This window comes from Pseudomonas sp. FW507-12TSA, assembly GCF_058781435.1.
On record NZ_JBYSWT010000046.1, the window covers coordinates 1 to 42213 of the forward strand.

General features: G+C 66.3%; 19 protein-coding genes. 8 read left to right on the forward strand and 11 right to left on the reverse strand.

Annotated features, from left to right (window positions below):
- Together AC3WK8_RS30120 and AC3WK8_RS30125 are read left to right on the forward strand one after the other, a co-directional pair.
- The coding region (locus AC3WK8_RS30120; protein WP_103327064.1) for a LysE family translocator at positions 1–504 on the forward strand (504 nt) is incomplete at its 5' end.
- Positions 505–527: 23 nt separating this feature from the next.
- Positions 528–872, forward strand: a complete 345-nt coding sequence (locus tag AC3WK8_RS30125) for an antibiotic biosynthesis monooxygenase family protein (RefSeq protein WP_103327062.1) — start codon at positions 528–530, stop codon at positions 870–872.
- An 11-nt stretch (positions 873–883) separates the two neighbouring features.
- Here the strand turns inward: AC3WK8_RS30125 and inhA are convergent, their stop codons facing one another.
- Positions 884–1570, reverse strand: a complete 687-nt coding sequence (gene inhA, locus AC3WK8_RS30130; RefSeq protein ID WP_103327059.1) for an isonitrile hydratase — start codon at positions 1568–1570, stop codon at positions 884–886.
- Positions 1571–1662: 92 nt separating this feature from the next.
- Here inhA and AC3WK8_RS30135 point away from each other — a divergent pair, with 92 nt between their 5' ends.
- Positions 1663–2643: a GlxA family transcriptional regulator gene (locus AC3WK8_RS30135; protein ID WP_103327057.1), complete on the forward strand. Its 981-nt coding sequence runs from the start codon at positions 1663–1665 to the stop codon at positions 2641–2643.
- A 7-nt stretch (positions 2644–2650) separates the two neighbouring features.
- On the opposite strand, the gene AC3WK8_RS30140 is transcribed toward AC3WK8_RS30135, so the two are convergent.
- The 9 genes from AC3WK8_RS30140 to AC3WK8_RS30180 form a co-directional block, all read right to left on the reverse strand.
- Positions 2651–5089, reverse strand: coding sequence for a PEP/pyruvate-binding domain-containing protein (locus AC3WK8_RS30140; protein ID WP_103327055.1), 2439 nt, complete (start codon positions 5087–5089; stop codon positions 2651–2653).
- A 14-nt stretch (positions 5090–5103) separates the two neighbouring features.
- Positions 5104–6546 carry a TIGR01777 family oxidoreductase gene (locus AC3WK8_RS30145; RefSeq protein ID WP_103327053.1) on the reverse strand — a complete coding sequence of 481 codons (1443 nt, stop codon included), beginning with the start codon at positions 6544–6546 and terminating at the stop codon, positions 5104–5106.
- A 15-nt stretch (positions 6547–6561) separates the two neighbouring features.
- A complete protein-coding gene (locus AC3WK8_RS30150; RefSeq protein ID WP_022639847.1) occupies positions 6562–7035 on the reverse strand; it encodes a hypothetical protein in 474 nt (157 codons plus the stop codon).
- 77 nt (positions 7036–7112) lie between these two features.
- On the reverse strand, positions 7113–8018 hold the full coding sequence (locus AC3WK8_RS30155) for an alpha/beta fold hydrolase (protein ID WP_053138856.1): 906 nt from the start codon (positions 8016–8018) through the stop codon (positions 7113–7115).
- Between the two features lie 59 nt (positions 8019–8077).
- A complete protein-coding gene (locus tag AC3WK8_RS30160) occupies positions 8078–8530 on the reverse strand; it encodes a hypothetical protein (protein ID WP_053138859.1) in 453 nt (150 codons plus the stop codon).
- Between the two features lie 32 nt (positions 8531–8562).
- Positions 8563–8949, reverse strand: coding sequence for a hypothetical protein (locus AC3WK8_RS30165; RefSeq protein ID WP_103327051.1), 387 nt, complete (start codon positions 8947–8949; stop codon positions 8563–8565).
- Positions 8950–9070: 121 nt separating this feature from the next.
- Positions 9071–9439 carry a VOC family protein gene (locus tag AC3WK8_RS30170; RefSeq protein WP_103327049.1) on the reverse strand — a complete coding sequence of 123 codons (369 nt, stop codon included), beginning with the start codon at positions 9437–9439 and terminating at the stop codon, positions 9071–9073.
- Between the two features lie 53 nt (positions 9440–9492).
- On the reverse strand, positions 9493–11319 hold the full coding sequence (locus AC3WK8_RS30175) for a glycoside hydrolase family 15 protein (RefSeq protein WP_103327048.1): 1827 nt from the start codon (positions 11317–11319) through the stop codon (positions 9493–9495).
- Between the two features lie 118 nt (positions 11320–11437).
- A complete protein-coding gene (locus tag AC3WK8_RS30180; protein ID WP_085600639.1) occupies positions 11438–12025 on the reverse strand; it encodes a TetR/AcrR family transcriptional regulator in 588 nt (195 codons plus the stop codon).
- Positions 12026–12149: 124 nt separating this feature from the next.
- Between AC3WK8_RS30180 and AC3WK8_RS30185 the strand changes: the two genes are divergently transcribed.
- A complete protein-coding gene (locus tag AC3WK8_RS30185) occupies positions 12150–13322 on the forward strand; it encodes an MFS transporter (RefSeq protein ID WP_085600637.1) in 1173 nt (390 codons plus the stop codon).
- 153 nt (positions 13323–13475) lie between these two features.
- Positions 13476–14216: a thioesterase II family protein gene (locus AC3WK8_RS30190; RefSeq protein WP_031320210.1), complete on the forward strand. Its 741-nt coding sequence runs from the start codon at positions 13476–13478 to the stop codon at positions 14214–14216.
- Positions 14217–14260: 44 nt separating this feature from the next.
- Here the strand turns inward: AC3WK8_RS30190 and AC3WK8_RS30195 are convergent, their stop codons facing one another.
- Positions 14261–15226: a siderophore-interacting protein gene (locus AC3WK8_RS30195; RefSeq protein ID WP_085600635.1), complete on the reverse strand. Its 966-nt coding sequence runs from the start codon at positions 15224–15226 to the stop codon at positions 14261–14263.
- Positions 15227–15400: 174 nt separating this feature from the next.
- Here AC3WK8_RS30195 and AC3WK8_RS30200 point away from each other — a divergent pair, with 174 nt between their 5' ends.
- The 3 genes from AC3WK8_RS30200 to AC3WK8_RS30210 all read left to right on the forward strand — a co-directional run.
- Positions 15401–26434, forward strand: a complete 11034-nt coding sequence (locus AC3WK8_RS30200; protein WP_492574093.1) for an amino acid adenylation domain-containing protein — start codon at positions 15401–15403, stop codon at positions 26432–26434.
- Between the two features lie 3 nt (positions 26435–26437).
- Positions 26438–34261, forward strand: a complete 7824-nt coding sequence (locus AC3WK8_RS30205; RefSeq protein ID WP_492574094.1) for an amino acid adenylation domain-containing protein — start codon at positions 26438–26440, stop codon at positions 34259–34261.
- 10 nt (positions 34262–34271) lie between these two features.
- The coding region (locus AC3WK8_RS30210) for an amino acid adenylation domain-containing protein (RefSeq protein WP_492574096.1) at positions 34272–42213 on the forward strand (7942 nt) is incomplete at its 3' end.

Sequence of the window (42213 nt, forward strand, 5' to 3'; positions counted from 1 at the left end):
GGGCTGGGGATCGGGGTCGCGGATATCTGCCTGACCCTGCTCACCGCCACTGGCGTCACCACCCTGGTGGCCAGTTGGCCGCCGGCCTTGGACCTGATTCGCTACGCCGGGGTCGCCTACCTCTTGTGGCTGGCCTGGAAGGCCCTGGGCAGCAGGGCTGGCTTGAACCTTGCCGGCACGCCCCGGGTGCCGCTGGCCACGGTGTTCGTCCGGGCCATGGGCAACAGCCTGCTCAACCCCAAGGCGCTGTTGTTCTTCATGGTCTTCTTGCCGCAGTTCGTCAGCCCCGGGCAGGGCAGCATCGCCTGGCAACTGGTGGTCCTGGGCCTGGTCCTGACCCTGGTCAGCGGCGTCTTTCATACCAGCCTGGGAGTCTTTGGTGCCGCCCTGGGCCGTGGCCTGGCCGCTCGTACGGCAGGTGTTGCCAGGTTGCAGTCCTGGCTGCTGGCGGTGGTGTTGCTGGCCCTGGCCTTGCGCCTGGCGCTGATGACCCAGCCGAGCTGATTTTTCCCCAATGGAGTCCGAACATGTACATCGCCGCCTTTATCTACAAGCCCGGCCAGGCCGACGAAGAGTTCCAGCGCCTGAGCGCGATCATCGACGAAGTCGCCACCAGCCTGCCGGGTTTCGTCGGTGCCCAGTCCTGGGCCAACGCTGGCCAGGGCCTGGTCAACGCCAGCTACTACTGGGAGGACGAGGCGTCGATCCAGGCTTTCGCCCGCGACCCCCGGCACCTTGCCGCCAAGCGCCAGTACCGGCGTTGGTACGCCGGTTACCAGGTGGTGATCTCCAGGGTCGAGCGGGTCTACGGTGATGGCGGTATCGACTCCTTGCTGGCCAGCGACCGCCACGGCCCGGTACGCCACGCCTGACGATTGCCGGATCAGCCGGCCTGCAACCTGGCGGCGGCGCGCAGGGTGATTTCCCGACGCTTGTTCAGGGAGGCCGTGGTGGCCTGGCGGGCTTGTTGCACCAGGGTTGCGGGGGCGGTGTCCGGGCTGCCAGCGTCGAAGGGGGGGGCCGGGGCGTATTCCAGATCCAGTTGCACCCGCTGCGCGGTCTGTGGGTCGAACAGCTCGGCGGCCAGGGTCAGGGCGAAGTCGATGCCCGCGGTGATGCCGCCGCCGGTGAACAGGTTGCCATCGCGCACCACTCGTTCATGGACGGGAATGGCCCCCAGCAGCGCCAGCAACTCGTGGTAGGCCCAGTGGGTGGTGGCCCGCTTGCCCTGTAGCAGGCCGGCGGCGCCGAGCACCAGGGAACCGGTGCAGACCGAGGTCAGGTAACGCACCTGGGTGGCCTGCTGGCGGAGAAAATCCAGCACTTGTGGATCTTCCATCAAGGCCCCGACGCCGGCCCCGCCCGGTACGCAGAGCACATCCAGCGGCGGGCAGGCGGCGAAGCCAGTGGTGGCTTGCAGCAGCATCCCGGCACTGGAGCTGATCGGCCCTGGCTCCTTCCACAGCAAATGCACTTGTGTATCCGGCAGCGCCGCCAGCACGTCATAGGGGCCAGTCAAGTCCAGTTGCTGGACGCCTGGGAACAACAGAAAACCGATCTGCACGGCCATTGCGAGCTCCTTGTATCGATGGGGTGGACGAGCTGACTCTAGCCTTCTAGGATTTGGCGCATACGCCAACCTGCCCTCGATTTACGCCAATCATGCCCAGCACCGCGAAAAACGTCTTTGTCCTGGCTTTTGCCAACGCCCAGTTGCTGGATGTCACCGGGCCCTTGCAGGTGTTCGCCTCGGCCAATGACCGGGCCCGCGAGCGGGGGCTGCCGTTACCCTATAACCCCCGGGTGGTGGCAAGCCCGGGCGGGGCGACCCTCAGTTCGTCGGGCCTGGCGTTGTTGGCCGACCCCCTGCCGGGCCTGGAGCAGGCATGCGATACCTTGATCGTGGCCGGTGGCGGCGGGGTCTACGCGGCCGCCCGTGACCCGCAACTGGTGGCCTGGGTCGCGACCCGGGCGGGGTCGGCACGGCGGGTGGCCTCGGTCTGTACCGGGGCTTTCCTGCTGGCGGCCAGCGGCTGGCTGGATGGCCGGCGGGTGGTGACCCACTGGACTCGCTGCGAGCAACTGGCCGAGGCCTATCCGCAATTGCGGGTCGAGGCCAACCCGATCTTCATCAACGACGGCCCGGTCTGGACGTCGGCCGGGGTCACTGCCGGCATCGACCTGGCGCTGGCCCTGGTGGAGGCTGACCTGGGGCGCGAGACAGCCCTGGAAGTGGCCCGGCAACTGGTGGTGTTCCTCAAGCGCCCGGGCGGGCAGGCGCAGTTCAGCGTGACCCTGGCGCTGCAGAACGGTGGCGGGCGTTTCGATGGGCTGCACGCCTGGATCGCCGAGAACCTCAACCGGGAACTGACGGTGCCGGTGCTGGCCGAGCAAGCGGCCATGAGCGAGCGCAGTTTCGTGCGCCACTACCGCGCCGACACCGGCCAGACCCCGGCCCGGGCCATCGAGCTGATCCGGGTGGAAACCGCCCGCCGCTTGCTGGCCGACACTGGCTTGTCGATCAAGCGCATTGCCGTGCAGTGCGGTTTTGGCAGTGAGGAGACCCTGCGCCGCAGCGTGCTGCGGGCCCTGGGCGTGACGCCCCAGGCCTATCGCGAACGTTTCGCCGCCACGTCCTCCTGAGCCGCCTTCAGTCCTGGACCAGGTTCAGTTGACCGTCGACATAGCGTACCTCGCGGCCCATCCAGCTCGGATCCACCTGGGGCAGCACCGCCGAGGGCTTGCGCAGTTCCCGCAGCAGGGTCGAGCCATGGGACAGGCGCCCGCCCATGCGTGCGATCACTGCCCGGGCCTGCTGGTAGTGGGCATGCCGACCGGGGTCGAGGGTGTCCTCCAGGAGGATGTCCACCCCGAGGATGCCCTGGGCCTGGCCCGGGTAGATCATGAAGCCACTGGCCTGCTCGCTGCCCTCGCGGCCGTCCTGCCAGAAGCTGCCACCGCGACTGCGCACCTGTTCGTGGGGGGCGAACCAGTAGTCGCGATCGGCCTCGGGCAGTGCATGGTGCAGGCCCATGAAGAGGCGCATCAGGTTGTCCCGGTACCATTCGCGCACTTGCAGGTAGTAGCCGCGCATGCCCGGCAGGCCCAGGCGATGGGCCAGGGCGACGGCGGGGCTCCAGCTTGGGAACGCCTGCAATGGCAGCGGCGCGCATGCCGGGCGCGCAGTGCCGGGATCGGTTTCCCAGGGCAACCGATGGGGGCTGTGCTCCAGGTTGTCGTAGGCGGTGGGCGGGCGACCGAGCAGGGCGCCACCGCTGCTGGCCAGGGCCGTGGCGATGCACAGGTTGCCCTGGACCACGAACACGTAGAAGCGGCTGAACCAGTCCGCCAGTTGCTGGCCCGAGGCCCCGGCCTCGCGCAGTTGCGCCAGTTCCCGTTCGAAGCGCCGCAGGCCTGGTTCCAGGGTCAGCAGGTGGCTGCGGGCGATGAACTGCATGCGCAGCAGCCGCGGTAGCGAGCGCAGCAGGCGCCGGGGCCGCAAGGGCAGGGCCGGGGCCGCGCCACCGACTTCGGCGGCATAACCGGAGGAGGGCAGGCCCCAATCCGCCAGGCGCGCCAGGAACAGGTCGTTGTTGATGTAGGAGGCGCCACCGAACAGGGCGGTAAACGGCTCGTTGTTCTCCAGTACCCGGCTGTCCCAGCGGGCCATGATCGCCGGGATGCTGGCTGCTGCCCGGCGCTGGCCGTACTCGACGAAGCGGCTGGGTTGCGGTGGCAGGATCTCGGCGATGTTGGCCGCGGTCAGGTGCCGGCGCCAGCCGTAGTCGCTGATCGGGCGGTATTGCAGCAGCCACATTTGCTGGCCATCCCAGGCCCACTCGATGTCGCCGGGGACGTAGTGGAAAACCTTCAGCACCCCTTGCAGAAAGTCCCACAAGGCCTTGGCAGACAGGCCGTGGCGCGTGGCGAAGGTGCCGCTTTCCCAGGCCGGGCCCAGGCGTGACAGCACCGCTCGCTCGGGGCTGGCCTGACCATCGGCGAGGCTTTCCAGATGGCCCTCGACCCATTCCAGTTCCACCGCCAGGTGGCGCACGAAGGCGATCCCCGACAGCACCGGCTGGACGAAACGCTGCACCACCACTTCCTCGACCCCGCTCTGGCGCAGCTCGTCGATGCGTGACGCCACTTCGCTGGCGGCCACCCGCAGGTAGGTGGTGCTGAGCCCGGCGTTGGCCGAGTCGGCCTGGTCTTCGCCATAGCTGGAGGAGCGCACGGCCCACAGGGCATCGGGCTGGCTGGCCAGTAGCGATGGCAGGCGCGGATCCTCGGCGCTCTCCAGGCTCAGGGCGGCCGGCACCGGCTGGCCGGCCCATTGCGCAAGATGCAGGCGCCCGCCCTTGGTGTGGGCGACGAAGCCATCGTTGGGCGCCTCGATCCAGGCGGCGAACTCGGCCGGCGCATCGATCCACGGGTAGTGGCCCCAACCCGGACGCAGGCTGACTCGCAGGTCGGCGCGGGCCAGGATCGCGCTCCAGGCCGCGGCCTGGGCGCTGCCGAGCAGTTGGTCCTGATCACCCCAGACTAGCTCCACCGGGTCTTCGATCCACTCCAGCAGCGGCAGCGCGGTGTCGGCCCGCAATTGCTCCCACAGCGGCACGAAGGCCCGGCAGCGGGCATAACCTGCGCCCATGCGCTGGTACTGCTGGGGGCTCCAGCGCTGGCGTGAGAACTTGTGGGCGAACCAGACCGGACGCTGGCCGAGCAAGCGGTGGATCAACAGCCGCACCGGCAGTGGCGACATCAACGCCGGCAGGCGCCGCTGCCAGAGGAAGGCCCCCACCGGCGACAGCAGCACGCTGCGGGAGAAGTGCCCGGGACGGCGCTGCAAGGCGTGCAGCACCACCAGGGCGCTGATGCCCACGGCGACGATGGCGTTGCCCGGGGCGGTCAGCGCCAGCAGGGCCTCGGCGTACTGCCCCAAGTCGTCGCACGGTGGCTGAGGGTTGTCGCCGAACCCCGGCAGTTCCAGGGTTTGCACTCGATAATGGCGAAAGTGCGGTACGGCATCGTCCCACCAGTCGCTGGCGCTGCCGTTACCCGCCAGCAAGTACAACAGGGGCTTGCTCATCGAGGCTCCTCGGTTCAGGCCAGGTCGCGCAGGGCGCTGTCCAGGGTCGGGTAGCGGAAGCGGTAGCCGGCCTGCAACAGCCGCGCCGGCACCACCTTCTGGCCATCGAAGAACAGCTGGGCCATTTCCCCGGCCAGGGCCCGCACCGGCGCTGCGGGTACATGCAGCCATACCGGGCGCTTGAGCAACTGGCCGACGCTCTCGGCGAACTGCCCCTGGCTCACGGCATCCGGGGCCACCAGGTTGTAAGTGCCCTCCAGGGATTCATCGCGCATGGCGCGGGCCATCACTTGCAGCACATCGTCGCGGTGCACCCAGCTCATGATCTGCCGGCCATCGCCCATGCGCCCGCCAAAACCGAAGTAGAAGGGCATCAGCAACGGCTTGAGGGCGCCGCCGGGGCCGAACACGATACCCAGGCGCAGCACCACCTGGCGTACGCCGAAGCGTTTGGCGGGCTCGGCCGAGGACTCCCAGCGAGCGCACAAATCCGCCATGAAGCCTTCGCCGCGCGCGGCATCTTCATCCAGTTCCTGGCTGGCATCGCGCACCCCGTAGAAGCCGATGGCCGAGGCCTGGATCCACAGCGCGGGCTTGTGCTGGGCGTGTTGCAGCCAATTGAGCAGGCCTTCGGTGGTGCCGACCCGGCTGGCCAGCAGTTGTGCCTGGCGCTTGGCCGACCAGCGCGGCCCGGCCACCGGGGCGCCGGCCAGGTTGATGATCACGTCGAACGCTTCGCCGTGGCCCAGCTTGTCCAAAGAGCGCAGGCAGCGGGCGCGACCGTCGAACAGGTAGGCGGCGCGCAAGGGGTCCCGGGCCAGCACGCTGACCGTGTGGCCGGCGTCGAGCAACTGGTTGACCAGCGCTTCGCCGATGAAGCCGGTGCCGCCGGTGACCAGCACCCGCTTGCCTGCGCCGCCGGTGAACGGATTGATCGCCTGCCCCTGGCGTTGAAGGCGCAGGGCCGCCAGGCCATCGCGAATCCCCGAGGCGCTCACGCCCACGGCGAACAGGCTCAGGGCCCAGCCCTGCCAGCCCAGGTCGATAGGGGCCAGGGCGCTGGGCAAGCGCGACCATTCCAGCAGTTGCAGGCCGTACAAGGCGAAGAAGGCGCCGGCGTTGATCGCCAGCACCGTGTGCATGATGCGTTCGATGGCCGGCAGCTTGCGGCTGCGGTCCTCGACCACGAAGTCCCACAGGGTCAGGCCGATCTCCAGGGCGAACAGCAGGGCGATCACCAAGGCCCAGATGCCTTGGAACGCCAGGTGGGCGATGCCCATGAACAGCACGCCGTAGAAGCACGAGCGCAGGGCATGGATGCTCAGTTCCTTGCGCGCGCTGTGGCGTTGCGGCAGGGCCACGGTGAGTTCGTGGTGGTAGAGGGTGTCCAGGGCGCCCAGCACCCCTTGGGCGAGCAGCAGGGCGACGGCCCACTGCAGGAACGGCAAGTCAGCCACGATGATGAAATCCTTTTACGAAAGAGAGCGAGAGGTAAGGCGGTCGTGGCGGTACAGCCAGGCCAAAGGTGGCAGCAGCACCAGCAGGGCGAAGCTGTCGATCCACAGATGGGACGACATGCCCACCTGCCAGGACAGCCACATGTCCTGGGGCGCCCAGAGGACGATCCCGGCCATCAGCCAGGCCCAGGCCGCCGGCGCGCGCAGGCGATCGCCCAGGTACACCAGGGCCAGCAGGTACAGGGCGTAGCTTTGCAGGGTGGCGCCGAACAGGCCCAGCCACCAGACCTGCTGGGCCCGGGCCGGCGCCGGGGCGGCGGCGCCCCAGAAGGCTTGTTCGATAGTGGCCAGGTAGTCGTTGAACAGCGCCTGGTGGCCGGCCCAGGTCAGCAGCAGGCCGGCGAGCAAGTGGCCGGCGCCGGCGGCGTACAGCCAGAGCACCAGGCCCCGGCGCAGGCCAGGGCGTGAAGAAGAGGCGGCGGATAACATTCCATGTCCTGTGGGGGGATCGAGGCCGCGCAGTGTACCGATTTTTCCCCCGCCATGGCGTGCGCCAGTCGCGCTCTTCAAGCGTCTTGCAGCAGCTCCAGCAGGGCCTCGAGGGTGGCTTGCGGCGCCTCCTGGGGCACGTTGTGGCCGACCCCGGGCAAGATCCGCCGTTCATAACCGCGGGTGAACTGCGGGCCGTCGGGGTCCGGCACCAGTGGCGCGCCGACGCCATCGTCGGCGCCGCACAGGGCGATGGTCGGCACCTGGATCGGCGGCTGGGCCAGCAGCGCCTGCTCGATGGGTTCCAGCGCCGGATCGCCCGGGGCGTAGCCGAAGCGATGGCGATAGGAGTGGATCACCACCTCGACGAAATCCGGGTTGTCCAAGGACGGCGCGCTCAACCCATAGAGCCCGGGCCCTTGTTGCCAGGTCGGCGACCACAGGCGCCACAGCAGCTCGCAGAATTCCCGGCGGTTGGCGCGCAGGCCGTCCACCCCGCGCTGGGTATTGAAGTAGTACTGGTACCAGAGCCGCAGCTCGGTTTCCGGAGCCCGGGGCTCACAGGCCTTGGCGATGTCCTGGATGTTGTAGCCGTCGGCGCTCATCAGGCCGCGCACCCGGTGCGGCCAGAGTGCCGCGACGATGCACGCCGCGCGTCCGCCCCAGTCGTAGCCGGCCAGGGTGGCCGTGGGCAGTTGCAGGGCATCCATCAGCTCCAGCAGGTCCTGGGCCAGTGCCGCCTGTTGCCCGGAACGCATGATCCCCGGGTGGGTGAAGCGCGTCGGCCCATAGCCGCGCAAGTACGGCACGATCACTCGATAACCGCGTTCGGCCAGGGGCGGGGCGATCTCGTCGTAGGCCCGTGGATCGTAGGGAAAACCGTGCAGCAGGATCACCGGCTCGCCCCCACGCGGGCCGTGTTCCTCGTAGGCGATATGCAGGCTGGCAGTGGTGGCGTGATGCAGGGCGGCTGGGCTGGGCATGGCGACTCCGGAGTTCGGTGGCTCGCAACACCCTAGCGTAAAAATGGCTTGCAGGTGATCTACAGCGATTCGTACTGGCCCTCATCGTCCACGTAGAACACTTCGCTGAGGTACCAGCGCTGGTCACGGAAGATCAGCTGGTAGTGGTAATCGGCGGCAAACCCCGTACCGGGCGTGATCGCCCGGGTTTTCACCAGCGCGCGATCACCGGTACGGCTGCTCGAGAGAACTTGCTCATAGCCCGTGCCGTGGCTGGCCGGGGAGGTGAAGGCAATCGGCTGGCCCTGGAAGCCCGGCAGGCAGAACTTGGCCAGCAACCGGGCGTACTCCTGCTGCGCCAGGTCGAGCGATTGCAGGGGCGCGTCCACCGGCTGGCGTGCGCTGGCGTTGTCGCTCCACTGCTGATAGTCGGCAATGAACTGGCGCACCAGAGCTTCGGGGGAGTCGCTGAACGAGGCGCACAGGGCGACGTTGCTGAACAGCAGGGCAAACAGGGCGACCAGTGTTTTCATCGGGGTGGTGTCACTCGTGGTGGTTTCGTGGCTCAGACTTCATGCAGACCGTCGGCGTCGCGCCAGTAGAGCGTGGATTCGTACTGGAACGAGAGGATGAACAGCGCCTCGCTGTTCTGGGCAATGCTGTCCAGCAGTCGTCGCAGGTCATCCAGGGCGCTGTGGCCCTCGGGTTCGGGGCCCTTGATGCGCAAGTAGCAGCGCAGGCCGACGGCGAAGTCGCAGCCTTTGCGGTCTTCGGCGCGGATTTCGGGCTCCAGGTTCGAATCCTCGTTGTCAAGGCTCAGCCCTGATGGGAAGGTCGCCTGCAGGCCTCCGGACGCTGGGGCCATTTCGGCTCCCGCAAGACCCTCCAGCAGACGGCCGAGCAGCGCCGTGGTCAGGCGTTTGTCGGCTTCAAGGTGCAACTCCAGGCTCATGAGGGGGCCCCAAGGGAAAGTCGAGGGGCGGATTCTAGCGCGGTGTCGCTCGCCGCACCGGCTTCACTTGCAGGTCGCTGCTGTGGACACGCTGCTTGAAAGAGGTGCGCCATTTTTCATCTCAGGCCAAGGGCGCCGGCTGGCGCAGGCCGATGCAGTTGCCCCAGGGGTCCTGCACCTGGCAGATCCACTCGCCACCTTCGATGGCCATGGGGCCGCGATACAAGCGACCGCCCAGGGCCACAAGGCGCTGCAGCTCGCCGGGCAGGTCGGCGACGCGCCAGTACACCACGCTGCCCGCCGGGCCCTGGCCGACCTTGGCGTCGCTGGGGACGATTTCCAGCGTCAGCTCGCCCAGTTGCAGGTGCCCGAAATCGTCGGGTTCATGCCGTACCCGGCGGGCCTGGGGAAACGCCTGGGCGTACCAGTCGGTGGCGGCGCGCCAGTCGGCGGCGTGGATCATCAGGGCGATGATCGGTGAGTCGGGCATGGGCACATCCATTGGGCCTGTGGGAGGAGGGCGCCTGTGCTCACAGGCGGCCCTCAAGGTTGCCAGACCTCCTTGTCGCCGCTCAAGCGCCGATCGAGGAAGCAGGCCGCGCTGATCAGCGCCAGGTGGGTCAGGGCCTGGGGTGTATTGCCCAAGTGGCGGCCGTGGGGGTCGAACTCCTCGGCGTACAGGCCCAGGGGGGTGGCATAACGCAGCAATTGCTCGAACTCCAGGTGCGCCTGCTCCAGGCGCCCGGCCCGGGCCAGGCATTCGACGTACCAGAACGAGCAGGCGGCGAACGCGCCCTCGGTACCGTCCAGGCCGTCGATCCGGCTGTCGTCGTTGCGGTAGCGGTAGACCATGCCGTCGCGTACCAGGCTGTTCTCGATGGCTTCCAGGGTGGACAGCCAGCGTGGATCACGGGCACCGACGAAGCGTACCAGCGGCATCAACAGCATCGAGCCGTCCAGGGCGGTGCTGCCGATGTGCTGGACGAAGTGCCCGCGCTCTTCGTTCCAGAACTGGCTCCAGATGTCGTCGTAGATGGCCTGGCGGGCCTGGTCCCAGCGGGCGAAGGGCGCCGGCAGCGAGCGCTTGGAGGCCAGGCGGATGGCCCGGTCCACCGCCACCCAGCACATCAGCCGCGAATGCAGGAAGTGATGCTGCTCGCCGCGCATCTCCCAGATTCCCACGTCCTTGTGCTGCCAGCCGGCGCAGACCCGGTCCACCACCTGCACCGTGTGTTTCCAGCCCTCGTGGGAGATTCCTTCGCCGTACTTGTTCACCAGGTACACCGCATCCAGCAGCTCGCCGAAGATGTCCAGCTGCACTTGTTCGTAGGCCTGGTTGCCGATACGCACCGGCTGTGCGCCGCCGTGGCCGGACAGGTGCGCAAGCTCCGCTTCCGGCAGTTCCTGGCGCCCGTCGATGCCATACAGGACGTTGAGTTTCGTCGGCTTGCCATGGCAGTCGCTGACCCGCCCGCGCAGCCAGCGCATGTAGGCGTTGGCTTCCTCGACGTAGCCCAGGCGCATGAAGGCGTAGACGGTGAACGAAGCATCGCGCACCCAGGTGTAGCGATAGTCCCAGTTGCGTACCCCGCCCGGGCTTTCCGGCAGGCCGAAGGTCGCCGCGGCGAGAATCGCGCCATGACGCCTGGAGGTCAGCAGCTTGAGCGCCAGGGCCGAGCGATTGACCATCTCGCGCCAGCGCCCACGGTAGTTGGAGCGCCCGATCCAATCGCGCCAGAACCGCAAGGTGCGGCTCAGGTGCAGGTCGCCGGCGCCGCACTGCACCCGCGGATCGTCGCTGCCGCCGAGGATGAACTCGGCGCTCTGGCCTTGTTCCAGCAAGAATTCGGCCACGGCTGCGTCCTGTTCCAGTTGCAGCGGCCGGTCGCCCACCAGGCGCAGGCCGGGCTGGCCGGGGGCCTGGAAGCACACCGCGGCGTCGTCCATCCGTGCCTGGGTGGTGGCCCTGGCGTAATCCAGCCGTGGCGCGCAGTGCAGGTGCAGCCTGGCCCGGCCGCTGACCACCCGGACCCGGCGGATCAGCAGCGGCAGCAGCTCGACGTCTTCATCGATGGCCAGCAGGTCGGTGACTTCCACCACCGCCTCGTTGCCCAGCCAGCGGGTCTGCAGGACGTTGCTGTCGGGCAGGTAGATCTGCTGGCGGCGGGCATTGGCCAGCGCTGGCGCCAGCTGGAAGATCCCGGCGCTGGGGCTGTCCAGCAGGGCGCAGAAGATCGTCGGGCTGTCGAATTCCGGCCAGCAGAAGAAGTCGATGCTGCCCTGGTCGTCCACCAGGGCGGCGCTGCGCATGTCGCCGATGATGCCGTGGGCGTCGATGGGACGCTGGGTCGCAGGATGCTGCTCAGCCATGGCCGCAAGACTCCGGGTTCAGGCCCATGCCACAGGCGATGAGCGGGGCGAAGGTCAGGCCAGGCGAGGACGCCCGGCTTCTGTTGAGCTGACCTGCGCAGCGTCCCGGGAGTTCATTTCAGGGTTTGGCGCGCAATCCCCGCAGCAGCAGTTCCAGGCCCAGCAGCGCTTGTTCCAGGCGTTGTCCGGGCGCTGCGTCGGCGGCGATCCACAGCGCGGTGTCCACCAGGCTGCCATTGACCAGGCGGGCCAGGGCCTGGCTTGGCGCGGGGCTGATGATCCCGGCCTCGGCCAGGGCTTGCAGGCGCCGGCCCAGGGAGTCGATGCAGTGTTCCTGGTCCGGCAGGCGTTCGCCGAGCACGGCCCGGGCGTCCTGCAGGACGATACGCCGGATTTCCGGCTCCTGGGCCATCTCCAGGTAGGCCCGGCAGCGCCGGGTGAAACCTTCCCAGGGATCGCCGGCCTGGTCGCTGACTCGGTCCAGGCGGGCGTCCATCTCGCTGTCGATCTGCTCCACCACCGCGGCCAGCAGGCCTTGCTTGTCACCGAAGTGGTGATACAAGGCACCTCGGGTCAGCCCGGCTTCGGCGGTCAGGTCGTCCATGGATGTCTTGGCGTAGCCCAGGCGGGCAAAGGCCAGGCGGGCACTGGCAATCAGCTTGGCGCGGGTGGCCTCGATCATTTCGGCGCGCGGGCGGCTGCTCATGAAAACAATTCTCCAACACATGATGGATTGACATACGCGGCGTATGTTTTCATGCTTTTAACATACGCGGCGTATGTGTAGCTACTGCAAAGCCGCCCTGAGGACCCCCAAGGAGTCGTTGTACATGGCAAACCCCTACCGCGAGTTGTTCAAGGCCCCCGGCAGCCGGGCGTTCGTGCTGGCCGGCATGATCGCGCGCATGCCGATCTCCATGACCGGCATCGGCCTGATCACCATGCTGGCGCAACTGCACGGCGGCTACGCCCTGGCCGGTTCGGTGGCAGCTACCTTCGCCCTGGCCACGGCGTTCTGCGCGCCCCAGGTCTCGCGCCTGGTGGACCGCTTCGGCCAGGGCCGGGTCCTGCCTTTGGCGGCCGGGCTGGGCGGCGGCGCCTTGCTGGCGCTGTTGCTGTGCACCCGCTTGCAGGCGCCGCACTGGGCGCTGTTCCTTTGCGCCGCCCTGGCCGGCTGCATGCCCAGCATGTCGGCCATGGTCCGGGCCCGCTGGACCGAGCTGTACCGGGGCCAGCCGCAGTTGCAGACCGCCTACGCCCTGGAATCGGTGCTGGACGAGGTGTGCTTCATCGTCGGCCCGCCGATCTCGGTCGGTCTCAGCGTCGGCCTGTTTCCCGAGGCCGGGCCGCTGGTGGCGCTGCTGATGCTGGCGCTGGGGGTAGCGCTGTTCGTGGTGCAGAAGTCCACCGAGCCGCCGGTCCATGCCCATGACGAACAGCATTCGGGCTCGATCATCCGTTCGGCGCAGATCCGCCTGCTGTTGCTGCTGATGACCGCCATGGGCGTCATCGTCGGCGTGGTGGATGTGGTCAGCGTGGCCTTCGCCCAGCAACAGGGCCAGCCGGCGGCGGCGAGCATCGTGCTGTCGATGTACGCCACCGGTTCGTGCCTGGCGGGGATCGCCTTCGGTGCCTTGAAACTGGCCACGCCGCTGCCCCGGCTGTTCATGTACAGCGGTATCGCCACTGCGGTGACCACCTTGCCGCTGTTGCTGGCCGGCAACATCCTCGGCTTGTCGCTGGCGGTGTTCGTCGCCGGGCTGTTTTTCTCCCCGACCCTGATCGTCGCCATGGCCCTGGTGGAGCGCATCGTGCCGCCGGCCAAGCTGACCGAGGGCCTGACCTGGCTGGTCACCGGCCTGGGGGTGGGCGTGGCCCTGGGGGCCGCCGGTGCCGGCGGCCTGGTGGACCAGTTCGGCGCCCGCAGCGGCTTCTGGCTGGCCCTGGCTGGCGGTGCGGTGGTGCTGGTGGCGGCCCTGCAGAGCTATCGCAGCCTGCGCTGAAACGACCAAGGGACTAATTTGTCCCCGCTGCGCCGCGTTGTTTCTCTGGAGCCCCTGCAAAGAGTGCCAGCCACGGGAGCCAGCGTTCCCCGGCCTTGGCTGGCGCGGCAGTCTTGCAGGGGCTGCCGACCGATCATCTGCCGAGGGAAAACCGTGACCCAGTTGAACCTGCTATGCCTGCCGTACTCTGGAGCCAGCGCCATGGTCTACAGCCGCTGGCGGCGCAAGCTGCCGGAGTGGTTGCAGCTGTCGCCGGTGGAATTGCCCGGGCGTGGTGCCCGCTACGCCGAACCCCTGCACACCGACATGCGCGAGCTGGCCAGGCAACTGGCCGGGGAAATCCAGGCTACGTTGCGGCCACCCTATGCCTTGTTCGGCCATAGCCTGGGAGCCCTGCTGGCCTGCGAGCTGGCCCATGCCCTGCGGGCCCTGGGTTGCCCGGAGCCGGTGGCGCTGTTCGCCTCGGGAACCGCGGCGCCGACCTTGCGCACCGAATACGACCGCGGTTTTGCCGAGCCCAAGACCGATGCACAACTGATCGAGCAATTGCGCACCCTCAACGGCACCAGCGAAGAAGTGCTGGCCAACCAGGAGCTGATGAGCCTGACGTTGCCGATCCTGCGGGCCGACTTCCTGTTGTGCGGGCGCTTCCGGCCTGTACAGCGTCCGTTGCTCAATTGCCCGGTGCACGTGCTGGGCGGCAAGGCCGATCGCGCCACCACCGAACAGTTGATCGGCTGGAGCAAGGAGACCCATGGCGGGTTCTCGGTGGACATGCTCGCCGGCGGGCATTTCTTCATCCACGAACACGAAGCCAAGGTGCTGAGCCTGGTCAAGGGACACCTGGATGTGCACCGGCGCCGTCACCTGGCCCCCGTCGCGCTGTCCTTGTAGCCCTGTTGCCGGCTGTGCAGGGTGCACAGCCGGCAGGGCAGGGCTCAGCCCAGGGACGTGCCCATGCGCCAGTAGCCCATCAAGGTCAGGTTGCGCCGCTCCTGGCCGCGCTCGTTGATCAGGTGGCGGCGGATGCTCATCACCGTGGCCGACTCCCCGGCCACCCAGGCATAGAACAGGTTGTCCGCCGGCGCTGCGGTTTCCCAGGGCCGCTCTTCATCGTCACGCCCGGCCTTGACCGGCCGCCTTCCGGCGCTGGGCGGCGGCAGTTCGGCCAGCTCCCGGGCGGCGTGGATCAGGGGCTCGCCATGGCGGGCGTCGAGCATGTCGCGGGGCAGCCAGCTCAGCCGGGTCAGTGGATGACAATGCAGGTCGATGCAGTCGCTCTCGTGGGGTACCTCGATGAACACCTGCACATCCGGGTAGTCCGGATACTCCTTGAGCTCATCGAGAATCCCGGCGATGGCCGGCAGGGCGGTTTCATCGCCCATCAGCAGCACCTTGCGGATGCCCGCCGGCGGTTGCCATTCATAACCGCCGGGGTCGCCGCTGAAGGCCTTGTTCGGCACCACCATCTGCAAGCGGTCGCCAGGTTGCGCGCAGGTCGCCCAGCTCGAGGCCGGCCCGTTGACCCCGTGCAACACGAAGTCCACGTCCAGTTCCGCCGGCTGCAGGCGCAGCTCGCGGATGGTGTAGGTGCGCATCGGCGGTTGCTGCTCGCTCGGCAGCTTGCGCCGCGCGGCATGCCAGTCACCCTCCACCGGCAACTGCGGCAGGCTGCCATCGGCGGCGGGAAACAGCAGCTTGATGCGCTGGTCCGGGGCCAGGGTGCGGGCCTGGGCGATGTCCTCGCCGCTGAATACCAGGCGTACCAGGGAGGGGCTGAGGTCGATGCGCTGCTTGAGCTCGACGTTGATCACCCGGTAACTGCGAGGTGACTGGACGCCTGCGCCTACCAGTTTGCGCAAGCCATTTGCCAGCGAGCTGGCCAGGGAAGTGGCTGAGGACATGATCGCGACCTTATGAAAAAGAAGGTCCTGATTTAACGAGCCGCAGGGGGTGGAATTTACCGCTGAGGGGGCGATCCGGGGCCTGCGCGCAGGGTTAATTTTTCCCGGCGCCCATCCGTTTCGTAGGGATAGCCGAGCTCTCGCTCGATACCCAACATGTACGGATGAACCCCGATGAACGCTGAAAAGTCCCTGAAACTTGCTCGCCGCTTTATCGAGCTGCCGCTGGAGAAGCGGCGGTTGTTCCTCGATGGCCTGCGGGATGAAAACATCGACTTTTCGTTGTTTCCGATTCCGGCCGACGTGGCCGTGGATGATCGCTGGGACCTGTCCTACGCCCAGCGGCGCATGTGGTTCCTCTGGCAGTTGGACCCCGAGAGCGGCGCCTACAACTTGCCGGGTGCCGTGCGTCTCAAGGGCGAGCTGGATCGCGGTGCGCTGGAGCAGGCCTTCGCCCACCTGATCGCCCGCCACGAAACCCTGCGCACCCTGTTCAAGCGCCACGCCGATGACCGCCTGGAGCAGGTGGTGGTCGACAGCCCATTGCCGTTGGAGTACCAGGACCTGAGTGCCACGGATGCAGCCTTGCGCGAGCAGGCGGTGGCTGCCGAGGCCCAGCGCCAGTCGTTGCTGCCGTTCGATCTGGGCCAGGGACCGCTGTTGCGGATCAAGCTGCTCAAGCTCGCGGACCAGGACCATGTGCTGTTGCTGACCCTGCACCACATCGTGTCCGATGGCTGGTCGATGAACGTGCTGATCGATGAATTCATCCGTTGCTACGACGCCTTCGAGCGCGGCGAGGCGCCGCAATTGTCGGCATTGCCGATCCAGTACAGCGATTATGCCCTGTGGCAGCGGCGCTGGCTGGAGGCGGGGGAGCAGGCGCGTCAGCTGGAGTATTGGCAGGCCCGCCTGGGCGATGAGCATCCGGTATTGGAGCTGCCCACCGACCATCCACGCCCGGCGGTGCCCAGCTACCGTGGGACTCGCTATGAGTTCGCCGTGGAGCCGGCCTTGGCCGAGCAGTTGCGCGCCCTGGCGAAACAGCACAACGTCACCCTGTTCATGCTCCTGCTCGGGGCCTTCAATGTGCTGTTGCATCGCTACACCGGCCAGTGCGACATCCGCGTCGGCGTGCCCATCGCCAACCGCAACCGGGCCGAGGTCGAGGGGTTGATCGGCTTCTTCGTCAACACCCAGGTGCTGCGCACCGAGCTCACCGGCCAGACCCGGGTCAGCGAGCTGTTGCAGGCAGTCAAGGAGGCGGCCCTGGGGGCCCAGGCCCACCAGGACCTGCCGTTCGAGCAACTGGTGGAGGCCTTCAAGCTGGAGCGCAGCTTGAGCCATACGCCGTTGTTCCAGGTGATGTACAACCACCAGCCTCAGGTGGCCGATATCACCACGGTGAACACCGCCTCCGGGTTGGAGCTGGGGTTGGTGGAATGGCAAAGCCGTACCACCCAGTTCGACTTGACCCTGGATACCTACGAGAAATCCGGCAGGTTGCATGCGGCGCTGACCTATGCCGATGACCTGTTCGATGCGGCCACCATCGCTCGCATGGCGCGCCACTGGACCAGCCTGCTGCAAGGCATGCTGGCGGATGCCGGGCAACGTATCGGCGAGCTGCCCCTGCTCGATGTCCAGGAGCAGCAGTTGCTGGTGCATGAATGGAACCGCACCGCGGTGGACTACCCTCGCGGAGTCTGCATGCACCAGTTGATCGAGGCCCAGGCCGGGCGTACTCCGCAGGCCTGTGCCCTGGTGTTCGGCGAGCGCCAGCTCAGCTATGGCGAGTTGGACGCCCGGGCCAACCAGCTGGCGCGCTTGTTGCGCGAGCAGGGGGTGGCAGCCGACACACTGGTGGGGATCTGTATCGAGCGATCCATCGAAATGGTCGTGGGGCTGCTGGCGATCCACAAGGCCGGCGGAGCCTATGTGCCCCTGGACCCGGAGTATCCCCAGGACCGCCTGGCCTACATGATCGAGGACAGCGGCATCGGCCTGCTGCTCAGCCAGAGCTCGCTGCTGGCGTCGCTGCCTGGCGAAACGGTCCGGATCATCACCCTCGACCAGGAGCCGGACTGGCTCGATGCCTACAGCGACAGCCCGCTGGAGGTACTGGTCGATCCGCTGAACCTGGCGTACGTGATCTACACCTCGGGCTCCACCGGCAAGCCCAAGGGCGCCGGCAACAGCCACGCGGCGCTGGTCAACCGCCTGCAATGGATGCAACAGGCCTATGGCCTGGACGCCAGCGATGCGGTGCTGCAGAAAACCCCATTCAGCTTCGACGTCTCGGTGTGGGAGTTCTTCTGGCCGCTGATGACCGGGGCACGCCTGGTGGTGGCCGCTCCCGGGGCCCATCGCGAACCGGCACGACTGATCCGGACCATTACCGAGCAGCAGGTCACTACCCTGCATTTCGTGCCCTCGATGCTCCAGGCATTCATTCGCGACAGCGGCGTGTCGGCCTGTACCAGCCTCAAGCGCATCGTCTGCAGTGGCGAAGCCTTGCCCATGGATGCCCAGCAGCAGGTGTTCGCCAAGTTGCCCAAGGTCGGTTTGTACAACCTGTATGGCCCGACCGAAGCAGCCATCGACGTAACCCACTGGACCTGTGTCGACGAGGGGCTCGATAGCGTGCCGATCGGCCGGCCGATCGCCAACCTGCGCACCCATGTGCTGGATGCACAATTGCTGCCGGTGCCTGCCGGGGTCGCTGGCGAGCTCTACCTGGGCGGTGCCGGCCTGGCCCGCAGCTATCATCGGCGTGCGGCGTTGACTGCCGAGCGTTTCGTCCCTTGCCCATTCCATGATGGCGCGCGCCTGTATCGCACCGGCGACCGCGTGCGCCAGCGCGCCGATGGCGTGATCGAGTATCTGGGGCGCCTGGACCACCAGGTCAAGTTGCGCGGCCTGCGTATCGAGCTGGGCGAGATCGAGGCGCGCCTGCTGGAGCATCCGCAAGTGCGCGAAGCCACGGTGCTGGTGGTGGACGGCAAGCAACTGGTGGGTTACCTGGTCCTGCAAGAGGCCGCCGCCGACTGGCGCGAGGCACTGGCCGCACACCTGGGCCGCAGCCTGCCGGACTACATGGTGCCGGCGCAGTGGGTGCTGCTGGACAGCATGCCCGTGACCGCCAACGGCAAGCTCGATCGCAAGGCCCTGCTGAGCCAGGTCGGTGAGGTGCAACTGGCTCCTTACAGTGCGCCGCGCGAGGGGGCCGAGCAGACCCTGGCCGAGATCTGGCGAGCGGTGCTGACGGTGGAGCAGGTCGGCCTGGATGACAATTTCTTTGCCCTGGGTGGCGACTCGATCATTTCCATCCAGGTGGTCAGCCGCGCCCGCCAGGCTGGCCTGGCGCTCAGCCCACGGGACCTGTTCCAGCACCAGACCCTGCGTAGCCTGGCCCAGGTGGCCAAGCCGGTGGCCCTCGGCCAGCAGGACAGTGGCCCGGCCAGCGGCGAGCTGGCGCTGACGCCGGTACAGCACTGGTTCATGGAACAAGCGGTACCGCAGCGCCAGCACTGGAACCAGTCGCTGTTGCTGCAAGCCCGCCAGCCCCTGGATGCCCAGCGCCTGGCCGAAGCCCTGGCGCGCCTGGCCAGGCATCACGATGCGCTGCGCTTGCGCGTGCGCCAAGTGGCCGCTGGCTGGCAGCAGGCCTATGCCGAGGAGCCCGGTGAGTTGTTGTGGCTGCGTGAGGCGGGCGATGCGGAGCAACTCACCAAGCTGTGCGAGGCTGCCCAGCGCAGCCTGGATCTGGAGCAAGGCCCATTGCTGCGCGGCATGCTGGTCAACCTGGCCGACGGCAGCCAGCGCTTGTTGCTGGTGGTCCACCACTGGGCGGTGGACGGGGTGTCCTGGCGCGTACTGCTGGAAGACCTGCAGCAGCTGTATAGCCAGCCGCAACAGGCCCTCGCACCACGTACCAGTTCCTACCAGGCCTGGTCCGCACACCTGCAGCAACTGGCGGGGGAACGTAGTGCCGAGCTGGCCTACTGGCAGGCGCAGATCCCGGCCCAGGTCGCCGACCTGCCGGCCGAGCGTCCGGCTGGCGCCCTGGAAAACCGTCATGAACAGAAAATCACCCTGACCCTGGATGCCCAGCGCACCGCGCAATTGCTGCAACAGGCAGCGGGCGCTTATCGCACCCAGATCAACGACCTGCTGCTCACCGCCCTGGCCCGCACCATCGGTCGTTGGACCGGCGCCGAGGGCACCCTGGTGCAGTTGGAAGGCCACGGCCGGGAAACCCAGGGCAGCGACCTGGACCTGAGCCGCAGCGTCGGCTGGTTCACCAGCCTGTTCCCGGTGTACCTGCGCGCTGCCGACGAGCCAGGGGCGGCGATCAAGGGCATCAAGGAGCAATTGCGCGCCGTGCCGGACAAGGGCCTGGGCTTCGGCCTGCTGCGCTACCTGGGCGATACCGCCAGCCGCGAAGCCATGGCGCAGCTGGCGCAACCGCGCATCACCTTCAACTACCTGGGGCAGTTCGACCGCCAGTTCGATGCCCAGGCGCTGCTGGTGCCGGCCGCCGAGAAGGCCGGGCAGACCCAGGACCCGGGTGCGCCGCTGGCCAACTGGCTGGTGATCGAAGGCCAGGTCTACGGTGGCGAGCTGAGCCTGAGCTGGGGCTTCAGCCGTGAGATGTTCGACGCCTCGACCATCCAGCGCCTGGTGGATGACTACCAGGAGCAGTTGCTGGCCTTGATCGAACATTGCCTGGACCCAAGCCACGGCGCCTTGACCCCGTCTGACGTCAGCCTGGCAAGGCTCACCCAGCAGCAGCTGGATGACCTGGCCCTGGCGTCCCGCGAGGTGCAGGATGTGTATCCGCTGTCGCCGATGCAGCAGGGCATGCTGTTCCACAGCCTGTACCAGCAAGGCCAGGGCGACGTCTATGTCAGCCAGTTGCGGGCCGATGTCCAGGGCCTGGACGTGGCGCGCTTCCAGCAAGCCTGGGAGCAGGTGCTGGGGCGCCATGACATGCTGCGCACCGGGTTCGTCTGGCAGGAGGACCAGGGCCAGGCCCTGCAGGTGGTCTATCGCCAGGTCGAGCTGCCGCTGATCGAGCATGACTGGCGCACTCGTGCGGATTTGCAGGCGGCGCTCGACGCCCTGGCCCTGGAGCAGCACCAGCAAGGTTTCGAACTGGCTCGTCCGCCCTTGCTGCGGGTGGTGCTGGTGCGCACCGATGAAGACCGCTGGCACCTGGTGTACACCAGCCATCACATCCTCATGGATGGCTGGAGTAACGCCCTGGTACTCAACGAAGTACTGCAAGCCTGCAAGGGCCAGCCGCTGGCGCCGGCAGGCGCCGGTTTTGCCCAGCACATCGCCTGGTTGCAGGCCCAGGACCCGGCGCTGGGCGAGGCGTTCTGGCGCGAGCGCCTGGCACAGCTGGACGAGCCGTCCTTCCTGGCTCGCAGCGTGGCCAGGAGCGGGCAACCGGCAACGGGCGAATACGGCCAACTGCTCTGTGAACTGGATGAAGAGCAGACCCGGCGCCTGGGTGCCTTTGCCCGGGCTCAACAGGTGACCCTCAACAGCCTGGTGCAAGCGGCCTGGCTGTTGCTGTTGCAGCGTTATACCGGCCAGTCCAGCGTGGCCTGCGGGGTCACGGTCTCCGGACGCCCGGCGCAGTTGGCGGATGTGGAGCAGCAAGTCGGCCTGTTCATCAACACCTTGCCCTTGATCGCCAATGTGGATCCGGCGCAGTCGGTCGGCGACTGGCTGCGCCAGGTTCAGGCACTGAACCTGGAGATGCGCGAGCACGAACACACGCCGTTGTTCGATATCCAGCGTTGGGCCGGGGCCGCCGGCGAGGCGTTGTTCGATACCCTGGTGGTGTTCGAGAACTTCCCCGTGGCCAAGAGCCTGGAGCAGGGCGCTGCCGAGGGCCTGCGCTTCAGCGAGGTCAAGAGCCAGGAACGCACCAACTACCCGTTGACCCTGACTGCGCACGGCGGCGCACGCTTGAGCCTGCACCTGGAGTACCTCCAGGCCGAATTCGACAGCCAGGCAGTGCAGCGTCTGGCGGCCTGCCTGCAAGCGCTGCTGCAGCGCTTTTTCGAGGTGCCGGAGCAAGCCCTGGGGGCCTTGCCGTTGCTGCCGGAGTCGGAACAACGGCACCTGTTGCAGGCCTGGAATCCGCGCGATGCCTCGCGGCCGGCGCAGGCCAGCGTAGTGCAACGGTTCGAGCAGCAGGCGGCTATGCAACCGGAGCGCCTGGCGCTGATCCTCGACCAGCGCCGCCTGACCTATGGCGAGCTCAACCAGCGGGCCAACCGCCTGGCCCAGCGCTTGATCGAGCTGGGGGTGAGGGCCGATTCCCTGGTCGGGGTCGCGGTGGATCGTTCCCTGGAAATGGTCGTGGGCCTGCTGGCCGTACTCAAGGCCGGTGGCGCCTACGTGCCGCTGGACCCGAAATACCCCCGCGAGCGCCTGCAGTGCATGATCGAGGACAGCGGCCTGGGCTTGCTGTTGACCCAGCAACCGCTGCTGGAGCAATTGCCGATCAGCCCCGGCTTGCCGCTGATCTGCCTGGAGCAGGATGAACACTGGCTGGCCGCCTACAGCGCCGAGAATCCGCCGGTGCGTTCACAGCCGGGCAACCTGGCCTATGTGATGTTCACTTCCGGCTCCACTGGCCGGCCCAAGGGAGTCGGGATCGACCTGGGCTCCCTGGCGCGGCATGTGGAAGTGATCACCGAGTTGTTCGAGCTCAAGGCCGATGACCGGGCCCTGCAATTCGGCACCTTCAACTTCGACGCCTTCGTCGAACAGCTGTACCCGGCATTGTGCTGCGGTGCGGCGGTCGTGGTGCGCGGTGGCGAACTGTGGGACAGCGACACCTTCTACCAGCAATTGATCGAACACCAGATCACCGTGGCCGACCTGACCACCGCCTACTGGTACCTGCTGGTACGGGACTTCGCCGACCGTGGCCCACGCGACTACGGGCGCCTGCGCCAGGTGCATATCGGCGGCGAAGCCATGCCGCCGGAAGGCCTCAATGCCTGGCGCGCGGCGGGCCTGGACCACGTCAGGCTGTTCAACACCTATGGCCCCACCGAGACCACGGTCAGTGCCACGGCTCTGGACTGCGCTGCTTATGTCTTGGGTGGCGAGCCGTTGCCGGCAGTCATGCCCATTGGCCGGGTACTGGACGGTCGCGCCATCTACTTGCTCGATGCCAACCTCAACCCGGTGCCGGTGGGTGTGGCCGGTGAATTGGTGATTGGCGGGCCATTGCTGGCCCGTGGTTACTTCCAGCGTCCCGAACTCACCGCCGAGCGCTTCATTCCCGATCCGTTCGCCGCAGACGGGGCCGGGCGCCTGTACCGTACCGGCGACCTGGCACGCTACCGGGCCGACGGGGTGATCGAGTACATCGGACGGATCGACCATCAGGTCAAGGTGCGTGGTTTCCGTATCGAGCTGGGGGAAATCGAGGCACGCCTGCTGGCCCAGGCCAGTGTGCGCGAAGCCCTGGTGGTCGCCGCCGATAACCAGCTGGTCGCTTATGTGGTGGCCAGCCAGGCTTTGTCCGAGCAACAGCAAGAGCCGTTGCGCGAGCAGTTGAAGGCGAGCCTGCGTGCAGAACTGCCGGATTACATGGTGCCGGGGCACCTGTTGTTCCTGGAGCGCCTGCCCATGAGCCCCAACGGCAAGCTCGATCGCGCGGCGCTGCCCAAGCCCGATGCCAGCCAGGCGCTGGCCAACTGGATCGCTCCGGTCACCGAGCTACAGCAGCAGGTGGCGGCTATCTGGTCCCAGGTCCTGGGTGCCGAGCGGGTCGGCCTCGGCGATCATTTCTTCGAGATGGGCGGCCACTCGCTGCTGGCCACCCAGATGGTGTCCCGAGTGCGACATGGCCTGGGTATCGAGGTCAGCCTCAAGACCCTGTTCGAGCATCCGGTGCTGGCCGATTTCGTCGGCGCCCTGGGCGCTGTCGACGCCTCGGCCCCGGCGATCCTGCCGGTGGACCGGGCGCAACCGCTGGCCTTGTCCTACGCCCAGGAGCGCCAATGGTTCCTCTGGCAGCTGGACCCGACCAGTGCCGCCTACCATGTGCCCAGCGCACTGCGCCTGAAGGGCCAGCTGGATCTGGCTGCGTTGCAGCGCAGTTTCGATACCCTGGTGGCGCGCCATGAAAGCCTGCGCACCCGCTTGCAGCAGGATGGCCAGCGCGCCGTCCAGGTGATCGAAGCCCAGGCGCGGTTCGAGCTGGGGGTGGTCGAGGCCGATGAGTCGCGCCTCAAATCCCTGGTGGAGGCGCAGATCGCCCAGCCGTTCGACTTGCGCCAAGGCCCATTGTTGCGAGCCAACGTGTTGCGCCTGGCCGAAGATGACCATGTGCTGGTGCTGGTCAAGCATCACATCGTCTCCGATGGCTGGTCGATGCAAGTGATGATCGAAGAGCTGGTGCAGCTGTATTCGGCCTACAGCCTGGGGGAAGAGCTGCAACTGCCGGCCTTGCCGATCCAGTACGCCGACTACGCCGCCTGGCAGCGCGACTGGATGGAGGCCGGCGAAAAGGCCCGTCAGCTCGGCTACTGGCGTGACATGCTCGGTGGGCAGCAGCCGGTGCTGGAGTTGCCGTTCGACCATCAGCGCCCGGCCTTGCCGAGCCATCGTGGTGCTCGCCTGTCGATACCGCTACCCGCTGCCCTGGTGGATGAGCTCAAGGACCTGGCCAAGGTCCGTGGCGTGACCCTGTTCATGCTGTTGTTGGCGTCCTACCAGGCCCTGCTGCATCGCTACAGCGGCCAGCAGGACATCCGCGTCGGGGTGCCGATCGCCAACCGCAACCGGGTAGAGACCGAGCGCCTGATCGGTTTCTTCGTCAACACCCAGGTACTCAAGGCCGATATCGACGGGCAGATGACCGTCGACCAGTTGCTGGCGCAGGTCAAGCAACGGGCCCTGGAAGCCCAGGCCCACCAAGACCTGCCGTTCGAGCAACTGGTGGAGGCGCTGCAGCCGGAGCGCAGCTTGAGCCTCAACCCGCTGTTCCAGGTGGTGTTCAACCATCACATCAGCCAGGCAGGCAATCATTTGCAGCGTTTGCCGGGGCTGGACATCAGCCCGGTGACCTGGGATGAAACCGCGGCGCAGTTCGACCTGGTCCTGGATATCGAAGAATCCCAGCAGCAGTTGCATGCCTCGCTGAGCTACGCCACCGACCTGTTCGAGGCCTCGACCATCGAGCGCATGGCCCGCCACTGGCAGAACCTGCTGCAGGCGATGGTCGCCGACCAGCAGCAAGCCATCGGCCAGTTGAACCTGCTGGACGAAGCGGAGCAGCGGCAGATCATCCAGCTCTGGGATCGGACCGATTCTGGCTTCCCGGCCACGCGCCTGGTGCACGAGCTGGTGGCCGACCGTGCCCAGGAAACTCCCGAGGCGGTGGCGGTGATCTTCGGTGAGCAACAGCTGACCTACGGCGAGCTGGAGCGCAGCGCCAACCGCCTGGCCCGGGCCTTGATCGCCCGTGGCGTGGGCCCGGAAGTGCGGGTGGCGATCGCCATGCCGCGCAGCGCGGAGATCATGGTGGCGTTCCTGGCGGTGCTGAAATCCGGTGGCGTGTACGTGCCGCTGGACGTGGAATACCCCGAGGACCGCCTGCTGTACATGATGCAGGACAGCCGCGCGCAACTGCTGCTGACCCACTCGGCGGTGCAACAGCGCCTGCCCCTGCCGGAAGGCCTGGAGAGCCTGGCGGTGGACCGTACCGAGCAGTGGAGTGGTGACGACGACAGCGCCCCGCACGTGACGCTGGACGGTGACAACCTGGCGTATGTGATCTACACCTCCGGTTCCACCGGCCTGCCCAAGGGCGTGGCGGTGTCCCACGGGCCGCTGGTGGCGCACATCATCGCCACCGGCGAGCGCTACGAAATGACCGCGGCCGATTGCGAGCTGCACTTCATGTCGTTCGCCTTCGACGGCTCCCATGAAGGCTGGATGCACCCGCTGATCAACGGTGCGCGGGTGCTGATTCGCGACGACAACCTGTGGCTGCCGGAGCAGACCTACGCCCAGATGCATCGCCACGGCGTGACCGTAGGGGTGTTCCCGCCGGTGTACCTGCAGCAGCTGGCCGAACACGCCGAGCGCGACGGTAACCCACCGGCGGTAAGGGTGTACTGCTTCGGTGGTGATGCGGTGGCCCAGGCCAGCTACGACCTGGCCTGGCGGGCACTGCGTCCGACCTACCTGTTCAACGGCTATGGCCCCACCGAAACCGTGGTCACGCCGCTGCTGTGGAAGGCGAGCAAGGACGATCCATGCGGTGCGGCCTACGCCCCGATCGGCACGCTGCTGGGCAACCGCAGCGGTTATGTGCTGGACGCCGAGTTGAACCTGCAACCGATCGGTGTGGCGGGTGAGTTGTACCTGGGCGGCGAAGGCGTGGCCCGGGGTTACCTGGAGCGTCCGGCTCTGACGGCCGAACGCTTCGTGCCCGATCCGTTCGGCGCGCCGGGCAGCCGGGTGTACCGCAGTGGCGACCTGACCCGTGGCCGCCCCGATGGGGTGGTGGACTACCTGGGCCGGGTCGACCACCAGGTGAAGATCCGCGGCTTCCGTATCGAACTGGGCGAGATCGAGGCGCGCCTGCGTGAGCAGGAGGCCGTGCGGGAAGCGGTGGTGGTGGCCCAGGACGGGCCGACCGGCAAGCAACTGGTGGGTTACCTGGTGATGTTCGATCCGGTCCTGGTCGACGATGCCAATGCCCAGGCCAGTGCCCGGGACGCCGTGCGCCGTGCCCTCAAGGCGCGCATGCCGGACTACATGGTGCCCACCCACCTGATGTTCCTGGCGCAGATGCCCTTGACCCCCAACGGCAAGCTGGACCGCAAGGGCCTGCCACAACCGGACGCCAGCCAGCTGCAGCAGGCCTACGTGGCCCCGCAGAGCGAACTGGAGCAACAGATCGCGGCGATCTGGGCCGAGGTCCTGCGCCTGCCGCAGGTAGGGCTCAACGACAACTTCTTCGAAGTGGGCGGCCATTCCCTGCTGGCGATCCAGATCACCTCCAGGGTCCAGGCCGAGCTGGGCCTGGAAGTGCCACTGGTGGAAGTGTTCCAGACCGAATCCTTGCGGGCCTATGTCGAGGCCGCCAGCGTTTGTCGCGCTGGCAGTGCGGCTGATTTTGATGATCTTCGTGAATTCTTGAGCGAACTAGAGGCGATTTGAACCATGCTTTCCAACCCAAACATCGATCTGGTATCGCGCTTTCTTCGACTGCCTCTGGAGCAGCGCAAGCAGTTCTACCAGCGCCTGCAAAGCCGTGGCATGAGCTTCGCCCAACTGCCCATCGCCTCCGTTCGCGAAAGCAACGACAACCTGCCGCTGTCCTATGCCCAGGAGCGCCAGTGGTTTCTCTGGCAGTTGGAGCCCGACAGTGCCGCCTATCATGTGCCCGGTGCATTGCGCCTGAGCGGACGCCTGGACATCGCGGCCTTGCAGCGCAGCTTCGATAGCCTGGTCGCGCGTCACGAAAGCCTGCGCACCCGCCTGCACCTGCAAGACGATCGCATGACCCAGCAGGTGCTGGCCCAGGCTTCGATCGAGATCGTCCTGGAGCCGATCGACGAAGCCCGCCTCAAGGAACGGGTCGAGGAGGAAATGGCCCGGCCTTTCGACCTGCTGCAAGGCCCATTGCTGCGGGCCAGTCTGCTGCACCTGGGTGAAGAAGAGCACGTGCTGGTGCTGGTGCAGCACCACATCGTGTCCGATGGCTGGTCGATGCAGGTCATGGTCCAGGAACTGATGCAGTTGTACGCCGCCTACAGCCAGGGGCAGGAGTGCGCGTTGCCGGCCCTGGCGATCCAGTATGCCGATTACGCCCTGTGGCAACGCAGCTGGATGGAGTCAGGGGAGAAGGCGCGGCAGCTGGAGTACTGGCTGGCGCTGCTCGGCGGTGTCCAGCCGGTGCTGGAGTTGCCGTTCGATCATCCACGCCCGGCACAACAGAGCTACCGTGGCGCACGCCTGGATGTGGCCCTGGAACAAGGGCTGGTAGCGGCACTCAAGGGGTTGGCCCAGCGTGAGGGCGTGACCCTGTTCATGGTCCTGCTGGCCTCGTTCCAGGCCTTGTTGCATCGCCACAGCGGCCAGCAGGACATCCGCGTCGGGGTGCCGATCGCCAACCGCAACCGAGTGGAAGTCGAGCGCCTGATCGGTTTCTTCGTCAATACCCAGGTGCTCAAGGCCGATATCGACGGGCAGCTGACGTTTGCGCAGCTTCTGCAGCAGGCCAAGCGCCGCGCGCTGGAAGCCCAGGCCCACCAGGACCTGCCGTTCGAGCAGTTGGTCGAGGCGCTGCAACCGGAGCGCAGCCTGAGCCACAACCCGTTGTTCCAGGTGATGTTCAACCACCAGGCCAATGCCCAGGCCGACGCCGGCGAGACGCAGTTGCCCGGCCTGCGAGTGGCCAGCCTGGAGTGGGATAACCAGAGCGCCCAGTTCGACCTGAGCCTGGACACCCAGGAAACCGCCGAGGGTATCTGGGCCTCCCTGACCTACGCCACCGACCTGTTCACCCACGCGAGCATCGAGCGCCTGGCGCGCCACTGGCAGAACCTGCTGCGCTCGGCCGTGGCCGATCCGACTTTGCCGATACAGGACCTGGCCCTGCTGGAGGCTGAAGAGCGCCAGCGCATCGTTCATCAGTGGAACGCCACCGAGCGCGACTACCCGCTGCAATGCCAGGTGCACCAGTTGATCGAGGAACAGGTAGCCCTGGCTCCCGAAGCCCCGGCCCTGGTCTTTGGTCAGCAGCGCCTGAGCTATGCCGAACTCAACCGCCGGGCCAACCGCTTGGCCCATCGCCTGATCCAGGCCGGGGTCGGCCCGGATGTGCTGGTGGGGCTGGCGGTGGAGCGCTCGATCGAAATGGTGGTGGGCCTGCTGGCGGTACTCAAGGCCGGTGGTGCCTATGTGCCGTTGGACCCGGAATACCCGCGCGAACGTCTGGCCTACATGCTCGAAGACAGTGGCGTGAAACTGCTGCTGACCCACGCGCATCTGCTGGAGCAGCTGCCGATTCCCCAGGGGCTGTCCAGCCTGGCGCTGGAGCAGGGGGAAGCGTGGCTGGAGCACTACAGCGAAGAAAATCCGCAGATCGCCCTGGACGGTGAGAACCTCGCCTACGTGATCTACACCTCCGGCTCCACCGGCCAGCCCAAGGGCGCCGGCAACCGGCATTCGGCGCTGCTCAACCGGCTGTGCTGGATGCAGGAGGCCTATGGCCTGGGGGCTGGCGACACGGTCCTGCAGAAGACCCCGTTCAGCTTCGACGTTTCGGTGTGGGAGTTCTTCTGGCCGCTGATGACGGGCGCGCGGCTGGTGGTGGCGGCGCCGGGGGATCATCGCGACCCGGCCCGGTTGGTCAGCCTGATCAATAGCGAGCAGGTCACGACCCTGCACTTCGTGCCGTCGATGCTGCAGGCCTTCCTGCAGGATCGTGATGTGGGTTCGTGCACCAGCCTGCAACGCATCGTTTGCAGCGGCGAAGCATTGCCGGTGGATGCCCAGCAGCAAGTGTTCGCCAAGTTGCCAAAGGCCGGGTTGTACAACCTGTATGGCCCGACCGAGGCCGCGATCGACGTGACCCACTGGACCTGTGTCGATGAAGGCCGCGATGGCGTGCCGATCGGCCGGCCGATCGCCAACCTGGGCTGCTACATCCTGGACAGCAACTTCGAACCGGTGCCGGTGGGTGTGCTGGGCGAGCTGTACCTGGGTGGCGTGGGCCTGGCCCGTGGTTACCATCGTCGTCCGGCCTTGAGCGCCGAACGCTTCGTGGCCCATCCGTTCGTGGCCGGCGAGCGCCTTTATCGTACCGGTGACCTGGCGCGTTATCGCGAAGACGGGGTGATCGAATACGCCGGGCGTATCGACCACCAGGTCAAGCTGCGAGGCCTGCGCATCGAGTTGGGCGAGATCGAAGCGCGACTGCTGGAGCACGAGCGGGTACGTGAGGCCGCGGTACTGGCGGTGGATAACCAGCACCTGGTGGGTTACCTGGTGCTGGACGGCGCGGGCGAAGACTGGCGCGAAGTGCTGAGTGTCCACCTGGCCGCGCACCTGCCGGACTACATGGTGCCGGCGCAGTGGGTGGTGCTGGAGCAGATGCCGCTGAGCCCCAACGGCAAGCTGGATCGCAAGGCTTTGCCCAAGCCGGACAAGGCGCAGTCCGCCCAAGCCTATGAGGCTCCACAAAGTCTTTTGGAGCAGCAGATCGCCGCGATCTGGGCCGAGGTGCTGGGTATCGAGCAGGTGGGCCTGAACGATAACTTCTTCGAGCGTGGCGGCGATTCGATCATCTCGATCCAGGTGGTCAGCCGGGCCCGGGCGGCCGGGATCCACTTCACCCCCAAGGCGTTGTTCCAGCACCAGACCGTGCGCAGCCTGGCGCGGGTGGCCCAGTTGCAGGCCGTGCAGGTGATCGACCAGGGGCCGGTGCAGGGCGAGACACCATTGCTGCCTTTCCAGCAGCTGTTTTTCGCCATGGACCTGCCGGATCGGCATCACTGGAACCAGTCCTTGCTGTTGACGCCGCGCCAACCGGTGCGCGCGGACCTGTTGGAAGCGGCACTCCAGGCGCTGGTGGTGCATCACGATGTGCTGCGCCTGAGCTTCAACCCGCAGCCTGACGGCTGGAAGGCCCGGCATGATGCTGTGGCAACGACCTTGCTCTGGCAGGCCCGCCTGGAGACTGCCGATGAGCTGCAAGAGCTGTGCGAACGCGCCCAGCGCAGCCTCGATCTGCAACAGGGCCGGTTGTTGCGGGCGGTGCTGGCTGAGTTGCCCGATGGCAGCCAGCGACTGTTGCTGGTCATGCACCACCTGGTGGTGGATGGCGTTTCCTGGCGGATCTTCCTCGAAGATTTGCAGAACCTTTATCAGCAGTCGGTCGAGGGTCGCCAGCAGCGGTTGCCGGCCAAGACGTCGGCGTTCAAGACCTGGGCCGAGCGCCTGCAAGCCCATGCCCGCAGCGCCGCGATGCACCAGGAACAAGACTACTGGCAGCAACAGTTGCAGGGCGTGAGTGCCGAATTGCCGTGCCGCGATCCCCGGGGCGCTCGTCCGGGACGCCTGGCCCGGACCCTGGTCAGCCAGCTCGATGCGCAGCGTACCCGGCAACTGCTGCAGCAGGCGCCCACGGCCTATCGGACACAGATCAACGACCTGCTGCTGACGGCCCTGGCCCGGGTGATCTGCCGCTGGACCGGTCATGCCTCCAGCCTGGTCCAGCTCGAGGGCCACGGCCGCGAGGAGCTGTTCGAGGACCTGGACCTGACGCGCACCCTGGGCTGGTTCACCAGCCTGTTCCCGGTGCGCCTGACCCCGGCCGCCGACCTGGCGGGCTCGATCAAGCAGGTCAAGGAGCAGCTGCGCGCTGTGCCGAACAAGGGCCTGGGTTTTGGTGCCTTGCGCTACCTCGGGGACGAGCAGACCCGCCAGGCCTTCAGCCTGTTGCCGGTGCCGCGCATCACCTTCAACTACCTGGGGCAGGTCGATGGCAGCTTCGACCAGCCAGACGGCCTGTTCACCCCGGCGGCGGAAAGCACCGGCGCCGAGCAGAGCCCCGAGGCCGCGCTGGGTAACTGGCTGACCCTCAACGGCCAGGTATATGGCGGCGAGTTGCATATGAGCTGGACCTTCAGCCCGCTGATGTTCGATGAAGCGGTGATCGAACAGTTGAGCCAGGACTATGCCCGCGAACTGGCGGCCCTGGTGGAGCACTGCTGCACTCCGGGTAACGTTGGCGTCACCGCTTCGGACTTCCCCCTGGCCAGGCTGACCCAGCCCCAGCTCGAGTCCCTGCCCCTGGTGGCTAGCGACATCGAGGACATCTATGCCCTGTCGCCAATGCAGCAGGGCATGTTGTTCCATACCCTGTACGAGCAGACGGCGGGCGACTACATCAACCAGATCCGGGTCACGGTCGACAACCTGGATGTGAGCCGTTTCCGACAGGCCTGGCAGGCCACGGTGCAGGCCCAGGAAGTGCTGCGCAGCGGCTACTTCTGGCAAGGCCAGCTGGAATGGCCGTGCCAGGTGGTCTATCGCCAGGCCAGCCTGCCGATCGAAGAACTCGATTGGCGCGCCATGCCCGAGCTCGAACAAGAGCTGCAGAACCTGCAGCAAGCCCAGCGTCGCCAGGGTTTCGACCTGGCCCGGGCGCCCCTGGTGCGAGTGCTGCTGGTGCGTACGGGTGAGCAGCGCCATGAGCTGATCTACACCAACCATCACATCCTCATGGACGGTTGGAGCAATTCGCGGTTGTTTGGTGAAGTATTGCAACGCTATGCCGGCGTAGCGGTGCCGGAGGCCAGTGGCCGCTATCGCGACTACATCGGCTGGTTGCAACAACGGGATGCCAAGGCGACCGAGGCCTTCTGGCGCGAGCAGTTGAGCCAGTTGCCGGCACCGACGCGCTTGGGCAGCAACCTGCCCTTGGCTGCACAGGGCCATGGCGAGTACCGCTGGGCCCTGGATGCCGAGCTGACCGGACGCCTGGAAGCTTTCGCCCGCAGCCAGAAAGTCACCCTCAACACCTTGATCCAGGCAGCCTGGCTGATCCTGCTGCAACGCCATAGCGGGCAGTCGGTGGTGACCTTCGGCGCCACCGTGGCCGGTCGCCCGGCTGAATTGGCCGGGATCGAGCAGCAAATCGGTTTGTTCATCAATACCTTGCCAGTGATTTGCGCCGTCGATGCCCAGCGTTCGGTGGCGCAGTGGCTGCAGGATGTGCAGGAGCGCAACCTGGCCCTGCGCGAACATGAACACACCGCGTTGTACGACATCCAGCGCTGGGCCAGCCAGGGTGGCGAAGCACTGTTCGACAATATCCTGGTGTTCGAGAACTACCCGGTATCCAAGGCGCTGGAGCAGGGCGGCAGCGGTATCGGCTTTGGTGTGCCTCAGGCGCACGAGCAGACCAGCTATCCCTTGACCCTGCTGGTGGACCTTGGCGAGACACTGTCATTGCAATTCAGCTTCGCCCGGGCCAGTTTCACCGCGCAAAGCGTGGAGTCCTATGGTCGGCACCTGACCAACCTGCTGCTGGGTATGCTGGCCGACAGTACCCGGAGCCTGGGTGAGCTGCCGATGCTCGACCTTGCCGAGCGGCGCCAGGTGCTGGAGCAATGGAACGCCACCGAGCGCGACTACCCGCTGCAACGCCAGGTGCACCAGTTGATCGAGGAACAGGTGGCCCTGGCTCCCGAAGCCCCGGCCCTGGTCTTTGGTCAGCAGCGCCTGAGCTATGCCGAACTCAACCGCCGGGCCAACCGCCTGGCCCATCGCCTGATCCAGGCCGGGGTCGGGCCGGATGTGCTGGTGGGGCTGGCGGTGGAGCGCTCGATCGAAATGGTGGTGGGCCTGCTGGCGGTACTCAAGGCCGGTGGCGCCTATGTGCCGCTGGACCCGGAATACCCACGCGAACGTCTGGCCTACATGCTCGAAGACAGCGGCGTGAAACTGCTGCTGACCCAGGCGCATTTGCTGGAGCAGCTGCCACTTGGCGGTGAGGTGGAATGTCTGGCCCTGGATCAGCTCGAAGCCAGCCTGGCGGGTTACAGCGAAGAAAATCCGCAGATCGCCCTGGGCGGTGAGAACCTGGCTTACGTGATCTACACCTCCGGCTCCACCGGCCAGCCCAAGGGCGCCGGCAACCGGCATTCGGCGCTGCTCAACCGCCTGTGCTGGATGCAGGAGGCTTATGCCCTGGGTGCTGGCGACACGGTCTTGCAAAAGACCCCGTTCAGCTTCGATGTCTCGGTATGGGAGTTCTTCTGGCCGCTGATGACCGGCGCGCGGCTGGTGGTGGCGGCGCCGGGGGATCATCGTGATCCAGCCCGCTTGGTCAGCCTGATCAACAGCGAGCAGGTCACGACCCTGCACTTCGTACCGTCGATGCTGCAGGCCTTCCTGCAGGATCGTGATGTGGGTTCGTGCACCAGCCTGCAACGCATCGTTTGCAGCGGCGAAGCATTGCCGGTGGATGCCCAGCAGCAAGTGTTCGCCAAGTTGCCAAAGGCCGGGTTGTACAACCTGTATGGCCCGACCGAAGCGGCAATCGATGTGACCCACTGGACCTGTGTCGATGAAGGCCGCGACGGTGTGCCGATCGGCCGGCCGATCGCCAACCTGGGCTGCTACATCCTGGACAGCAACTTCGAACCGGTGCCGGTGGGTGTGCTGGGCGAGCTGTACCTGGGTGGCGTGGGCCTGGCCCGTGGTTACCATCGTCGTCCGGCCTTGAGCGCCGAACGCTTCGTGGCCCATCCGTTCGTGGCCGGCGAGCGCCTTTATCGTACCGGCGACCTGGCGCGTTATCGCGAAGACGGGGTGATCGAATACGCCGGGCGTATCGACCACCAGGTCAAGCTGCGAGGCCTGCGCATCGAGTTGGGCGAGATCGAAGCGCGACTGCTGGAGCACGAGCGTGTGCGCGAGGCCGCGGTACTGGCGGTGGATAACCAGCACCTGGTGGGTTACCTGGTGCTGGAAGGCGCGGGCGAAGACTGGCGCGAAGTACTGAGTGCCCACCTGGCCGCGCACCTGCCGGACTACATGGTGCCGGCGCAGTGGGTGGTGTTGGAGCAGATGCCGCTGAGCCCCAACGGCAAGCTGGACCGCAAGGTCCTGCCCAAGCCCGATGCCAGCTTGCAGGCACGGGAGTACGTGGCACCGCAGAGCGCGCTGGAGCAGCAGGTTGCGCAGATCTGGGCGCAGGTACTGGAAGTGGAGCGCGTCGGCTTGAAGGACAACTTCTTCGAGTTGGGCGGACACTCGTTGCTGGCCACGCAAGTGGTGGTGCGATTGCGCGAGCAGCTGCACAGCGAGATCGACGTCAAGTCGATCTTCACCACACCGACCCTGGTCGAGTTCTGTGCCCATGTCGCAGCGCAGCAGACAAATATTTCGCCGGTGCAGGATGCATTGGCTAAATCCCTGGAGGCCCTCAAACGTCTATCAGCAGAAGATTTGGATAAATTGACTTCCTGAGGGGCGTGGCGTGCAAGCATTAATCGAGTCGGTGGGTTCTCTTTCTGCGCAAGAAAAGAAAGCGTTGGCGGTACTGCTCAAACAGCAAGGCATCAACCTGTTCGAGATCGCCCCGCTTTTCAAGCGCCAGCAGGATGAACCGCTACGACTCTCTTATGCCCAGGAGCGGCAGTGGTTTCTCTGGCAATTGGAGCCCGAGAGTACGGCATATCATGTGCCTCGGGCGCTGCGCCTGACTGGACCGCTGGATCTGGCAGCATTGCAGCGCAGCTTCGATACCCTGGTGGCGCGCCATGAAAGCCTGCGTACTTGCCTGCAGCAGGATGGCGACAACACCTTGCAGGTCATCCGGCCGCAAATGCCCATCGAGATCCTGGTGGTCGATGCCGACGAAGCGCGGTTGCAGGGCCTGGTGGAAGCACAGATCGCGCGTCCCTTCGACCTGCAGCAGGGGCCATTGCTGCGCGTGAGCCTGCTGCGCCTGGCCGAGGATGAGCATGTCCTGGTGCTGGTCCAGCACCATATCGTCTCCGATGGCTGGTCGATGCAGGTGATGGTCGACGAGCTGGTGCAGCTGTATGCCGCCTGCACCCAGGGGCGCGAGCTGCAACTGCCGGAGTTGCCGATCCAGTACGCCGACTACGCGCTGTGGCAGCGCAGTTGGATGGAGGCTGGCGAGAAGGAGCGCCAGCTGGGGTATTGGCTGGATCGGTTGGGTGGCACGCAACCGGTTCTGGAACTGCCCCTGGACTATCCGCGTCCCGCTATCCAGAGCCATCGTGGCGCTCGAGTGGACATGACGCTGGAGGGCGAGTTGTTCGCCAGGCTCAAGGCCGTCGCCCAGCGCGAAGGCGTGACGCTGTTCATGTTGCTGCTGGCTTCGTTCCAGACCTTGCTGTATCGCTACAGTGGCCAGTCCGATATCCGTGTCGGCGTACCGACCGCCAACCGCAACCGGGTGGAAACCGAGCGCCTGATCGGCTTCTTCGTCAATACCCAAGTGCTCAAGGCCGATATCGATGGCCAGATGTCCTTCGTCCAGTTGCTGCAACAAGTCAAGCAGCGCGCGATAGAGGCCCAGGCCCACCAGGACTTGCCGTTCGAACAGTTGGTGGAGGCCCTGCAGCCGGAACGTAGCCTGAGCCACAACCCGTTGTTCCAGGTGATGTTCAACCACCAGACCGATGCCCGTGGGGGCAAGGGTGCCGGTCCGGTGTCCGGGCTGCAGGTGCAGAGCCTGGAGTGGGAAAGCCAGACCGCGCAATTCGACCTCAACCTGGATACCCAGGAGTCCGCCGAGGGTCTGCTGGCGTCCTTGACCTACGCCAGCGACCTGTTCCACAGCGAAACCGCGCAACGCCTGTTGCAACACTGGCAGAACCTCCTGCAGTCGGTCGCGGCCAACGCCTCTTTGCGCGTCGATGAGTTGCCCATGCTAGACGACGCGCAATGGCAGCGGATCGTGCATGGATGGAATGCCACCGAATTCGACTATCCGCGTGAGCAAGGGGTGCACCAGCTTTTCGAAGCCCTGGCCCTGGCACGTCCCGGGGCGCTGGCCCTGCAGTTCGACGACCAGTCCCTGACCTATGCCGAGCTCAACCAGCGCGCCAACCGCGTGGCCCATCGCCTGATCACCATGGGCGTCGGCCCGGATGTGCTGGTGGCGGTGAGCGTGGAGCGCTCCGCGCAAATGGTCATCAGCCTGTTGGCGACGCTCAAGGCCGGTGGCGCCTATGTGCCGCTGGACCCGCAATACCCGGCCGATCGTCTGGCCTACATGCTCGAGGACAGCAAGGCCCGGGTGTTGCTGACCCAGCAGCACCTGCGCCAGCGTCTGCCTCAGCCAGCGCAACTGCAGATATTGCTGGTGGAGGAGGCCGAGGCCGATGCCACCTGCCCGGTGGACAATCCACAGGTAAGCCTTTCACCCGAGCACCTGGCCTATGTGATCTACACCTCCGGTTCCACCGGCAAGCCCAAGGGTGTGATGGTGCGGCACCAGGCGCTGAGCAGTTTCACCAGTGGCATGGCCACGACCCTGGAGATTGGCGCCGATGCGCGGGTGTTGTCGCTGACCACCTTCTCCTTCGATATTTTTGCCCTTGAGCTCTATGTACCGCTGACTACGGGCGCTACCGTGATCCTGGGGGACAAGGAGTTGGCCCTGGACCCGGAGGCCATTCTCGATCTATTGCAAACCCGCAGCGCCAGCGTCTTGCAGGCGACTCCATCGACCTGGCGCATGTTGCTGGACAGTCCGCGTGCCAGCGCAATGCTGCGGGGTATCAAGTGCCTGTGTGGCGGTGAGGCGCTGCCGGCCGACCTGGCCAAGCGCATGCTCGAACTGCAAGGCGCGGTCTGGAACCTGTATGGGCCTACCGAGACCACTATCTGGTCGGCGGCCCACCGGCTGGTCGAGGCGCAGCCCTTCGTTGGCCGGCCGATCGCCAACACCTCGCTGTTCATCCTCGACGGTGGATTGACTCCTTGCCCGCAGGGCGCGGCTGGCGAGCTGTTGATCGGTGGCGTCGGCCTGGCTCGGGGCTACCACGAACGCCCAGCGATGACCGCCGAGCGCTTCGTTCCCCATCCGTTTTCCACCAGCGGCGAGCGCGTCTATCGCACAGGTGACTTGTCGCGTTATCGCGCCGAGGGGATCGTGGAGTACATCGGCCGGGTCGACCACCAGGTCAAGGTGCGCGGTTTCCGTATCGAGCTGGGCGAGATCGAGGCGTGCTTGCGTGAGCAGCCCGCTGTGCGCGAAGCAGCGGTGCTGGCTGACAATGATCGGCTGATTGCGTACCTGGTGACTCACCAGGTCACTGCCGAAGCCGACCAGGCGACATTGCGCGAACAGTTCAAGGCGGCCATGCGTGAGGCCTTGCCGGACTACATGGTACCGGCCTACCTGATCTTCCTCGAGCGCATGCCACTGACCCCCAATGGCAAGCTGGACCGCAAGGCCCTGCCCAAACCCGATGCGAGCCTGCTGCAAAAACGCCATGTGGCACCGGTCAGCGAAAGAGAGCAGCAAGTCGCGGCGATCTGGGCCGATGTGCTCGGGGCGCAGCAGGTCGGGCTCGAAGACCACTTCTTTGAGTTGGGCGGCCATTCGCTGCTGGCCACCCGCGTGGTCTCGCGGGTGCGCCAGGCACTGGGTATCGAGGTGGCCCTCAAGGCGCTGTTCGAACAACCGGTACTGGGCGACTTTGTCCAGGCGTTGGGGCAGGGCGGGGCGCAGATGGCGACTATCGCCAGGATCGATCGCGATCAGCCTCCGGCCTTGTCCTATGCCCAGGAACGCCAGTGGTTCCTCTGGCAGTTGGAGCCACAAAGCGCTGCCTACCATATTCCCGGTGCGCTGCGCCTGACGGGACAGCTGGATCGTACCGCCTTGCAGCGAGCTTTCGATGCTCTGGCGGCACGTCATGAAACCCTGCGCACCCGATTCGCCATCGATGGCCTGCATGCCGTCCAGGTGGTCGGGGAAAATAGCGCCCAACCTGTGGAGTACGAGGTCTTGCCAGCGGTCGACGCCGCTCGGTTGCAGGAGCGGATCGAGGCCGAGATCGCCCGACCGTTCGACCTGCGCGAAGGCCCGCTGCTGCGGGTCAAGCTGTTGCGCCTGGCCGAAGATGAGCATGTCCTGGTGCTGGTGCTGCACCATATCGTTGCCGATGCCTGGTCGATGCAGGTGATGGTAGATGAGCTGGTTCGGCTGTATGCCGCCTACAGCCAGGGGCAGGAGTTGCAGCTGCCGGAGCTGCCGATCCAGTACGCCGATTACGCGGCCTGGCAACGCAACTGGATGGAGGCCGGGGAGAAGCAGCGGCAACTTGAGTACTGGCGTGGCCAATTGGGCCAGGTGCAGCCGGTGCTGGAACTGCCTCTGGATCATCCGCGGCCGGCTACGCAAAGCCATCGTGGCGCGCGCCTGGACCTGGCGCTGGATGCGCCTTTGGTCGTGCAGCTCAAGGGCGTGGCCCAACGTGAAGGCGTGACGCTGTTCATGGTGTTGTTGGCCTCGTTCCAGGCCTTGTTGTATCGCTACAGTGGCCAGGCCGATATCCGCATCGGGGTGCCGATCGCCAACCGCAACCGAGTCGAGACCGAGGGCTTGATCGGCTTCTTCGTCAACACCCAGGTGCTCAAGGCCGATATCGATGGCCGGATGTCCTTCGTCGAGCTATTGCAGCAGGTCAAGCGCAGCGCCCTGGAGGCCCAGGCCCACCAGGACCTGCCGTTCGAGCAACTGGTGGAAGCGCTGCAGCCGGAGCGCAGCCTGAGCCATAACCCGCTGTTCCAGGTGATGTACAACCATCAGAGCGAGGCTTCGGGCGCCGCTGGACCGCAGCAGTTGCCCGGGCTGCGAGTGGAGGGCCTGGAGTGGGACAGCCACACGGCCCACTTCGATCTGAGCCTGGATACCTCTGAGTCCGCCGAAGGCATCTGGGCTTCCCTGACCTATGCCACGGACTTGTTCGATACCGCGACCGTGCAGCGCCTGGCCCGGGACTGGCAAGCCATGTTGCAAGCCTTGGCCAGTGCGCCGGCGAGCCTGGTCGGCGAGTTGGAGTTGGTCGGTGGCGCTGATCGGCAGCGCATGCTCGAGCAGTGGAATGCCGCTGATGGCGCCTTGCCGGCCACGAACAGTGTCCATGGGCTGTTCGAGGTCCAGGCCGGGCTGCGTCCCGCAGCCTTGGCCCTGATGCTCGACGGACAGTCGATGAGCTACGCCGAGTTGAACCAGGAGGCCAACCGCCTGGCGCATTACCTGATCGAGCAGGGTGTTGGCCCGGAAGTGCTGGTCGGCGTGGCGGTAGAGCGTTCCTTCTCCATGGTGGTGAGCCTGTTGGCGGTGCTCAAGGCAGGCGGTGCCTATGTCCCTCTGGATCCGGAGTACCCACGCGAGCGCCTGGTGCACATGCTCGAGGATAGCCAGCTGCGCCTGGTCCTGACCCAGTCCCACCTACGCCAGCGCTTGCCGTTGCCACTGGAGCTGGCGGTGTTGGACCTGGACCTTGCCCGGCAGCGTCTGCAGCAGTGTCCGGTGAACGATCCGCAAGTGGTGGTCGATCCCCTCAGCCTGGCCTATGTGATCTATACCTCGGGATCGACCGGCAAGCCCAAGGGCGTGGCCATCAACCATGCTGCCCTGAGCCAGTTCGCGCAGATCGCCGCGGACTATTCACGCTTGGCCTGCGACGATCGAGTATTGCAGTTCGCGACATTGAACTTCGATGGTTTCGTCGAGCAGCTGTATCCAGCCTTGACCCGGGGAGCGAGCGTGGTGCTGCGTGGTCCCGAGCTGTGGGACAGCGCCCGGCTGTACCAGGAAATCATGGCCCAGGGCATTACCCTGGCGGACCTGCCGACAGCCTACTGGAACCTGTTCCTGCTCGATTGCCAGGCGGCCGGTGCGCGTTCCTACGGCAACCTGCGGCAGATCCACATCGGTGGCGAGGCGATGCCGCTGGATGGCCCGGCCCAATGGCTTCGCAGTGGCGCAGGGCATGTGCGGTTGTTGAATACCTATGGCCCGACCGAGGCCACTGTGGTTTCCAGTGTGCTCGATTGCTCTTCTCTCGATGAAATCACTGGCGCCACCGCCAGCCCCATTGGTCGTTCGCTTCCCGGCCGGGCCCTGTATGTCCTGGACCGCGACCTGAACCTGGCCCCACTGGGGGTGGTGGGCGAGCTGTACATCGGCAGTGCCAGGGGGTTGGCACGGGCCTACCTGCAACGGCCACTGTTGACGGCAGAGCGCTTCGTTCCCGATCCCTTCGGTGAGGTTGGCGAGCGCTTGTACCGTACGGGCGACCTGGCGCGTTATCGCGCCGATGGGGTGATCGAATATGCCGGGCGGATCGACCACCAGGTGAAGATCCGTGGCTTCCGCATCGAGCTGGGAGAGATCGAGGCGCTTTTGCTGGCCCAGGACTCTGTACGTGAAACGGTGGTATTGGCTGCAGATGGCCAGTTGGTCGCTTACCTGGTGGCGAGCGAGGTCCATGAGTCGCCCGCCGCGCAACAGGTGTCGGGCGATGAACTCAAGGTTGCATTGCGCGAGCAGTTGCCGGACTACATGGTGCCGGCGCACTTGGTATTCCTCGAGCGGATGCCGTTGAACCCCAACGGCAAGCTGGATCGTGCGGCATTGCCACGCCCGGATATGAGCCAGGCACATAAGGCCTGGGTGGCTCCGCAGAGTGAGACCGAGCGGCAGGTCGCGGCGATCTGGGCGCAGATCCTGGATGTCGAGCGCGTTGGCTTGACCGATCACTTCTTCGAACTGGGCGGGCATTCCTTGCTGGCCATGCAGGTGGTCTCGCGCTTGCGCCAGGTTCTCGGGCTTGAGGTGCCTCTCAGGACGTTGTTCGAACAGCCACGCTTGGACGCCTTCGTGGGCGCCTTGCCGAGCGCCGGGCTGGCGTCCACCGCTCCGGCGATGGTCGTGGTCGATCGGGATCGTCCGTTGGCACTGTCCTATGCCCAGGAGCGCCAGTGGTTCCTCTGGCAGCTGGAGCCTGAAAGCTCGGCCTACCATGTGCCCAGCGCGCTGCGCTTGAAGGGCCTGCTGGATCGTGCCGCCTTGCAGCGCAGTTTCGACACCCTGGTGGCGCGCCATGAGAGCCTGCGCACCCATCTGCACCAGGACGGTGAGCGAGCTGTCCAGGTCATTGGTGCCCAGGCCTCGGTCGAGATCGCTTGCGCCGATACCGATGAAGACAATCTCAAGTCCCGGGTTCAGGCCCTGATCGCGCGTCCCTTCGATCTGCAACAGGGGCCCTTGTTGCGAGTCCAGTTGCTGCGCCTGGCCGAGGATGACCACGTGCTGGTCATGGTCCAGCACCACATCGTCTCCGATGGTTGGTCGATGCAGGTGATGGTCGATGAGTTGGTGCAGCTGTATTCGGCCTACAGCCTGAATGAAGAGCTGCAACTGCCGGCCTTGCCGATCCAGTACGCCGACTATGCCGCCTGGCAGCGCGAATGGATGGGGGCCGGGGAAAAGGCTCGCCAGTTGGACTACTGGCGTGGGCTGCTGGGTGGTGAACAACCCGTGCTGGAACTGCCCACCGATCATCAGCGTCCGGCGGTACAGAGCCATCGTGGCGCGCGGCTGGAGCTGGCGCTGGATACTCGTTTGGTTGGCGGCTTGCGAGCCTTGGCCCAGCGCGAAGGCGTAACGATGTTCATGCTGTTGCTGGCCTCGTTCCAGACCTTGCTGCACCGCTACAGCGGCCAGCAGGACATCCGCGTCGGGGTGCCGATCGCCAACCGCAACCGGGTGGAAGTCGAGCGCCTGATCGGTTTCTTCGTCAACACCCAGGTACTCAAGGCCGATATCGACGGGCAGATGACCGTCGACCAGTTGCTGGCGCAGGTCAAGCAACGGGCCCTGGAAGCCCAGGCCCACCAGGACCTGCCGTTCGAGCAACTGGTGGAGGCGCTGCAGCCGGAGCGCAGCTTGAGCCTCAACCCGCTGTTCCAGGTGATGTTCAACCACCAGGCCCAGGCGCGCCTGGCCAGTGCCAGGCGCCAGGCGTCCGGGCTGCGCTTGGAAGCACTGGAATGGGACAGCCAGACCGCGCACTTCGACCTGGACCTCGACATCAATGAGGCGGCCGATGACATCTGGGCATCGTTTGGCTACGCCACCGACCTGTTCGAGGCCTCGACCATCGAGCGTATGGCCCGCCACTGGCAGAACCTGCTGCAGGCGATGGTCGCCGACCAGCAACAAGCCATCGGCCAGCTGAACCTGCTGGACGAGGCGGAGCAGCGGCAGATCATCCAGCTCTGGGATCGGACCGATTCTGGCTTCCCGGCCACGCGCCTGGTGCACGAGCTGGTGGCCGACCGTGCCCGGGAAACTCCCGAGGCGGTGGCGGTGATCTTCGGTGAGCAACAGCTGACCTACGGCGAGCTGGAGCGCAGCGCCAACC

What these genes read in the sequence shown, in the direction of transcription:
- AC3WK8_RS30135 (WP_103327057.1), top strand. Translation starts at nt 1,663, where the DNA reads ATGCCCAGCACCGCGAAAAACGTCTTTGTCCTGGCTTTTGCCAACGCC.
- inhA (WP_103327059.1), bottom strand. Translation starts at nt 1,570, where the DNA reads ATGGCCGTGCAGATCGGTTTTCTGTTGTTCCCAGGCGTCCAGCAACTG.
- AC3WK8_RS30200 (WP_492574093.1), top strand. Translation starts at nt 15,401, where the DNA reads ATGAACGCTGAAAAGTCCCTGAAACTTGCTCGCCGCTTTATCGAGCTG.
- AC3WK8_RS30160 (WP_053138859.1), bottom strand. Translation starts at nt 8,530, where the DNA reads ATGAAAACACTGGTCGCCCTGTTTGCCCTGCTGTTCAGCAACGTCGCC.
- AC3WK8_RS30180 (WP_085600639.1), bottom strand. Translation starts at nt 12,025, where the DNA reads ATGAGCAGCCGCCCGCGCGCCGAAATGATCGAGGCCACCCGCGCCAAG.
- AC3WK8_RS30175 (WP_103327048.1), bottom strand. Translation starts at nt 11,319, where the DNA reads ATGGCTGAGCAGCATCCTGCGACCCAGCGTCCCATCGACGCCCACGGC.
- AC3WK8_RS30195 (WP_085600635.1), bottom strand. Translation starts at nt 15,226, where the DNA reads ATGTCCTCAGCCACTTCCCTGGCCAGCTCGCTGGCAAATGGCTTGCGC.
- AC3WK8_RS30165 (WP_103327051.1), bottom strand. Translation starts at nt 8,949, where the DNA reads ATGAGCCTGGAGTTGCACCTTGAAGCCGACAAACGCCTGACCACGGCG.
- AC3WK8_RS30155 (WP_053138856.1), bottom strand. Translation starts at nt 8,018, where the DNA reads ATGCCCAGCCCAGCCGCCCTGCATCACGCCACCACTGCCAGCCTGCAT.
- AC3WK8_RS30205 (WP_492574094.1), top strand. Translation starts at nt 26,438, where the DNA reads ATGCTTTCCAACCCAAACATCGATCTGGTATCGCGCTTTCTTCGACTG.
- AC3WK8_RS30185 (WP_085600637.1), top strand. Translation starts at nt 12,150, where the DNA reads ATGGCAAACCCCTACCGCGAGTTGTTCAAGGCCCCCGGCAGCCGGGCG.
- AC3WK8_RS30170 (WP_103327049.1), bottom strand. Translation starts at nt 9,439, where the DNA reads ATGCCCGACTCACCGATCATCGCCCTGATGATCCACGCCGCCGACTGG.
- AC3WK8_RS30150 (WP_022639847.1), bottom strand. Translation starts at nt 7,035, where the DNA reads ATGTTATCCGCCGCCTCTTCTTCACGCCCTGGCCTGCGCCGGGGCCTG.
- AC3WK8_RS30125 (WP_103327062.1), top strand. Translation starts at nt 528, where the DNA reads ATGTACATCGCCGCCTTTATCTACAAGCCCGGCCAGGCCGACGAAGAG.
- AC3WK8_RS30140 (WP_103327055.1), bottom strand. Translation starts at nt 5,089, where the DNA reads ATGAGCAAGCCCCTGTTGTACTTGCTGGCGGGTAACGGCAGCGCCAGC.